This window comes from Niabella terrae, assembly GCF_054783135.1.
In genome coordinates this window covers 173,015-230,685 of record NZ_BAAGRD010000012.1, presented here as the reverse complement: position 1 = coordinate 230,685, position 57,671 = coordinate 173,015, and the positions used below count along the sequence as shown (strand labels likewise).

General features: G+C 46.8%; 49 protein-coding genes (2 of these 49 running past the window's edge). 29 read left to right on the top strand and 20 right to left on the bottom strand.

The window, feature by feature from the left end:
- Positions 1-539 carry the 5' portion of a dihydropteroate synthase gene (folP, locus tag ACYVI9_RS13955; protein WP_460765423.1) on the bottom strand. Its footprint begins 319 nt before the window's first position, so 539 of the gene's 858 nt are visible here — the first part of the coding sequence; its start codon is at positions 537-539; its stop codon lies beyond the left edge, outside the window.
- Between the two features lie 124 nt (positions 540-663).
- Between folP and ACYVI9_RS13950 the strand changes: the two genes are divergently transcribed.
- The 3 genes from ACYVI9_RS13950 to ACYVI9_RS13940 are packed head-to-tail and all read left to right on the top strand — an operon-like array spanning position 664 to position 3,412.
- Positions 664-1,209 (top strand): DUF1599 domain-containing protein, encoded by a 546-nt coding sequence (locus tag ACYVI9_RS13950; protein ID WP_460765421.1) that lies wholly within the window; start codon positions 664-666, stop codon positions 1,207-1,209.
- An 8-nt stretch (positions 1,210-1,217) separates the two neighbouring features.
- Positions 1,218-2,324 carry a BT_3928 family protein gene (locus ACYVI9_RS13945; RefSeq protein ID WP_460765419.1) on the top strand — a complete coding sequence of 369 codons (1,107 nt, stop codon included), beginning with the start codon at positions 1,218-1,220 and terminating at the stop codon, positions 2,322-2,324.
- A gap of 41 nt (positions 2,325-2,365) precedes the next feature.
- Positions 2,366-3,412 (top strand): ABC transporter permease, encoded by a 1,047-nt coding sequence (locus ACYVI9_RS13940; protein ID WP_460765417.1) that lies wholly within the window; start codon positions 2,366-2,368, stop codon positions 3,410-3,412.
- A gap of 25 nt (positions 3,413-3,437) precedes the next feature.
- Here the strand turns inward: ACYVI9_RS13940 and ACYVI9_RS13935 are convergent, their stop codons facing one another.
- On the bottom strand, positions 3,438-3,719 hold the full coding sequence (locus ACYVI9_RS13935) for a DciA family protein (RefSeq protein WP_460765415.1): 282 nt from the start codon (positions 3,717-3,719) through the stop codon (positions 3,438-3,440).
- A gap of 1 nt (position 3,720) precedes the next feature.
- A complete protein-coding gene (gene recF / locus ACYVI9_RS13930) occupies positions 3,721-4,806 on the bottom strand; it encodes a DNA replication/repair protein RecF (RefSeq protein ID WP_460765413.1) in 1,086 nt (361 codons plus the stop codon).
- Between the two features lie 129 nt (positions 4,807-4,935).
- On the opposite strand from recF, the gene ACYVI9_RS13925 reads away from it, so the two are divergent.
- Entirely contained in the window at positions 4,936-5,670 is a 735-nt protein-coding gene (locus tag ACYVI9_RS13925; protein WP_460765411.1) for a 4'-phosphopantetheinyl transferase family protein, read from the top strand.
- Here the strand turns inward: ACYVI9_RS13925 and ACYVI9_RS13920 are convergent.
- The 6 genes from ACYVI9_RS13920 to nusB form a co-directional block, all read right to left on the bottom strand.
- On the bottom strand, positions 5,656-6,828 hold the full coding sequence (locus tag ACYVI9_RS13920; RefSeq protein ID WP_460765409.1) for a glycosyltransferase family 2 protein: 1,173 nt from the start codon (positions 6,826-6,828) through the stop codon (positions 5,656-5,658). The genes ACYVI9_RS13925 and ACYVI9_RS13920 overlap by 15 nt on opposite strands.
- Position 6,829: 1 nt before the next feature.
- A complete protein-coding gene (locus tag ACYVI9_RS13915) occupies positions 6,830-7,729 on the bottom strand; it encodes a glycosyltransferase family 2 protein (protein ID WP_460765407.1) in 900 nt (299 codons plus the stop codon).
- 20 nt (positions 7,730-7,749) lie between these two features.
- A complete protein-coding gene (coaE, locus tag ACYVI9_RS13910; protein WP_460765405.1) occupies positions 7,750-8,346 on the bottom strand; it encodes a dephospho-CoA kinase in 597 nt (198 codons plus the stop codon).
- A 67-nt stretch (positions 8,347-8,413) separates the two neighbouring features.
- Complete coding sequence (yajC, locus tag ACYVI9_RS13905; protein WP_460765403.1) at positions 8,414-8,740, bottom strand: preprotein translocase subunit YajC; 327 nt, start codon at positions 8,738-8,740, stop codon at positions 8,414-8,416.
- 18 nt (positions 8,741-8,758) lie between these two features.
- Positions 8,759-9,214 carry a DUF1573 domain-containing protein gene (locus ACYVI9_RS13900; RefSeq protein ID WP_460765401.1) on the bottom strand — a complete coding sequence of 152 codons (456 nt, stop codon included), beginning with the start codon at positions 9,212-9,214 and terminating at the stop codon, positions 8,759-8,761.
- Between the two features lie 162 nt (positions 9,215-9,376).
- Positions 9,377-10,303: a transcription antitermination factor NusB gene (gene nusB / locus ACYVI9_RS13895; protein WP_460765399.1), complete on the bottom strand. Its 927-nt coding sequence runs from the start codon at positions 10,301-10,303 to the stop codon at positions 9,377-9,379.
- A gap of 269 nt (positions 10,304-10,572) precedes the next feature.
- Between nusB and ACYVI9_RS13890 the strand changes: the two genes are divergently transcribed.
- The 4 genes from ACYVI9_RS13890 to ACYVI9_RS13875 all read left to right on the top strand — a co-directional run bounded on the left by ACYVI9_RS13890 (position 10,573) and on the right by ACYVI9_RS13875 (position 15,616).
- Positions 10,573-10,854, top strand: coding sequence for a co-chaperone GroES (locus ACYVI9_RS13890; protein WP_460765397.1), 282 nt, complete (start codon positions 10,573-10,575; stop codon positions 10,852-10,854).
- Positions 10,855-10,957: 103 nt separating this feature from the next.
- Positions 10,958-12,598 (top strand): chaperonin GroEL, encoded by a 1,641-nt coding sequence (gene groL, locus ACYVI9_RS13885; protein ID WP_460765395.1) that lies wholly within the window; start codon positions 10,958-10,960, stop codon positions 12,596-12,598.
- Between the two features lie 228 nt (positions 12,599-12,826).
- A complete protein-coding gene (locus ACYVI9_RS13880) occupies positions 12,827-14,452 on the top strand; it encodes an ABC-F family ATP-binding cassette domain-containing protein (protein ID WP_460765393.1) in 1,626 nt (541 codons plus the stop codon).
- Positions 14,453-14,653: 201 nt separating this feature from the next.
- Positions 14,654-15,616 carry an SPFH domain-containing protein gene (locus ACYVI9_RS13875; protein WP_460765391.1) on the top strand — a complete coding sequence of 321 codons (963 nt, stop codon included), beginning with the start codon at positions 14,654-14,656 and terminating at the stop codon, positions 15,614-15,616.
- A gap of 41 nt (positions 15,617-15,657) precedes the next feature.
- On the opposite strand, the gene ACYVI9_RS13870 is transcribed toward ACYVI9_RS13875, so the two are convergent.
- Together ACYVI9_RS13870 and prmC are read right to left on the bottom strand one after the other, a co-directional pair.
- Entirely contained in the window at positions 15,658-17,568 is a 1,911-nt protein-coding gene (locus ACYVI9_RS13870; RefSeq protein ID WP_460765389.1) for a gamma-glutamyltransferase family protein, read from the bottom strand.
- A gap of 45 nt (positions 17,569-17,613) precedes the next feature.
- A complete protein-coding gene (prmC, locus tag ACYVI9_RS13865) occupies positions 17,614-18,498 on the bottom strand; it encodes a peptide chain release factor N(5)-glutamine methyltransferase (protein ID WP_460765387.1) in 885 nt (294 codons plus the stop codon).
- 169 nt (positions 18,499-18,667) lie between these two features.
- On the opposite strand from prmC, the gene ribD reads away from it, so the two are divergent.
- Both ribD and ACYVI9_RS13855 read left to right on the top strand, forming a co-directional pair.
- Positions 18,668-19,729 (top strand): bifunctional diaminohydroxyphosphoribosylaminopyrimidine deaminase/5-amino-6-(5-phosphoribosylamino)uracil reductase RibD, encoded by a 1,062-nt coding sequence (gene ribD / locus ACYVI9_RS13860; RefSeq protein WP_460765385.1) that lies wholly within the window; start codon positions 18,668-18,670, stop codon positions 19,727-19,729.
- Positions 19,698-20,312, top strand: a complete 615-nt coding sequence (locus tag ACYVI9_RS13855; RefSeq protein WP_460765383.1) for an IMPACT family protein — start codon at positions 19,698-19,700, stop codon at positions 20,310-20,312. Before ribD ends, ACYVI9_RS13855 begins: the two co-directional genes overlap by 32 nt.
- Here the strand turns inward: ACYVI9_RS13855 and ACYVI9_RS13850 are convergent, their stop codons facing one another.
- Positions 20,313-21,413 (bottom strand): lactonase family protein, encoded by a 1,101-nt coding sequence (locus ACYVI9_RS13850; protein ID WP_460765381.1) that lies wholly within the window; start codon positions 21,411-21,413, stop codon positions 20,313-20,315.
- 173 nt (positions 21,414-21,586) lie between these two features.
- On the opposite strand from ACYVI9_RS13850, the gene ACYVI9_RS13845 reads away from it, so the two are divergent.
- Positions 21,587-22,063 carry a hypothetical protein gene (locus ACYVI9_RS13845; RefSeq protein WP_460765379.1) on the top strand — a complete coding sequence of 159 codons (477 nt, stop codon included), beginning with the start codon at positions 21,587-21,589 and terminating at the stop codon, positions 22,061-22,063.
- 79 nt (positions 22,064-22,142) lie between these two features.
- Here the strand turns inward: ACYVI9_RS13845 and ACYVI9_RS13840 are convergent, their stop codons facing one another.
- From ACYVI9_RS13840 to ACYVI9_RS13820, 5 genes are all read right to left on the bottom strand, one after another.
- Positions 22,143-23,561, bottom strand: a complete 1,419-nt coding sequence (locus ACYVI9_RS13840) for a Glu/Leu/Phe/Val family dehydrogenase (protein ID WP_460765377.1) — start codon at positions 23,559-23,561, stop codon at positions 22,143-22,145.
- A gap of 179 nt (positions 23,562-23,740) precedes the next feature.
- Positions 23,741-23,935 (bottom strand): CcmD family protein, encoded by a 195-nt coding sequence (locus ACYVI9_RS13835; RefSeq protein WP_460765375.1) that lies wholly within the window; start codon positions 23,933-23,935, stop codon positions 23,741-23,743.
- 10 nt (positions 23,936-23,945) lie between these two features.
- Positions 23,946-24,638: an ABC transporter permease gene (locus ACYVI9_RS13830; protein ID WP_460765373.1), complete on the bottom strand. Its 693-nt coding sequence runs from the start codon at positions 24,636-24,638 to the stop codon at positions 23,946-23,948.
- Between the two features lie 109 nt (positions 24,639-24,747).
- On the bottom strand, positions 24,748-25,395 hold the full coding sequence (locus ACYVI9_RS13825) for a heme exporter protein CcmB (protein ID WP_460765371.1): 648 nt from the start codon (positions 25,393-25,395) through the stop codon (positions 24,748-24,750).
- A gap of 14 nt (positions 25,396-25,409) precedes the next feature.
- Positions 25,410-25,979 (bottom strand): thymidine kinase, encoded by a 570-nt coding sequence (locus ACYVI9_RS13820; RefSeq protein ID WP_460765369.1) that lies wholly within the window; start codon positions 25,977-25,979, stop codon positions 25,410-25,412.
- A gap of 95 nt (positions 25,980-26,074) precedes the next feature.
- Here ACYVI9_RS13820 and ACYVI9_RS13815 point away from each other — a divergent pair, with 95 nt between their 5' ends.
- Positions 26,075-26,815 (top strand): hypothetical protein, encoded by a 741-nt coding sequence (locus ACYVI9_RS13815; protein ID WP_460765367.1) that lies wholly within the window; start codon positions 26,075-26,077, stop codon positions 26,813-26,815.
- Here the strand turns inward: ACYVI9_RS13815 and ACYVI9_RS13810 are convergent.
- Positions 26,796-28,055 carry a 3-deoxy-D-manno-octulosonic acid transferase gene (locus ACYVI9_RS13810; protein ID WP_460765365.1) on the bottom strand — a complete coding sequence of 420 codons (1,260 nt, stop codon included), beginning with the start codon at positions 28,053-28,055 and terminating at the stop codon, positions 26,796-26,798. The genes ACYVI9_RS13815 and ACYVI9_RS13810 overlap by 20 nt on opposite strands.
- Positions 28,056-28,265: 210 nt before the next feature.
- Between ACYVI9_RS13810 and ACYVI9_RS13805 the strand changes: the two genes are divergently transcribed.
- The 11 genes from ACYVI9_RS13805 (at position 28,266) to ACYVI9_RS13755 (ending at position 45,435) form a co-directional block, all read left to right on the top strand.
- A complete protein-coding gene (locus ACYVI9_RS13805) occupies positions 28,266-29,399 on the top strand; it encodes a DegT/DnrJ/EryC1/StrS family aminotransferase (RefSeq protein ID WP_460765363.1) in 1,134 nt (377 codons plus the stop codon).
- Positions 29,400-29,411: 12 nt separating this feature from the next.
- The gene (locus ACYVI9_RS13800) at positions 29,412-30,701 is read left to right on the top strand and encodes a nucleotide sugar dehydrogenase (RefSeq protein WP_460765361.1); all 1,290 of its coding nucleotides are present in this window, start codon (positions 29,412-29,414) and stop codon (positions 30,699-30,701) included.
- A gap of 3 nt (positions 30,702-30,704) precedes the next feature.
- Positions 30,705-31,259 carry a dTDP-4-dehydrorhamnose 3,5-epimerase gene (gene rfbC / locus ACYVI9_RS13795; protein WP_460765359.1) on the top strand — a complete coding sequence of 185 codons (555 nt, stop codon included), beginning with the start codon at positions 30,705-30,707 and terminating at the stop codon, positions 31,257-31,259.
- 59 nt (positions 31,260-31,318) lie between these two features.
- A complete protein-coding gene (rfbD, locus tag ACYVI9_RS13790) occupies positions 31,319-32,203 on the top strand; it encodes a dTDP-4-dehydrorhamnose reductase (protein ID WP_460765357.1) in 885 nt (294 codons plus the stop codon).
- Positions 32,204-32,320: 117 nt separating this feature from the next.
- Positions 32,321-34,642, top strand: coding sequence for a TonB-dependent receptor (locus ACYVI9_RS13785; protein WP_460765355.1), 2,322 nt, complete (start codon positions 32,321-32,323; stop codon positions 34,640-34,642).
- Between the two features lie 4 nt (positions 34,643-34,646).
- A complete protein-coding gene (locus ACYVI9_RS13780; protein ID WP_460765353.1) occupies positions 34,647-35,513 on the top strand; it encodes a DUF4249 domain-containing protein in 867 nt (288 codons plus the stop codon).
- Positions 35,514-35,636: 123 nt separating this feature from the next.
- The gene (locus ACYVI9_RS13775; RefSeq protein WP_460765351.1) at positions 35,637-36,650 is read left to right on the top strand and encodes a LacI family DNA-binding transcriptional regulator; all 1,014 of its coding nucleotides are present in this window, start codon (positions 35,637-35,639) and stop codon (positions 36,648-36,650) included.
- 534 nt (positions 36,651-37,184) lie between these two features.
- Positions 37,185-40,280 (top strand): SusC/RagA family TonB-linked outer membrane protein, encoded by a 3,096-nt coding sequence (locus ACYVI9_RS13770; protein ID WP_460765349.1) that lies wholly within the window; start codon positions 37,185-37,187, stop codon positions 40,278-40,280.
- A 22-nt stretch (positions 40,281-40,302) separates the two neighbouring features.
- Complete coding sequence (locus tag ACYVI9_RS13765) at positions 40,303-42,153, top strand: RagB/SusD family nutrient uptake outer membrane protein (RefSeq protein WP_460765347.1); 1,851 nt, start codon at positions 40,303-40,305, stop codon at positions 42,151-42,153.
- Positions 42,154-42,211: 58 nt separating this feature from the next.
- Complete coding sequence (locus ACYVI9_RS13760; RefSeq protein WP_460765345.1) at positions 42,212-43,180, top strand: BT_3987 domain-containing protein; 969 nt, start codon at positions 42,212-42,214, stop codon at positions 43,178-43,180.
- A gap of 98 nt (positions 43,181-43,278) precedes the next feature.
- Positions 43,279-45,435: a hypothetical protein gene (locus ACYVI9_RS13755; protein WP_460765343.1), complete on the top strand. Its 2,157-nt coding sequence runs from the start codon at positions 43,279-43,281 to the stop codon at positions 45,433-45,435.
- A 92-nt stretch (positions 45,436-45,527) separates the two neighbouring features.
- On the opposite strand, the gene ACYVI9_RS13750 is transcribed toward ACYVI9_RS13755, so the two are convergent.
- Positions 45,528-46,349, bottom strand: a complete 822-nt coding sequence (locus tag ACYVI9_RS13750) for a response regulator transcription factor (RefSeq protein ID WP_460765341.1) — start codon at positions 46,347-46,349, stop codon at positions 45,528-45,530.
- Positions 46,333-49,467 carry a ligand-binding sensor domain-containing protein gene (locus ACYVI9_RS13745; protein WP_460765339.1) on the bottom strand — a complete coding sequence of 1,045 codons (3,135 nt, stop codon included), beginning with the start codon at positions 49,465-49,467 and terminating at the stop codon, positions 46,333-46,335. Before ACYVI9_RS13745 ends, ACYVI9_RS13750 begins: the two co-directional genes overlap by 17 nt.
- A 274-nt stretch (positions 49,468-49,741) precedes the next feature.
- On the opposite strand from ACYVI9_RS13745, the gene ACYVI9_RS13740 reads away from it, so the two are divergent.
- From ACYVI9_RS13740 to ACYVI9_RS13715, 6 genes are all read left to right on the top strand, one after another.
- Positions 49,742-51,067, top strand: coding sequence for an IPT/TIG domain-containing protein (locus tag ACYVI9_RS13740; RefSeq protein ID WP_460765337.1), 1,326 nt, complete (start codon positions 49,742-49,744; stop codon positions 51,065-51,067).
- A gap of 16 nt (positions 51,068-51,083) precedes the next feature.
- Positions 51,084-54,185 (top strand): SusC/RagA family TonB-linked outer membrane protein, encoded by a 3,102-nt coding sequence (locus ACYVI9_RS13735; RefSeq protein WP_460765335.1) that lies wholly within the window; start codon positions 51,084-51,086, stop codon positions 54,183-54,185.
- Between the two features lie 13 nt (positions 54,186-54,198).
- Positions 54,199-56,211, top strand: a complete 2,013-nt coding sequence (locus tag ACYVI9_RS13730; protein ID WP_460765333.1) for a RagB/SusD family nutrient uptake outer membrane protein — start codon at positions 54,199-54,201, stop codon at positions 56,209-56,211.
- 10 nt (positions 56,212-56,221) lie between these two features.
- Entirely contained in the window at positions 56,222-57,184 is a 963-nt protein-coding gene (locus ACYVI9_RS13725; protein WP_460765331.1) for a DUF4973 domain-containing protein, read from the top strand.
- A gap of 5 nt (positions 57,185-57,189) precedes the next feature.
- Positions 57,190-57,537: a hypothetical protein gene (locus ACYVI9_RS13720; protein WP_460765329.1), complete on the top strand. Its 348-nt coding sequence runs from the start codon at positions 57,190-57,192 to the stop codon at positions 57,535-57,537.
- Positions 57,538-57,664: 127 nt separating this feature from the next.
- Positions 57,665-57,671, top strand: the beginning of a protein-coding gene (locus ACYVI9_RS13715) for a glutaminase domain-containing protein (RefSeq protein ID WP_460765327.1). Its footprint extends 2,456 nt past the window's final position; 7 of the gene's 2,463 nt are visible here — the first part of the coding sequence; the start codon lies at positions 57,665-57,667; its stop codon lies off the right edge, out of view.

Sequence of the window (57,671 nt, the reverse complement as noted above, 5' to 3'; positions counted from 1 at the left end):
ATGCCGAGGGCGCGCAATCCGGCCATCCGGGCAGTCAGAAAATCCAGTACTTCCGCTGTGACATTCTGATAACGGGCCTGTTGCTGCATATTGTCGGGACGGCCCTGCATATGCATCAGCACATACGGCACTTCCAGCCGGGCCACTGCAGGTAGTAATTCCGGATCCAGGCTGCCGGCACTGATATCATTGACCAGGCAGGCGCCCGCACTTACGGCAGCGGTGGCTACTTTTCCGTAATAAGTGTCAATGGAAATAAAAGCCTGGGGGAAGTTTGCAGTCAGTAGTTCGACGACAGGCAGGACGCGGTCGATCTCCTCGTTTGCCGAGACCGGTTGACTGCCGGGGCGGGTACTCTGACCACCGATGTCCAGCAGGGTAGCGCCCTGCTCCAGCATGGCAGCCGCCACTTCCACCGATGCCCGCGCATCGGTGAACCGGCTGCCTTTATAAAAGGAATCGGCATTGATATTGAGGACGCCCATTATAAGTGGTTGGTTAATTGTTAGTAATCTTCCACGACAATTCAGGGTAAACATCAGTGTTTGTTTGTTATTTTTGTTTGAAGCACCGGTTTTTCGGTGCTCAAAAATCCGGAAAGGATAAAGATAATCAAAAGGCGTCACCGGCAGCGGGCCGGGCCTGCCGTAATGGAAGTGGTATATGGTAAAAACGAACAAGCAGTATGACGAAGTAATTGCGTCCTGCAAAACGATCTTTCTGAAAAAAAATAAGGATTATGGTACCGCCTGGCGGGTCTTGCGTACCATTTCTGTTGTCGATCAGATTTATATCAAAACCCTCAGAATACGCACCCTGCAGGAAAAGCAGCAGCAAATGATTGATGATGATATTCCGGGTGAATTTATCGGCATCATCAATTATGCCATTATCGGCCTGATCCAGCTGGCTTTGCCGGAAGGCAGTCCGGAGGAATTGCCCGTTACAAAAGTGGAAGCTTTATACGATGAGTACAGCGCCGCTGCCCGGGCACTGATGCAGCAGAAAAACCATGATTATGGTGAAGCCTGGCGTCAGATGAGCCAGGCGTCTTTTACGGACCTGATCCTTATGAAATTGTTCCGGGTCAGGCAAATCCTTCAGAACGACGGGAAAACCCTGATCAGTGAAGGTATTGATGCCAATTATAATGATATCATTAATTATGCAGTATTCGCGCTGATACTACAGGGAGAAGCTGCAGCATAAATCACCACATGAAAGTACTGGTAACAATCGTCCGGGTGCTGGTGGGGCTCCTGTTTATATTTTCGGGACTGGTAAAAGCCAATGATCCGCTGGGGCTGAGTTATAAGATGCAGGAATTTTTCCTGGTCTGGCAGATGGGCTGGCTCGACGGGCTGGCGCTGGGTTTGTCGATTTTGATGATTGCTTTTGAGATCATCGCCGGCATCGCGCTGTTGCTCGGCTGGAAGCCAAGGCTGATCAGCTGGTTGCTGCTTCTGCTGATTATCTTCTTTACTTTTTTAACCGGTTATGCCTATTTGTCCGGCAAGTTTAAGAATTGCGGTTGTTTCGGGGATTGCATACCGATCACTGCGGGAGGATCCTTCCTTAAAGACCTGCTCCTGCTGGTCCTGATCGTTTTTCTGTTTTTCAACCGCCGTCATATCCGGCCCCTGTTGAAGAAAAAAGCGACGCAACTGCTTATGGCCTTTGCGGTGGTGCTGGCACTGGGATTACAATGGTATACCCTGCATTACCTGCCATTGGCGGATTGTCTGCCTTTCCGGGAAGGAAACAATATCAGCCAGCAAATGGAAATTCCTGCCGATGCGGTACCGGATTCTACGGTCATCCGGTTTGTATATGAAAAACAGGGCAAGCGGGTCAGTTTCGATGCCAGTTCCTTTCCGGATGATTTTAACGATAGTATCTATACTTTCATAGAACGAGATGATCAGATCATCCGCAAAGGCCGTAATAATGAACCGCCAATTAAAACATTCGGCCTCCTGACTGCCGAAGGCAGGGACCTGGCGCCGGAAATTCTCCAGGCCTCTGAAGTGCTGTTGCTTTTTGCCGAGAACGCCAGCCGTTCCACTGACCAGTGGGCCGAAGGATTTGCACAGGTGGCCGGTCAGGCTGCCGGTCAGGGTATTCCGGTTTATATTGTCACCAGCAGTGTGGACCAGCTCCGGGCCGCCATAGCGGCGACGCCCTTTAAGGATATAGAGATTCTGGGGGCAGATAATACCATGATCCGTACCGCGGCACGAACCAACCCGGCCTTATTGCTGCTCCGAAAAGGTACAATTGTGCATAAATGGAGTTATAAAAGTTTTGGACATGTCCGGCTCTGAGGATCAGAGCACCGGGTTGACCAAGCTGAAAAAAACTAAGGATGATACAGTATCTGCTTCGAAAAATAGGGTATAGCCTGCTGGTGATGGCGGGTGTGGTGGTGCTGGTATTTTTACTGTTCCAGGGTTTTGGCGATCCTACCCGGCTGGTAATGGGACAGACCGGTGATCTGAAAACCCAGGAGAATATCCGAAAGGAACTCTACCTCGATCAGCCGAAATTCAAGCAGTTTCTGCTCTATGTCAATGATGTGTCACCCCTGTCTTTTTACAGCCAGCAGGAAATCGAGAAGAAAGAACTGAAAGGCATCTTTATCGGCGGCCAGCATAAATTCGTCATTAAGTTTCCTTACCTGCGCCGTTCTTATCAGAGCCGGCGGGAAGTGGGCAGCATTCTGATGCAGGCCCTGCCGGGGACTATTATGCTGGCGGTAGCCGCCATGGCGATCGCGGTGGTGATCGGTATTCCGTTGGGGGTACTGGCAGCGGTCAAACAGAATACCTGGATGGACACGAGCGCAATTTTCGGTAGCATTATCGGGATTTCAGCGCCTTCCTTTTTTATGGGCATTATCATCGCCTATGTGTTTGGTTTTGTGCTGACCCAATACACCGGCCTGCAATTGAGTGGCAACTGGTTTGATATAGATCCCGTCACCGGCAAACGGATGCTGACGTTGAAAAACCTGATATTACCAGCTGTTACCCTGGGTATCCGGCCCCTGGCGATAATTACCCAACTGACCCGCAGTGCCATGCTCGATGTAATGGATCAGGATTATATCCGCACTGCCTATGCCAAAGGACTTTCTAAAAGAATGGTCATCTGGAAACATGCCCTGAAAAACGCCCTGAACCCGGTCATTACGGCGATTACGGGATGGTTTGCCGAACTGCTGGCCGGTTCGTTTTTTGTCGAATATATTTTCGGCTGGCAGGGGATCGGGAAAGTAACCGTGGATGCACTCGAAAAGCTGGACTATCCGGTCGTTATGGGGTCTGTACTCGTAGCGGCAGCCTTCTTTGTACTAATGAATATCATAACAGATTTTCTTTATGGCCTTTTTGATCCCCGGGTTCGTAAATAGATGTCCCAGGCGGTCATCTGTTGGATTATTTGATGATAATTTCTTTAATGACCCGGCTGCCCAGGGATTCGTTTACCCTTTCAATGATTTTATCCCGTTGGTATAACAGTTCGTTTTTTAATGGCGCCACTGAAGTGTAGATATACAGGCTGCTACCCACGATTTGCAGTTTATCTGTATAACGGGCAATGGTCTTGCCCATGATCTGTTCCCAGACAGCATCAATCTCCATCGCCTGCATATCCCCCTTGAGGCGGCTTTTATCCAGAAAAGCCTTTAGTGCATCACCCATAGAATATTCTGCCATGTCACAAAGATATTAAATGAAAGGCAGCTTTAATGGCCTTCAGTTGTTGTTCCAGGCGATCCGCATTGGTGTCGGTTATAAATACCTGGCCGGAATTTTCGGTACAGACTTTCTGTAACAGATTACCGATGCGGGAAGCGTCCAGTTTTTCAAACACATCGTCCAGTAGCAGCAGGGGCGCCATTTTTTTCTCTTTAGTCAGCACTTCCAGTTCCGTAAGCTTTAGGGCGAATAACAGACTCTTGCGCTGTCCCTGGGAAGCCCGGCTTTTGAAAGGCTGGTCGCCGAGCTGAAAAATTATATCGTCCCGATGAATTCCGGTAGTGGTCCTTTGTAGTTGCTGATCTTTCATTCGCGTGGCTTCCAGCAGTTCACTGAAAGCGGTCTCGGAAAGGCGGCTTTCGTAAAGCAATGAGAGATCTTCCTCTTTCTCAGCGATTTCGGTATACAGGCGTTTGACCCGGGGCAGGAAACCTACCAGGAACCGACTCCGTTTTTCATGTAGCGTGTTGCCGGGTTGCAGTAATTGCTGGTCCAGCACCTGCAACAGCGCCGGATCCAGCCGACCGGACTCTGCAGCCGCTTTCAGAAATGAATTGCGCTGCAGTAATAATTTATTATACAGGATCAGCTCCTGAAGATAACTGCTATCCAGTTGACTGAGCAGGGCATCCAGAAAGTTTCTTCGCTCTTCAGAACCGCCGGTGATCAGTACGGCATCATCTGGTGCAATTACAACACAGGGATAGCGGCCGATATGTTGTGAAAATTTTTCGTAGGGCTCCTGATTGATCAAAAATTCTTTGCGATTGTTTTCCCGCAGGACGCAACTGGCGGTTTCGGACTGGCCGTTACGCGAGAGCTGGCCTTCTATGCGAAAGCCCCTGGAACCCTGCTGTACATTAACGGCATCGGATTTTGAAAAATAGCTCCTGGTGAAGCACAGATAATGGATCGCATCCAGAATATTGGTCTTGCCGACTCCGTTATTGCCGCAAATGCCCGTGATCTGCTCCGGAAACGAAAAGGCCCTGTTGGTATAATTCTTAAATTGCAACAGGGATAAGGAGTTCAGTTGTAATATCATGCGCTGCAAATTTATAGGTGCACCGGCGATCTATCCGCCCGTGAAAGGATTTCCCTTACGGAATCCTGAAACTGCGGAAAGATAATTATATATTTAAACTCCCGGAAATGCAGTTTTAAACAGCAGACGATGGCCATTAGTGTAGCAACCCGACATATCGAAGACGTCCATTGGGAACAGGCACTGCCTCCGGCATGCAGCAGTCAGGTCCTTCTTTTCAGTCTGGATCCGACCCAGGTGAAAGCGACCCAGGAGGCGTTGGAATCTTTGCTGGATGAACCGGAAAAACGTAAATCCCTTTCTTTCCGGCAGACGGCGGACCGGCAGCGCTACCTGGTAGCCAGGGCCGGCCTCAAGCAACTCCTGGCGAATTATGGAGGTGTTGCAGCCCGGGAAGTGAAGCTTGGGGTGGAAGCCAACGGCAAACCTTACTGGGATCAACCGGGCGTCCCACGGTTCAATATTTCACATTCGGGATCACAGGTCCTCATCGCAGTGGGGCCGCAGGATATGGGTGTGGATGTCGAAGAAGTACGGCCTCTGGAAATCAGGGAGATGCTGCAGGTCTTTTCAGCGGCAGAGCAGCGTTATATTCTTGCAACAGCGGATACCGAGCGATTTTTCCGGTTGTGGACCCGAAAGGAAGCACTCTTGAAAGCGCTGGGCACGGGCCTGGTCGATGAACTCAGTAGTTTTAATCTTATGGACGGCAGCCACCATTTCTCTTACCAACATTACTGTGGCAGTTATGACATAATGTCCCTGAAAAGTCCGGATGCCCTGCATGCCATCGCAGTTTGTGTACCCACCGGCAACCCGGTGGTCTATGTCCGGCCCGATCCGGCACAGTTATTTTCTTTTTGATTTTTCCCAGGCGGCCGATTGCCTGCCTGAAAAATACCGCCGGATGCCGGCAATAACGGCATAGTTCATCAGACAGAAATAGTAGGGGATGAAAAACAGTTTAATCTTGATTTGCCGGCTTTCCAGAAAATAACCGGCCAGTGCCAGCCCGTAAAACAGCAATTGCCCGATAAACAGCAGGTTGTAGATGGGAGGGTGGGGGCGAAACAGAATCAGCAGGTTTAATAGAAAGGCCAGGATCAGCAGGAAAGGAACAATGGTCCAGCGTAATACCCGGTGGCTGATATACTGGAAACTGAGCACCGGATGGTGAAAGGGGTTGGCGGCTTTTTTCAGCCGGAACACTGACTGTATACCGCCTGCAGCAATGCGGATTTTTCTTTTAAGCTCTTCACCGGAATTCGCTGACGCGGTTTCCATGGCAAAAGCTTCCGGCTCGTAAGCGATGATATAACCTTTTTCAGCAATCCGCATGGCAATCATATGATCGTCGATGATGGTGTCAGAAGCGACCGGCTCATACAATGCACGACGTATGCTGAACAACTCGCCAGCGGCGCCCACATTACTGTAGAGCTCATAATCCCATTTCTTGAGCGCCGACTCGTATTTCCAGTAAAATCCTTCGCCCGCAGAACTGGCATCGGCAGCGGCTTCTACCCGGATGCGTTTTTCTCCGGCGACCGCACCGACTTTTGGATTTTCATAATGACAGACCAGCCTTCTGATGGCTTCCGGGTTCAGGTAAGTATTGGCATCGGTAAAAACTACGATATCACTTTGGATCAGGGGCATGGCCCTTTTAATGGCTGCCATTTTTCCTGCCCTTTCCGGCCGGTGGAGCAATTTGATGTCCTCATGTGCTGCTATCTTATCAGGCGTGCTGTCGGAAGATCCGTCGGTAACAAATACAATTTCGAGCAAACCTGCCGGATAGTCCAGCTCCCGGCTGTTTTTAATTTTCTCCTCGATATAATCCTGCTCATTATACGCGGCAATCAGCAGGGTAACCGAAGGCCAGTCAGTTGCCGGTTCCCGCAGGACATGACGCTGCGCCCCAAAAATACGCTTCACTTGAAGCAGGACATAAACCAGCAGCCCGTAGCCGGCGAAAGCATAGAATATCAGCAGTACAGCAATCCAGAAAATCAGGGTCATTTCAATTTGGTTTTGGATGGGGGGAATGGGTTAGATGCCAGCACAGTCCCCGGAGACTGGCAGTTACCAGGTCACGGCGTCCTGATTTCAGATAGCTAAAAAGTTGTTTGGGCATCGCCATACCCAGGTAATAGATACTGAAAATAAAAGACGTCAGCCAACCGGTATTTTTCCGGATAAACAGCCAGCGGTTCCGGGTCATATAATATGCTTTGATGGGACTCTGCCGGCCGACACTCATAGATTCCTTATGAAAGATTTCAGTTCGGCCGGTAAACCAGCTTTTTTTCCCCGCTCTTCTGAATTTTTCGCTCCAGTCCAGTTCCTCATAATACAGAAAATACGATTCGTCCATCAGGCCGGCGATTTCCAGGTCACTGCGGCGGCACATCACTGCTGCGCCATGACAGAATCCGGTCTCCCTGCTGTCCTGGCGAAATTGTCCCTGATCGGTCTCCATGGCACCAATGCCCCGGTTGCGGCAGGTATAATAATTCATATGGGTAAAGCCGGCATATTGTATGACAGAAGGCTGTTCAAAATATTTGATCAAAGGGGAAAGCAGACCGATCTCGGGATGCTGGTCCATTTCCTGCAACAAGATTTCCAGAAAATTGGGCGACAGCTCGGTATCATTATTCAATAACAGGATATACGCACCCCTTGCCTGACGGATCCCCAGATTATTGCCGCCGGCGAAACCCAGGTTTTCGGGAGAATGCAGGTAGATCAGTTCCGGATAGGCGGCTTCAAAATTTGCCCGGTGATCTTCTGTAGGCGCATTGTCCACCAGAATGATTTCCGCAGCTGCAGCGGGGATATGCTTTCGGACTGATTCCAGAAATTCAACAGTAACCTTTGGTTGGTTGTAATTGACCGTTATGATGGAGGTAAGGGCCATAGTTTGCGAAGATAATGGCTTTAAGTCAGTTCTGCAGCCCGCGCCAGCAATTGTTCGTGCAGTTGAACGACCTGGGGAATAACAGGCCGGAGCCCATCATTTTCAATGATATACCTGCATCGCTGCATTTTTTCCGACTCGTCCATCTGTCGGGCCATACGGCTGCGTACTTCGGCTTCAGTCAGGGCGGAGCGTTGCATGGTACGCTGTATCCGTAAGGCTTCGGGGGCCCAAACGCCAATTACATCATCGAGGTGAATCTCGCTGCCGGTTTCAAAAATAATGGCGGCTTCTTTCAGGCCATACGGAGCCTGTAGCTGTTCAAACCAGCTGACGGAATCCTGAATGGTTGCGGGATGGAGGATTTGATTGAGTTGTTCTAACTGTTCCGGATCGCTAAAAACAGCAGCAGCCAGGAAAGCCCGGTCGGGCGCTTCATCCTTGTAGGCCTGAGCACCGAAGACCGAAATTATCTTTCTACGGATATCCCGGTCTTCCCGCATCAGGCGTTTGGCCGCACTGTCGGCATCATATACCGGTACGCCCAGCGTAGAAAAAATTTTGGCAATGGTTGTTTTACCACTGCCAATACCGCCTGTGAGGCCAATTTTTAACATCTTGAACTATATTGTCAACCCTGGCTGGATCAGCCGATCCAGCCAGGGTTACCGAAACTCCGCAAATTTATTTTGCGGCGGCTTCCGGCTTATTGATTTGCTTGGTCCATTCCAGGCTTACTGCAGATTTTTCAATCTTGATGTAATTGCCCGGGCTGATTTCCATATTCAGGGTGCCGTCCTCATTCACCTGCTGGATTTTGCCATGTATGCCGGCGATGGTTACAATTTTTTCCCCTTTCTGGAGGTTCTCCAGGAATTTTTTCTGATCCTTTGCTTTTTTCGCCTGAGGGCGGATAAAAAACAACCAAAATACCAGGATCATACCCACCAGAAAGATGAGCTGAAAAGATCCTGCGCCTGTCTGTCCTTGTAAAATGTATATATCTGTCATTCTTTGATTTGTTTTTATTTATTTGGTGACGTTTACTTTAAAAGTCAGTGTATACTGGGTAAAAGGTTTGGTATTGGCGGTAACAATGACCGTCTTGGTATGGGCGCCGGCGCTTTGGCTGGCGCTGTTGAATTTGGCGATAATCTTTTCTTCTTTGCCTGGTAAAATCGGGGCTTCGGGCTTGTCTGCTACGGTGCAGCCACAGCCGGGTTCCACACTGGCTATAATTAAAGGTTTGTCGCCGGTATTTTTTACAACAAACGGAATTTCAACAACTTCTCCTTCTTTGACATCACCCAGGTCTTTATAAGTTGAATCTACCCATTCCACAGTTGTAAAACTGGCAGAATCTTTCAGGGCTTCCTGTTTCAGGGAATCGGTCAACGGGCCGTCTGAAGCTCCCCGGCCGGTTTCACTGCTGCCGCAGGCTGCCCAGCCGAGGGCTGCTGCAAATACAAAGATTAATGGTTTCATTTTATTGGATTATACTGAAATTAAAAATCTGATTTTAATTGTGTTCTACGTCTAATGACAGACGCGAATGTATTACAAAATACTTCAAAATCAGAGAATACAGGATCAAATTTCCGGTAGCCGCCTGCTTGTTTCTTCTCGGGACCGGGTCATTGGTTGCTGTCAGGCTTTTCTGAAATCCTTTTTATTCAGTTTACCTTCCTGGGTCAGTTCCTTATGGATATTGTCCAGGATACCATTTACAAAATGGCCACTCTGTGCCGTACTGTATTCTTTGGCCAGGTCGATATATTCATTGATGGTAACTTTCGGAGGGATGGTTTCAAAATAAAGAAACTCCGCCACGCCCATTTTCATCAGTACCATGTCCAGTAAGGCGATTCTTTCAGGATCCCAGTTTTTTAATTTGGGCTTGATCAGGGAAAGCAGGTAGGCTTCCTTGTCCAGTACGGTACTGAGCAGGTCCCGGGCAAACTTTTTCTTATCGGCGCTAATGATTTCTGCATAACTGCCGCTGGCAGGCTTGCGCAAAATACCGGCAACCAGCTGGGCTACCATATCTCCATCGTCATTCCAGTTGCTGTATTGTTCTTCCACAGTTGAAATAAAATCTTCATTGGCCAGCATCAGATCGTTGAAAATGAATTCAAAAATCTTCTTTTCTTCCTGCAGATTGGATCCGCCTGACTGAATATAGGACTGGTATTCGGGAGTAGCCACCAGTTGCAGGTATATCTTTCTTACCAGTTCCTCATCGATCTGATGGGCTATTTTTTCTGATTTCAGTGCTTCTTTATATTCTTCCTGCTCCAGAATCTGCCAGAGCAGCCCGCTTCCTGCCAGTTTGGTATTGACGTTCAGGTCGTTTTCCGTCGGAATGTATTTATGAGATTTTCGGAAGGCGTCCTTTTCTGCGTAGCGGGCGATGTCGGTTAAAAAGCAGACCAGGTAGACCAGCAGCGACCGGGTTTGATTGAAATGCTGGGCCAGGATTTTCTGCGGATCAAGGGGACGGTCACTATCCAGACTGGCCGTATAGGCATAAAGTGTTTGCATCACTTTAGCCCTTATATTTCTTCTGCTAATCATTGAATCAAGAACTGTTTTTTCAGGCGGCGAAGATAAGGGATTCTGGGTTGTCGCCGCCATCCCTGGGGCATAATTTCCCCCACGCTCCGGGACAGAAAATTGCCAACTTGTCAAAATTTTAGCGTCAAACTTTGTCAATTGGTTCATAAAACTGAAAAAATAGCACTAAATCTGTCTGTGGCATATTATTTACTCTACATTTGCCGACCCTAAATTATTAGGGTGACAATTTTCTCGTAAACCTCAAAATTTTATAAAACGATACAATTATGGCGAAGAAATCCAACATTACCCCTTTACATGACAGGGTAATCGTGAAACCCGCAGCTGCCGAAGAAAAGACTGCAGGCGGCATCATCATTCCTGACACCGCAAAAGAGAAGCCCCAGCGTGGCACTGTCGTCGCTGCCGGCCCAGGGAAAAAAGACGAACCGGTATCGGTGAAACCAGGCGATACCGTTTTATATGGGAAATATTCCGGTACAGAAATTCAGCTGGACGGTCAGGATTTACTGATTATGCGGGAAAGCGATATCCTGGCAATCATATAGATCCGGTAATATTCTTTTACAAAGATTTTCTAAAAGGGCCTTAACCATGAACTGCCCGGCAGTCAGCCCTTATCATTAAATAGTAAAAATTAAAGTCAATAAAATGGCAAAACAACTTTTCTTTGATATAGAAGCAAGGAATAAAATGAAAAAAGGCGTGGATGCTTTAGCGAACGCCGTAAAGGTAACATTAGGACCCAAGGGTCGTAACGTCGTCATAGAGAAAAAATTTGGTGCACCTGCGATAACCAAAGATGGTGTTACCGTAGCAAAAGAGATCGAACTGGAAGATGCAATTGAGAATATGGGTGCTCAGATGGTGAAGGAAGTTGCTTCCAAAACTGCCGATATTGCAGGTGACGGTACGACTACCGCAACTGTTCTGGCGCAATCCATTATCAGCGAAGGTCTTAAAATGGTCGCCGCCGGCGCCAATCCAATGGACCTGAAACGCGGTATTGATAAAGCCGTGTCACTGGTAGTTGAAAACCTGAAAGCACAAAGCCAGACCGTAGGCAGCGATGGTAAAAAAATCCAGCAAGTGGCATCCATCTCTGCGAATAATGATGAAACTATCGGTAAACTGATTGCGGAAGCATTTGCCAAAGTAGGTAAAGAAGGGGTGATCACCGTGGAAGAAGCCAAAGGTACTGATACGACGGTAGATGTAGTTGAAGGTATGCAGTTCGATCGCGGTTATATTTCTCCTTATTTCGTGACCAACAGCGAAAAGATGGAAGCGGAATTGCAGAATCCTTATATCCTGATCTACGACAAAAAGATCAGCGCCATGAAGGATATTCTGGGTATACTGGAAAAAGTAGCGCAAAGCGGTCGTCCCCTGGTCATCCTGGCGGAGGACCTGGAAGGTGAAGCCCTGGCTACCCTGGTGGTTAACAAACTGCGCGGTACTTTGAAAGTTGCTGCTGTAAAAGCTCCTGGTTTTGGCGACAGAAGAAAAGAAATGCTGCAGGATATCGCTATTCTTACCGGTGGTACTGTAATCAGCGAAGACATGGGTCACAAACTGGAAGCTGCTGATATCAGCGCTTTGGGAACAGCTGCTTCTATTACTATTGACAAGGACAACACTATCATAGTGGGTGGAAAAGGTAAAAAAGCTGATATTACCGGTCGGGTGAATCAGATTAAAGCCCAGATCGAAACCACCAGTTCCGATTACGATAAAGAAAAATTACAGGAGCGCCTGGCGAAACTGAGCGGAGGTGTTGCAGTTCTTTATGTAGGGGCTGCTACAGAAGTGGAAATGAAGGAGAAAAAGGATCGCGTGGATGATGCACTGCATGCAACCCGTGCCGCTGTTCAGGAAGGTATCGTTCCTGGTGGTGGTGTGGCTTATATCCGTGCCGTTGATGCATTGGATGTAAAAGTAAAAGGTCAGATCCAGGATGAGCAAACCGGTATGGCCATCGTGAAACGTGCCCTGGAAGAGCCCATCCGCACCCTGACGATCAATGCAGGAATCGATGGTTCCATTGTGGTACAGAAAATCAAGGATGGCAAAGGCGATTACGGTTTCAACGCCCGGACAGAAACTTACGAGAACCTGTTCAAGGCCGGTGTAATTGATCCGACCAAAGTGAGCCGTGTAGCACTGGAAAACGCTGCCTCTATCGCAGGTATGCTGCTGACCACTGAATGTGTGGTAGCGGACAAACCGGAACCCAAAGCCGCAGCGCCAGCAATGCCTGGTGGTCCGGATATGGGCGGTATGGGTTATTAATAAAATCCGACAGCCTTTCCGAAGCGCTGTTACCGTTGAACAGACTGAAAGTCCCGTTTCCCATGGAAGCGGGACTTTTTTTGGACCCTGGTCCAATAAGGGCCTTCAATGCTTTCCTGTTCGTAAATGCTGTTGAAAGCCGGAAACTTGCCGAGGTTTTAGCCACCAGTCTCGGCAGTCTTGGGGGTTTCGCTTACCTTTGCAGCCTTAAAAATAAAGGAGTAATTCATGATTAGTGTAAAGGACCTGAAGCTGGCATATGGCAAGCGTGTTTTGTTTGAGGATGTAAACCTCAATTTTACCAAAGGCAATTGTTACGGTGTTATTGGCGCCAATGGAGCCGGGAAATCCACTTTTTTGAAAATACTGAGCGGTGAGATTGAACCCAATAAAGGGACGGTATCGATTACACCGGGGGAACGTATGGCGGTATTAAAGCAGAATCAGTTCGAGTTTGATGAGCAGACAGTGCTGAATACCGTACTGATGGGACATAAGAAAATGTGGGATACCGTGCAGCTCCGGGATGCCATTTATACCAATCCCGACGCAACGGAGGATGATTATATGAAGGCCGCCCAACTGGAGGCGGAATACGGAGAAATGGGCGGTTATGAAAGCGAGAGTGACGCTGCAGCCTTTCTGAACGGACTGGGGGTGACAGATGAGATGCACCAGATGTTGATGAAGGACATTCCTTCCAATATGAAAGTCCGGGTGTTGTTGGCCCAGTCCCTGTTCGGCAATCCCGATATCTTATTGCTGGATGAGCCGACCAACGGCCTCGATATTGAAACCATCGGCTGGCTGGAGAATTTTCTGGCCGAATATGAAAATATCGTACTGGTCGTAAGTCATGACCGTCACTTTCTGGATGCCGTCTGTACCCATGTGGCGGATGTAGACCGTCAGAAAATCAAGATTTTTACCGGGAACTATTCTTTCTGGTATGAAAGTTCCCAGCTGATGGCCCGTCAGATTGCGGACAAGAACAAGAAAATGGAAGAAAAACGCAAGGACCTGCTGGACTTCATTGCCCGGTTTAGTGCGAATGCTTCCAAGAGCAAGCAGGCGACCAGCCGGAAGAAAGCCCTCGAAAAACTCAATTTTGAGGAAATCGAACCCAGCTACCGCAAGTATCCGGGTATTATTTTTCAGCCCCTGCGTGAAGTCGGCAACCAGATTCTGAACGTGGAAAAGCTTAAAGCAACTACCGAGGACCGGATATTATTTGATGAGGTCAGTTTCAGTGTGAATAAAGGGGATAAGATCGCCATTATTTCGAAGGACCCGCTGGCAGTGACCCAGTTTTTTGAGATTATCAATGGTGACGCTCAGGCACAGGCCGGCAGTTTTGAATGGGGAACCACGGTAACTTCGGCTTACCTGCCGATTGAGAACAGTAAGTATTTTACCGAAGGCCTGAACCTGATGGACTGGCTGCGTCAATTTGTACCGCCGCATGAGACCGATGTGGACGAGCCTTTTCTGCGGGGTTTTCTGGGCAAAATGCTTTTCAGCGGTGAAGATGTAATGAAAAAGACCAATGTGTTGAGCGGGGGAGAAAAAGTGCGTTGTATGATTTCTAAAATGATGCTCCAAAGCCCCAATGTCATTGTCCTGGATCAGCCCACCAACCACCTGGATCTGGAAAGCATCCAGAGTTTCAACGAACAATGTACGGTATATAATGGGATCGTGCTGTTGACCAGTCATGACCACACTTTTATGCAAACGGTGGCCAACCGTATCATTGAACTGACGCCTAAGGGCATTATTGACCGGCTGAGCAGTTTTGATGAGTACCTGGAAGACGAAAGGGTAAAACAGCAGCGTGGTGTGCTTTATGCTTAAATCAGGTAGCGATCGAACAAGTAATCAGCGGAGCATTTGCTTCGCTTTTTTTTGAAGTACCGTAACCGTTCTCAATGAACTACTATGTGTTCAGAGGAGACTATTGGGTAAAGAACCAGTTGTAAGTAACAGCGGTAAAAAACCGAAGGAGTTTGGTTAAAGAGCCGGACAATCCATTAACTTTATGGAAATTGAAAAATCATGATTAATCTGTTAAGTTACTGGTGGGTAGTCGTCCTGGCCATCATTTTTTTCAGCGGTCTGTTTACGGTCAATCAGGGCTATATTGGCGTGGTGACGATGTTCGGGAAATACCAGCGGATCGCCCGACCCGGACTCCGGTTTAAAATTCCGCTAATCGAACAGTTGTTCAGAAAGGTCTCGATACAGAACCGGTCAGTAGAACTGGAATTCCAGGCCGTTACCCAGGATCAGGCCAATGTGTATTTTAAATCGATGTTGTTGTTCGCTGTCCAAAATGAAACTGAGGATACGATCAAAAAGGTCGCTTTTAAGTTTATTAGTGAACGGGACCTGATGCAGGCTTTAATCAAGACCATTGAAGGGAATGTCAGGGCTTTTGTAGCGACCAAGAAACAGGCGGAAGTGCTGGGACTGCGCCGTGAAATCGTGCAATATGTTAAAGTGGAGATCGATCAGACCCTGGAAGAATGGGGCTATCACCTGCAGGACCTGCAGATCAATGATATTACTTTCGATAAAATGATCCTGGATTCAATGAGCAAGGTAGTGGCGAGTAACAACCTGAAAGCCGCTGCTGAAAATGAAGGGCAGGCTCTGCTCATTACCAAGACCAAGTCCGCAGAAGCAGAAGGAAATGCCATCAAGATCAGTGCGGAGGCAGAACGGGAAGCCGCCCGGTTAAGAGGGCAGGGGATCGCCCTGTTTCGGGAAGAGGTTGCCAAAGGGATGTCTTCAGCAGCCGAGGAATTACGGCAGGCCAATCTGGATACCAATTTTATTTTGTTCAGCATGTGGACTGAAGCCATTAAAAACTTTGCAGAATATGGCAGTGGCAATGTAATCTTCCTGGATGGTAGTACCGAAGGAATGGAAAAGACCATGCATCAGTTCCAGGCCCTGATGATGCGGCCGGCCGGGATGCGGGACTTCCCGCCGCCACAACCAGGCACCCAGGGGTAAATTTTTTAAGCAGCTTTCGGGCTGCTTTTTTTATGAATCGGCTACCAGCCGATGCCATAATCTTCGCCATTATTACTGCTGGCGCCCCAGAATGTGCCGTGTTGCCGGTCGAAAAAAATCGCATTGATAGGCCCGCTGGTCCGGTCCCCGATCTGTAACTGGTAACCCATTTTTTCAAGGGCCTGGCGGGTAGCCGGCGGGCTGTTCCGGGAGATCAGTATGCTTCCTGGCCGGGGCAGTCGATCCTCAAGGCGGCTGCCGCCCAGTGACAACCAGAGTTGGTTGCTATTGAAGTTGGCCGCTTCGGCGGCCTGCTGGGCGGTCATGCCGAAAAGGGTGACGTTCAGAAAAAACTGTAGCAGGTTCTGCTCCTGGGTATCGCCACCCTGAACCGCGAAAGAAAGATAAGGGTGCCCTTCCTTCAGGGCCAGACCGGGGGTCAGCGTCACCCGGGGTCTTTTGCCGGGTGCGACCACATTGAAGGGATTGATGAGCGAGTCCAGGACAAAGCTTTGCATGCGTTGACTCATGCCAATCCCGGTCCTACCGGCGATACAGGCAGGAATCCAGCCACCACTGGGGGTTACCGAGACCACCCAGCCTTCCTCGTCCGCTGCCTCGATGCTGGTAGTACCCCGCCAGAGCCGCTCCTGATAAAGGCTGTCATCAATTCGGCGTTTGCTGTTTTGCCGGAAACTGGTGGCATCATGAGCGGGTACAAACTGATCGGGTTGTTGGTCTCCTGACGGTGCAGTAAGCGCGCGTCGACGCGATAACAAATCCCCGAATGGATTTTTCCCGCCTTCAAAAGGGTAGGGGTCGCCAGGCAAGAACCGGTTGATCATGGCCGCCGTATCAATAGCTGCTGCCCGCTGCTTTGCATATGCCTTGCTCAGCAGTCCGTGGATCGGTATTTTTCCAAAAGCCGGATCTCCATAGTAGAAATCCCGATCTGCGAATGCCAGTCCCATGGCCTGATAAAGGGTGTTTATATAGGCTGGAGAATTGTATCCCATTTTTTTGAGATCAAAATTTTCCAGCATATTCAGGCTTTGCAGCATCGAAGGTCCCTGGGTCCAGGCCTGCAACTTATAGACATCAATGCCTTTGTAATTAATATGAAGGGGGGATTCTTCCAAAGGCTGCCAGCGGGCCAGGTCTTCCATCCGGATCAGGCCACCCTGCTCTTGACAGCCCCTTACAAATTCCCTTGCAATGTCCCCCTTATAGAAGCGATCGTAAGCAGCCTGAATTGCTTCGGTTCTGCTTTTACCTTCCTGTAAGGCCTGGCGCTCTGCTTCCACCAGCCGGTTTAAAGTATTAAGGAGATCCTTCTGTACGAAAATTTCACCGGGCTGTGGTGCCTGCCTTGCCGAATCCGCATGCACTAGAAAAACCTGTTTGCTATAGGGCCATTGGGCAATCAACCGGCGATTGCGCTCAATACTATTGGCGGTCTGGGCTTCCATGGGATAACCGGCGGCCATTTCCAGGGCGGGGGCGAGCACCTCTTCCAGTCGCAATGTCCCGTATCGGGATAGCATCAGACAGAGACCTCCAAATGTTCCGGGCGTGACAGCCGCCAGTGGTCCGTATTCCGGAGGGAACAGGTAACCCCGGTTTTTGAAAAATGCGGGTGTTGCACCTGTTGGGGCCACTCCCAACGCATTAATGGCAATGACTTTTTTTGTTTTCGGGTTAAATATCAATGCCTGGGTTTCGCCGCCCCAGCTCAATACATCCCACATGGTACAGGTCGCAGCCAGCATGGCACAGGCCGCATCTACCGCATTGCCGCCCTGCTGAAAGATCATAGCTCCTGCCGTGGCAGCCAGGGGTTTACCGGTAATCGCCATCCAGTGCCGGCCATGCAGGGGTGGTTTCTGGGTGCGTTGTGCCTGAACGCCAGGCAGGGTCAATAGCATCAGAATCAATAAGAAAAAGCTGCGCATCGTAATTGATTTTAGGGTTTTGCATTTGCTGAAGCCAGCAACAGACTATCTTTTATTTGGAGGATCAGAGCTAGCGGTTTTCCGCGCCCGGATCATACGGTCCATTCCCTGAAGGTCCTGACGTAGGGTTACCTCGAAACCGGCATCGATAAAAACTTCCTGCACCGCTGAGGCCTGGTTCGTGTCTATTTCCACATAAATCAGTCCTCCTTCAGGTAATCTTGTTTTCCCGTCCAGGGCCAGTGCCCGATAGAAAATCAGGGGATTATCGTTTTTTACAAATAGCGCTGTATGGGGCTCGTAGGCCAATACATGCGCTGCCATCATGGCCTGATCTTTTTCAGGAATATAGGGTGGATTACTGATCATAATATCTGCGGCAGGCAGCCGGTGCCGGCGCTCCGAGGCATCGAGATAATCCAGCTCCAGGAAGAGAATATCTGCTTTCAATTGTCGCGCATTCCGACGGGCTACTTCGAGTGCCCCCGCACTGATATCACAGCTGGTCAGGGTAGCGGAAGGAATTTTCCTTTTCAGTATAATCGGAATGCAGCCACTGCCGGATCCCACATCCAAAATATTCAGTCCTGTTTTTGTGCCCTGCTCTCTGATCACCCAGTCCACCAGTTCTTCGGTTTCGGGTCTTGGAATGAGTACCTGCTTATTGACATAGAAGGGACTGTCATAAAACCAGGCTTCTTCCAGGATATATTGCACCGGCTCCCCACGCAGCAGCCGTTGCCGGATGGCTTCCAGTTTTTCCTGAAAACTGTCATCTGGAAGAAAATGCGCCGATGGCCGGCTTCTATAAGGTGCCCCTGTAAGGGCGGCGAGTACCAGGTGCCAGATATTTTGCGCTTCACCTGCCTCGTAGACCGGTAAGAGTGATGCGATGAATCTGCTTTGTAATGTGGGCAGTGGATTTGTCATTGACTGTTGCAAACTTAAAGCATCCCGGTGTTTTTGAGGCCAAAGTGGGCAGCGGGTGATGGAAAATCTTATTAAATAATACCGTTCAGTGCCGCAAAACAGGAAGAACCGAATCAGACCTGTTTAGATTACATTTGCAGGAATGCCATCCGACAAAGACCTTATTTATATGCATCGTTGCCTCCAACTCGCCCGGCTGGGGGGAGCGGCCGTGGCTCCCAATCCCATGGTGGGGGCGGTGCTGGTCTATGAAGACCGGATTATCGGTGAAGGTTACCATCAGTACTATGGTGGTCCCCATGCTGAACCCAACTGCATCGAACAGGCAATGCAGCAACAGCCCGATAAAATTGCGGAGTCAACGCTGTACGTATCCCTGGAGCCCTGTGCACATCATGGTAAAACACCGCCTTGTGCGGATCTGATCATCCGTCACCGGATACCACGGGTCGTCATTGGATGCCGGGATCGTTTCGAGCAGGTGGACGGGCGGGGCATTGCTAAACTCAAAGCGGCAGGCATCGAGGTTACGGTAGGTATATTGGAGTCAGAAGCCCGGGAATTGAATAAAGCTTTCTTTACTTTTCATCAACAGCAGCGACCTTATATCATTCTCAAATGGGCCCAGACCGCTAATGGATTTATCGGCGGCCCCTCTGATCAACGATTACGCATCAGCGATCCCCTCACCAATCGAAAGGTTCATCAATGGCGTAGTGCAGTAGCGGCAATTATGGTAGGCGCCAATACCGCGGATCAGGACGATCCGTTATTGGACAACCGGCATTGGTTCGGACCCGCACCCAAAAAAATATTGCTGGATCCCCGCCTGAGGGTACCTCCGGACCGGCGTCTATTTCATCAGGGGACCGATACCCTGGTTTTCAACACCCTCAAGGACGCCATTCAGGGCGCCGTACTTTATCTGAAAGTCGAGCAGGATCATTACCTGTCCGGTGTCCTTCGGGAATTATACCAACACCAGATTCAATCGGTACTGGTGGAAGGCGGACGGATGGTATTGCAATCTTTCATTGATGCAGGTATCTGGGATGAAGCCCGGGTGATTTCCAACCCGGGGCTCATCTTGGCCGAAGGTATACCCGCGCCACGACTGCGGCAGGGACTGCCCATCGGTCAGGAACAGTCCGCCGGAGATTTTATTCATTACTATAAAAACCAGCACAACGGATATATAAATGGAGATACCGGATTATTACAATACGATTGAAAATTCAGGTGAGGCGGTGTTCAGAGACCGGGGTAGCCGGTTTATTGCCCGGGCCATCCCCATAAAATCCGCGGCACAGGTCAAGACCCAGTTGGCGGCCGTTAAACAGGAATATCCAAAAGCCAGTCATTACTGCTTTGCCTGGCGCCTGGGGATCGACGGTCAACAGTTTCGTGTCAACGATGACGGAGAACCTTCCGGATCTGCCGGTCGACCGATTCTGGGTCAGATAGACAGTCGGGGCGTCACCGACCTGTTGATTGTAGTTGTCCGTTATTTCGGAGGCACCCTGCTGGGTGTACCCGGCCTGATCAATGCCTATAAATCTGCGGCCGCCATGGCCTTACAGGTTACGCCGCTGGTGCGCAAAGCCGTACTTATTAAATACGAACTCCAGTTCGACTATACAAGGATGAATGATATAATGATCATCATCCGGCAGTTCGACTGTGAAATCCTGGCTCAGGAAATGCAGCTTTTTTGCATGATGCAAATCGGCATTCCCAGGTATCGCTTAACGGAGACCCTGAGAAGACTGGAGGACCTGCAAGGGTTGACAATTACCGCATCAAAAATCAGCTGATCAGGGGGCATTGACAAAACGAATGCAGACAGGTGATCCCACCTGGATCGACTTGCCGGTGGGTGTCAGCATTCCTGATTTTTTGTCAATCCGGAAAATATGAATATCGTCTGATTTCTGGTGGGCGGCCAGTAAAAACTGACCAGTAGGGTCGATGGCAAAATTGCGCGGGAAATTTCCGCCGCTGGCTACTGCATCCAGGTATCGGATACGGCCGGTTGCTGCCTCGACCCCGTAGATCTGAATCGTACTATTACTGCGTTGGGACGTATACAGAAAACGGCCATCAGGCGAAAGATGAATATCGGCACCAGCTGCGGATTCATTCGCAGGCAGGTTCTGTTCCCGCTGGAGAAAAGTCAGTTTTCCCTCAGTTACTTTAAATACATCAACACCACCGCCCATTTCTTCGATCAGGTACGCGAATTGACCATCGTCTGAAAAAGTAATATGTCGGGGTCCTTTTCCGGGTGCAACTGCTGCATAAAAACTATGGGCAGTATCCAGTTGTCCGGTGCCGGCATCAAAGGGATAGATCATCACCCTGTCAAGTCCGAGATCAGGTACATAGAGGAACCGGTTATCCTGGGAGATATAGGTGCAGTGCACATGAGGACTTTCCTGACGACTTTTATCCGGTCCGGAACCTTTATGCTGGATGACCTGTTGTAAGGAACCGATACGGCCGTCGGCATTGATGGCATGTACGGACAAACTGCCTGAGGAGTAATTGCCACTAAATAGCCATTTATTACTACGATCCAAACTGATATAACAGGGAGCCGCTCCCTGGCTGCCAGCACTGTTTAGCGGCCGGAGTTCGCCCTTTTTCGTATTAAACGCAAAAGCCGAAATACTTCCGGTATCGGACTCATTTACACTATACACAAATTTTTTATCGGTACTAATGGTTAAAAAGGAAGGATCGCTGCTGCTGATTTCACTAACGGGGCTTGCGGCGCCATTGCGTGTGTCCAGTTCAAAGACATAGATACCCTGACTCGGGCTGTTATGGGTATATGTACCGACTATGAAAGTCTGTTTTTGTGCCTGCATGACAAAGCTTATCGCAGAAAAGATGAGGATTAATAAAAAACGCATTTAATAAAGATACGGCCATCCGGGTAAAAAAATATGAAAAGAGCCGGCTGCCGGAATACTGGGGTGCCGGCGGACTTTACAAGTTCTTTAACAGTTGTTAGCAAACCGTTAGGAGCGTAGCATAATCTATATAATGAACAAACAATTTTAAAGAACTACTAAACGCTATAAAGATGAAAAAAATACTTACCATATCGTTTGCGCTGATAGCAGGCATGATGTTACTGGCCAGTTGTACCAAGCGGCATTATTATGATGATGATTATAATAATGGTGGAACAGAAGATGCTTTTGTATATGAATATGCAGATGAATTCTTCACCGTACAATTTGACCGTGATGGCCGTTTTGCAGTCCTGGAAAGTCTGGATGATGTCTCATACTGGCCCGAACTGGATGAGTTGATCCGTGGTAATTTCGGCGTGGGCAGAAAAAGGGTCTATAATGTAGATGCAGGATTTAATATGAATGTACGGGTGATTGAAACCAATATCCGCTCCGATATCGAAGCGCAGGATGCACTGGATTATTATTATTTCCAACGCTATGGTGAATATCCGGAATTTGGTGCTGCCAAATCTAATCTGAAGCTCAAGAATGGCCGCCAGAAAATCAACCTTAGTAAAAGACAGGGTGCAACCATCAAGTAATAAAGTGTAGTATATCCGTTCTCTATAATGTAAAATGGGTTGCGTGAGCAACCCATTTTTACGATCCTGCTTATTCAGACTATGGGAAAATCCCCAACTCGGCATAACTGGTAGCCACTTTGTTGATGGCGACTACATAGGCCGCTGTACGCATATCCGGTATATTATCATTGCTATCCCATTCCTCGATGATTTCCCGGGTGGCTGTAATCATGGTTTCTTCCAATCCGCTGTAGACCAAATCTACTTCGTCCGGACCATGCTCAATCAGGGATTTGTTCTCGGAACTGACCCCTTTACCCGTGAGGTCTTCTATTTCCTGAAGAATGCGGGTATTCATATTCTGGGTGAAGCGCTTTTCCAGACGGCCGTAGCGTACATGACTCAGGTTTTTGAGCCATTCAAAATAGGAGACGGTTACACCTCCCGCATTCAGGTACATATCCGGAACGACCAGTACGCCTTTTTTCAGTAAAATATCATCTGCTTCCGGCGTAAGGGGACCGTTGGCCGCTTCGCCTATGATTTTTGCATTTATACGGGGTGCGTTTTCGCCATTGATGACATTTTCCAATGCGGCCGGTATCAGGATATCACAATCCAGTTCCAAACCGGCCCTGCTGTTTTCGAGATTGTGCGCGTCGGGGAAATTCAGAATGGAACCGGTTCTTTTGCGGTGTTCGATCAGGGCTTCCACATCAATACCCTCAGGTTTGGATATCGCACCTTCATACTCCGCTACGCCCACAATCAAGGCGCCCGCCTGTTGAAAAAATTTGGCAGAATGATAACCAACATTCCCCAGCCCCTGTACCACAATTCTCTTTCCTTTCACGCCGGTATTCATACCCAGACGCTGCATAACATCTTCCATGCTGCAGACTTCTTTCAGACCGAAGAACACGCCCAGTCCCGTAGCTTCTTTTCTGCCCCTGACACCGCCCTGGGATACGGGTTTGCCGGTTACGCAACCGGCGGCATCTATATCGTGGGAATGAATGGCCATATAGGTATCTACAATCCAGGCCATTTCTCTTTCGCCCGTGCCATAATCGGGCGCCGGAACATCTACCGCCGGCCCGATGAAATTCTTTTTAATCAGTTCAGAAGTGTAGCGTCGGGTTATTTTCTCCAGTTCGTAGGGCGTGTACTTCTTGGGGTCGATCTTGATACCTCCTTTGCCGCCACCGAAAGGGACATTTACAATAGCGCATTTAAAAGTCATCAGTGCAGCCAGGGCCATGACTTCATCCTGATTTACTGCGGTCGAAAAACGAATACCGCCTTTACAGGGGGATTTATGATGTGAGTGTTGTACCCGGTAGGCTTCTATAACCTCGATACTGCCGTCCTCTTTTTTAATAGGGAAGCGCATGCGATAGACGGCATTACAAGCCTTGATCTGTTCCAGCAGACCCTTATCCCATTTGGTGAATTCTGAAGCCCGGTCGAAACTTTTTTCAACCGCTCCGAAAAAGCTGTAATTGTTGTTTGGCATTGGATACGTTTTTAAGGTTTCATGTTTTATAGCGTTCATATGTGCCGGTGTGCGGGTATCCAAAAAGATGCAGGATCCTTCGATAATCCAAAGATCCTGTCAGTAGTTACCCACACCAGAAAAGAGCTTCGGAAAGTTCCGATAGCAAAGCAATCCAAAAATAAGCAGCAGGCGTTAAATTAATCCTGTTGCTTTTCCAGTTTTTTGAGTTTTTTTTCAATTCTGACCAGGTAAAGCACCAGCCCCAGCAGAATAATCAGTAATACAGCTATGACCACATAAATCCTTCCGTTGCTGTACATAAGGTTGGTATCCGCCTTTTGTGCCTGAGCAATAACCTGTAACAGCGACATGAAAAATAATACTGAACTCATCTTGGAAATCTTATTTTATAAAATGTTTTTCTTTTAAATACTGTACCCTTATTTTGAGCGTGGTAATCCAGACGCCCAGCAGGGCCCATCCGATGAATGCGGGATATTCAATCAGGCGCATGGCGGGACTGGTATCCCGGAAATTTAAAGCCGGATTGCCTTCCTGTCCCGGATGAAGGCTGGGTAAGAGACGGGGAACGATCATAATGGTCGGAAACAACATGGCAAAAGCAAAAATATTATAGACAGCGCTGATTTTCGCCCGCTGATCGATGTCCTGGATGGAACTTCTCAGTATAAAGTAAGCCAGATAGATGAGCAGGGCTATTGCGGTTCCGATGAGTTTGGGTTCCCGGGCCACCGCACTAAAGGAATCAAAGGCCGGGTTATTGGGATCGGCCCAGGTATAACTCATCCAGACGGCGCCGGTGGCATAACCAAGCAGGCCAAAGATAATCCCCGTGCCTGCGTACTGGCTGGCAGCAATGTCACGTTTCAGGTCCGGCCGACTCAGATAGCGAATGGAATGTACCAGTGAACAGGTAAATAAGGTAAACATAGCGGCCCACATCCCCACATGGTAGAACAGGTTCCTTATGGTCTGACCGAGTACCGGTAAATTGGGTATTTTAACCAGAAGTCCGCCGGCTATAGCAAATACCAGGAGCGCCACACATGCTATTTTCCACCAAGCCTTCCTCATAAGAATTTCAATGTTTTACTCATCATAAACGCAAAAGTAAGTGTAAAGTTGAGTACTCAGCCAATATTTTGACCAGTGGTACCTTCAAATAACGTCTTCCATTTTTCAGCTAATCCCGCCATAAAAATGGGAACAGGATAACCGCCAGCAGGCCTACCAGGAAATCCAGTGCCAGTAAAAGCAGCAGGTCGGTGACCAGCAGGACACCCTGTGGTTGAAAAGCGGCGGCGGATAATTTCATCAGCAGCATTAACTGCGGTACAATCAGCGGGAAACCCAGAACTGCCATAATTGCGGCATTCTGCCTGGCCTTGGCTGCAATCGCTGCCAGAAAACTGAAAACCATGCTCAGGCTGAAACTGCCCAGCAGTGCGATTAGCAGGAAATTGCCCGTCTGTTGGACAGGATTGCCCAGCAGAGCGAAAAACAGGATCAGACTCAGGGCGGTCATGACCAGCATCAGCAGGGCATTGAACAGGAGTTTGGCCAGAATAAAATGCACAGGAGAGCAGATGGTATAATAATAGAGCATCCGAGCCCGGCTTTCCTGCATAAAACTTTTGGCAACCGCATTGATACAGACGAACAACTGGATGATCCAGAACAGGCCGTTCCAGATTTCTTTTTCAGGTTCACTGATGGCCAGAAAAAGCACAAAGACCGTAGCCCCTATATACAGCAGGATCCCATAGAAACTGTATTGCTGACGTACTTCCAGCAGCAACTCTTTTTTCAATAAGGTGATAACAGCTTTCAAGGCGGGAACTGGGTTTAAACTTTGTCAATATAACATTTCCGGCATCGGGGTTCATATACATCCATGGCACCCAGCATGACCTGGTCTTCCTCAGGAATCTTCCGATAGGAGTAATGGGCGATATTACCGCATTTAACACAAATCGCATGCAACTTGGTTACATAATCTGCTTTGGCCAGGATTTGGGGCATGGGTCCGAAAGGTTTGCCACTGAAATCCATGTCGAGACCGGCTACAATCACCCGTTGACCCCGGTAAGCCAGCTGGTCACAGACCTCCGGAAGTTCCGAATCGAAAAACTGGGCTTCATCGATGCCAACCACATCCGCCTGTCCCGCCAATAATAGTATTTTTCGGGAATAATCTATCGGCGTGGATTGAATAATATTGGTATCATGGGAGACAATATCAGCTGCATGGTACCGGTTGTCCACCGCCGGTTTGAAGATTTCCGCATTCAGATTGGCAAATTTAACACGTTTGAGTCTCCGGATCAGTTCCTCCGTTTTGCCGCTAAACATGGATCCCGAAATGACTTCTATCCATCCCCGTTTTTCGCCATGTAATGTAGGCTCTATAAACATGTTAATATTTGTGCAATTTTAGGACGGAAACAATAATATTTAAAAAGTTTCGTATATTAGAATGATCCATCCATTCAAAACTCAAATGTAGTATAATGCAACGAATAGCGCATTTAGTACAAAAATTAAATCAACAGATTAGTGAAAAAGCCAGCCCTGAACAGCTGCTGATTACCGTTCAAATGTTACAGAAGGAATTGACCGGGACGGTAAAGGAAAATGCCGTTTTGGGTACCAGTGGCATATCGGTAGTGATTCCCAATACGGCTCCTATGCGTCCCCTGGAGCATGAAACCGTGGAAATAGCACCCGCCAGTGAGGATAAGGTTTATTTTGAGCTGGAGGGCGATCCCGGTGGTGTCAGCGCAGAAGAAGAGGAAGAGCTGATCCATTTGCAGGAGACCATTCCCACTTATGATCAGCATGCCCGCTCCATCAGGGCCCGGACACAACAAAAGACAGATCAATCGCAAACGGCATTGAATTTCGGCGAAGGATTTGATGCGGTAAATGATATACCCACTCTGGCCCAACACGTTCAACCGGTTAAAGATCCGGAACCCGAAGCTGAACCCGAACCCGAGGATTATCCCCGCCACCGCATCAAGGACCTGAGAAAAGCGATCGCAGCTACCGATCGCTATGCTTTCATCAGAGAGTTATTCCGGGCCGATGAAGATATGTATGAGCGAAGTATAAAGACCATCAACAATTTTAGTATATATGCAGAAGCAGAATACTGGATAAAAAGAGAGCTGCGTACCAAGATGGGCTGGTTACCACAGCATCCCCTGGTGATCAAATTTGAACAGCTGGTCAAAAGCCGTTTTGCCTGATCCAATCCAATATCAATGGGGTAGCACCTGCCCGTTCCTGTACAAAGTGGGCTGCTCTTTTTCCGGCAACCTGCAGGGTTTCGGGATCACTCTTTAGTTTATAAATCATCTCAACTAATTCATTTTCTGTAGTATAACTAAATCCAGCTTCTATTTTAGTTAAGTCTATAGCTTCCGCAAATTTTTCAAAATGTGGCCCGAAAAGGACAGGTTTACCGTATACGGCAGCTTCCAGGGTATTATGGATACCGGAACGATTAAAACCACCGCCGATATAGGCAAGATCTGCGTAAAAATATAACCGGGACAACATGCCGATATTGTCGATAATCAAAACCCTTGGCCCGGTTGCTGCGGTCGGGGGACCAGATGCGGAAAGCTGGGAATAAAGTTGAAACTGACCTGCGAATAGTCTTTTTAAAAAGTTTAGATGATCATCATTAATCTCATGAGGAGCAATGATTAAGGATAAATCCTCAAACCGGTCTAATAGGGCCCTTAGATTTTCCTCGTCGTCAGGCCAGCTACTGCCCGCCACCAATATTGTTCTGTCTTTTACAAATGTTTCCACCAGGGGCAGCGACTGAAAATTACCCGCGATTTCCAGGACCCGGTCAAAGCGGGTATCACCGGCGATGGTGATTTTGCGGTCCGGAACCACCCCGCGGATCAGGCGGGCACTGGACTCATTTTGAACAAAGAGCTGGGAAAACCGGCGGACCATTTGGCGGTGCAGACCGCCATACCAGGTAAAGAATATATCCCCCGGACGAAATATCGCTGAGATCAGCAGCAGGGGTATCTGCTTTTGTGCAATTGCTTTCAGGTAAAAATACCAGTATTCGTATTTCACGAAGAGGACCAGTTCAGGGCGAACCAGTTCCAGGAAGCGTCGGGCATTCCGCGGACCATCCATCGGTAAATAACAGACCCAGTCGGCGCCGGTATAATTTTTCCGGAGTTCATAACCGGAAGGAGAGAAAAAGCTGAGCAGGATCCGGTGGTTGGGATATTGCTTTTTCAACGCCTCCAGTACCGGACGTCCCTGTTCAAATTCCCCCAGTGAAGCACAATGCATCCAGATCACCGGCTCCTTATGCCGGCCCATGGCCTGCTCCAGTCGGTCGAACTGGCCACGGCGGCCGCGAACCCAGCTTCGGGCCTTGCCATTGAAAGCCGAAGCAATATAGATGCCGGCCAGGTAGAGCCGGGTAGCGATCAGATAGATAATACGCGACAAGATTCAGGTATTTAGGATTGCAAATTAAATATATCTGGGCAAAGGCAATGCATACGGTCTGATAACAGGCGGCGTTTCCCTCTTTTTTGCCTTAACCGTCTAGTAAATAAGGTCCTAGGCAGCTGCGCCCTATCAACGGGGGCGAAAGCGCGATTTGGACGCAGGGGATCGCTTTATTTTGCTATTTTTGCGCCTTCTAAAATCTAAAATATGCGCCCGCTACAGATGGTTGATACCCGTACACAGTATCAGAAAATAAAGGAAGAGGTTGATCTTGCTGTATTGGACGTGATGCAAAGCGGCGCTTTTATCAACGGCCCGGTAGTACAGTCATTTGCAGATGACCTCGCCGGTTACCAGCATGTAAAACATGTGATCCCCTGTGCGAACGGAACCGATGCCCTGCAGATGGCATTGATGGCACTGGGACTGCAACCGGGTGATGAGGTGATCACACCCTCCTTTACCTTTATTGCCACTACGGAAGTCATTGCCCTGCTGGGACTTAAACCGGTATTTGCCGATGTCGACCCTGAGACCTACTGCATCGATATCGCTGATATAGAAAAGAAGATCACGCCCAAAACCCGGGTAATTCTTCCGGTACATTTATATGGTCAGGCGGCCAATATGGAGGCCATCATGGCTTTGGCAGGCCGGCACGGCCTGTATGTGGTGGAAGACAATGCACAGGCGATCGGCGCTGAAATTCAGTACCAGGATGGCAGCCGGCATAAAACCGGTACGCTGGGAGATATTGGCTGTACTTCTTTTTACCCCAGCAAGAATCTCGGTGCTTTCGGCGATGGCGGTGCACTGTTTACCAATAATGATGATTTGGCGGCAAAACTGAAAATGATCGCCAACCACGGACAGCAGCAGCGTTATTACCATGAACTGGTAGGCTGTAACAGCCGGTTGGACAGTATGCAAGCCGCTATTTTGCAAATTAAGCTCCGGCATCTGGATGCCTATAATGATGCCCGCAGACAGGTCGCTGCTTATTATGACCGGGTGCTGGGATCGGTACCACAATTCATCATTCCAAAAGTGGCAGCCTATTCCACCCACGTATATCACCAGTATACCCTGGTGGTGGAAGGAGCTGACCGCAATGAATTGCAGCAGTATCTGGCAGCGCGAAAAATTCCATCGATGATCTATTACCCCGTGCCCAGTCACCAGCAGCAGATGTTTGCACATCTTAATTTACCGGAAGTGGACCTTCCGGTTACCAGCTGGTTGAACGAAAGGGTGATTTCCCTGCCCATCCATACGGAAATGGACGAAGAACAGTTGCAATTTATCACCGACAATATTCTTGCATTTATTCATCAAAAATAAATATTCACGTACATGTTTAAAGAACTAGAGTCTAAACAGGAAAAGCTAGCCGTCATCGGTCTGGGTTATGTAGGGTTACCCATTGCCCTGGCCTTTGCCAAGAAAATATCCGTTATTGGGTTTGATATCAATGAAAACAGGGTGGAACTGATGCGTCAGGGGATCGACCCGAGCAATGAATTGGAAAAAAGCGAATTTGAGGGTTGTGATATTACATTTACCAGTTCACTGGATGTGCTCAAAGAAGCAAAATTTTATATTGTCGCGGTGCCCACACCGGTAGATAGAAGGAATATTCCTGATTTGAATCCGGTGCTGAAAGCATCTGAAACCATCGGTAAGGTTATCAAGAAAGGGGACTATGTGGTGTTTGAATCCACTGTTTACCCCGGTTGTACCGAAGAAGACTGTCTTCCGGTCATCGAATCGCTTTCCGGATTGAAAAATGTAACAGATTTTAAACTGGGTTATTCGCCCGAGCGGATTAATCCGGGTGATAAAAAGCATACCCTGTCCAAGATCGTAAAAGTGGTTTCCGGATGTGATGATGAATCACTGGAAGAAATTGCCAAAGTATACGAACTGGTCATTGAAGCTGGTGTACACCGGGCTTCATCAATCAAGGTTGCTGAAGCAGCCAAGATTATCGAGAATACCCAAAGGGACCTGAACATTGCCCTGATGAATGAACTGTCGGTGATTTTCGATAAAATGAAGATCAATACCTATGAAGTACTGGAAGCAGCCGGTACCAAATGGAATTTCTTAAAGTTCCAGCCCGGTCTGGTAGGCGGGCACTGTATTGGTGTGGATCCCTATTACCTTACCTACAAAGCCAGTCAGCTGGGTTATAGAGCCGAAGTGATCCTGGCAGGCAGAAGTATCAATGATAATATGCCGAAACTTGTAGCTGAAAAAGTGGTCAAACATATTATTAAAAACGGTACCGACGTGAAACTGGCTAAAGTCCTGGTAAAAGGGGCTACTTTTAAAGAGAATGTCAGCGATATCCGTAATTCTAAAGTGGCGGACGTCGTGCAGGCGCTTCGTGATTTTTCTGTACAGGTCCACGTAGAAGACCCTTACGCAGACTCTGCGGAACTGGAACATGAATATGGATTTGGGTTGGAGCAAACGCTTGATAATGATTATGATGCTGTAGTGGTCGCTGTTCCTCATAATGAATACCAGCAGCTCGACGAAGCCTATTTTAGCGGAATAACCCGTGAAAAGGCCCTCATTGCTGACTTAAAAGGAATTTTCAGAAATAAAATTACTAACAGGGCATATTATAGTTTATAAGCCATGCCATTTACCGAAACGCCATTCAGGGACCTGCTGATTTTTGAGCCCCGCGTCTTTGAAGATGACCGCGGCTATTTTTATGAAGCATACAATCTGGACACCTGCACTGCCGCGGGTGTAGATTACCGATTTGTACAGGACAATCAGTCTTTCTCCGGCTATGGGGTAATCCGGGGGCTGCATTATCAACTGCAACCGTATGCCCAGTGTAAACTGGTACGGGCACTGACCGGACGCATCCTGGATATTGCTGTGGACATCCGGAAAGGTTCACCAACCTATGGCCGGCATTTTGCCATCGAATTATCCGCCGAGAATAAGAAGCAACTATTGATCCCTCCGGGTTTTGCCCATGGTTTTTCGGTGTTGAGCGATACGGCTACGGTATTATACAAATGTGATAACCTCTATCATAAAGAACAGGAGGCGGGCATCATTTACAATGATCCGTCTCTTGATATCGATTGGAGGATACCGGAAGATAAAGTCATTGTTTCACAAAAAGATCAGTTGCTTCCTGTATTGGAGGGAGCAACCAATAATTTTACCTGGTAGTCCGGATCGTCCTGAAAGTGTACAGAAAGGAATGATTCGGGCCTTGAAAATTTGAAACTATGCAACCCACTATTTTGGTAACGGGTGCCCGCGGCCAGCTGGGTTCCGAGATTCGAAGCGCGGCGACCGAATACCCGGAGTTTCGGTTTTTATTCGCCGGACGGGAGGAACTACCGGTTACGGACCGACAGGCCGTACTCGATTATTTCCGTCAGCATCAACCTGATTATTGTATCAATTGTGCCGCCTACACGGCAGTCGATAAAGCAGAGGATCCTTTGGAATTACCCGGGGTGCAGGCCCTCAACGCTGATGCGGTATCCTATCTGGCCGAAGCCTGTCGTAATGTGCACAGCCGTTTGATCCAGATTTCTACAGACTATGTGTTTGACGGAACCGCCAACCGCCCTTATAAAGAAACGGATCCCACCGGCCCGGTGAGTGTGTATGGCCGTACTAAACTGGAAGGAGAACAGCGGGCATTACAACTCGAAGATTCCATCGTTATCCGTACGGCCTGGGTATACAGCCGGTTCGGAAATAATTTTGTAAAAACCATGTTGCGACTGATGCAGTCCCGACCGGAATTGAATGTAGTGGCCGATCAGCTGGGATCGCCAACTTATGCCGCGGATCTTGCCATCGCCATTTTAAAGATTATCGCAAGTGGTAAATGGGTGGGCGGTATTTATCATTACAGTAATGAAGGCCAGATTAGTTGGTTTGAATTTGCGCAGGCCATCCGGGAAATTTCGGGTGCGGAATGTACTATTCAGGGGATCCCGGGATCCGAATATCCCACTGCTGCCCAAAGACCGGCCTGGAGCGTACTCGATAAATCCAGGATCAAATCAACCTGGAATCTTGAAATCCCGGAATGGAAATCCAGCCTGGAAACCTGTATCAGACTATTGAAATCTGAATCAGCTGCTTCGGGCAGTTAAGAAACCGGTTGGTAATTTGTTAAAGAACCGAATTGCCCTGAAATTACGGGTTCGATTCAGCGAGGGTATCAGCATTATCTGTTATCTTTCCCTTCTCAAAGTCCAGGTAAATCACAGATGAAGCGGTTATTATTACTAATTTATACGACGGGTATTGCGACGCTTGGTTTCGGGCAACAGAAGCATACCGTTAGTGGGGTGATACGGTCTGAAAGGACCGGAGAAACCGTAATTAACGCAAGTGTTCGCCCGGTGGCAGCCACAGATGGTACCGTTAGTAATGAATACGGCTTTTATTCCATTACCCTGAATGCAGGAACTTATGTCCTGGAATATTCCGCAATTGGCTATGAGACCCTCACCGACACTGTGGCTGTCACTGGAGATCTCCGTAAGAACATCTTTCTGAAAGAAATAGTCAAAGACCTGGAGAATGTCAATGTGACCGCTTCTGCCAAGGGGCGTACCATCCGGGGGACCCAGATGGGTGTAGAGCGTCTGACCATGACAGAGATCAAGAATATTCCCATGCTGTTGGGAGAAAGAGATATTCTGAAAGCTATCCAGTTATTACCGGGCATCAAACCCGCAGGAGATGGTAACAGTGGTTTTTATGTCCGAGGAGGAAGTTCCGATCAGAACCTCATATTGCTGGATGAAGCCCAGGTGTATAATGCTTCACATCTTCTGGGCTTTTTTTCCACTTTCAACGCCGATGTAATCAAGGACGTTACGGTGTACAAAGGGGCGATGCCCGCCCAGTACGGTGGCCGGCTTTCTTCCGTCCTGGATGTAAAAATGAATGAAGGCAATAATCAGAATTTTGAACTCAGCGGCGGGGTCGGACTGATATCAGCGAAACTCAATCTGGAAGGACCGATACAGAAAGGGCGCTCTTCTTTTTTACTGTCCGGTCGCCGGACTTACGCGGATTTATTTACCCCACTGGCCAGAGATACCACGATCCGGAAGAATAAGCTGTATTTCTATGATTATAATGCGAAACTGAATTACAGTATCGGCAAACGGGATAATTTGTATTTGTCCGGATATTTGGGAAGGGACTATCTGAGTCTGGATAAACAGTTTGGGCTGGATTGGGGTAATATCACCGGAACCTTTCGGTGGAATCATATTTTCAATAATAGACTTTTTTCGAATACTTCATTTATATACAGTGATTTTGATTATAAAATCAGCATTAATAATACCAATAATGATCTGAATATTTCTTCAAAAATCCGTGACCTGAATCTTAAACAGGAATTTCAATGGTATGCAGGCAGCCGGCATACCATCCGGGTGGGATTTAATTCTATCTTTCACACCATCAAACCGGGTGAAGTAACTTCTTCCGGTCAGACTTCCTACAACAATTTTTACCTGCAGACGCGGTACTCCTGGGAGAATGCAGGATTCCTGAGTGATACCTGGAAGGTTTCTGACCGGATTAATCTTACAGCCGGTATTCGGCTTACTGCCTTTGACATATACGGACCTGGAGATTTTTATAAGCTGGATGGGACAGGTCGTGTGACGGATACCCTGCGGTACCAACGGGGTGCGCTGGTAAAACGTTATGTCAACCCGGAACCCCGGCTTTCGGCCAGTTTCTTACTCAGTAATTCCTCTTCACTGAAAGCGGCCTATGTCAGAAACGTGCAGAACCTCCACCTGATCGCCAATTCCACCACCAGTGCCCCTACAGACAAATGGCTGGCAAGTACCAATATCATTAAACCTGAAGTGTCGGATATGGTATCGCTGGGCTGGTATAAAAATCTGAGCGGTAACCGTTATGAACTGACTACGGAGGCTTATTATAAGGAAATGTATAATCAGATTGATTACCGGACGGGGGCAGATGTATTTACCAATGATGCGATAGAATCACAGATACTGTTTGGGATTGGGCGGGCTTATGGCCTGGAGTTATTGCTGAAGAAGAAGACGGGTAAAGCGACCGGATGGATAAGTTATACACTTTCTAAAACCGAGCGCCAGATTGCCGGCATCAATGAGGGGCAATGGTACAATGCCCGTCAGGACAGAACCCATGATTTCTCCATCGTATTTAATTATCAGTTAGGCAGGCGTTGGAATCTTTCTGCCAACTGGATCTATTATACCGGTGATGCGGTTACCTTTCCCAGTGGGAAATATGTCGTTGATAACCAGATCGTGTTTTATTATACCCGGAGAAATGCCTATCGTATGCCGGATTACCACCGCCTGGATCTGGGTGCGGTATGGTTATTGAAAGAGAATAAAAAGTTCCGTTCGGAACTGGCACTGAGTCTTTTCAACGCTTATGGACGGGAGAATCCATATATTATTACGTTCCGGCAGAGTGAGGCGGATCCCAACCGTACGGAAGCCGTACAGACTTCATTGTTCCGTTTTGTACCTTCGATTTCCTATAATTTTAAATTAAAATAAGATTTTGAATACCCGTTTTCTATATTGCCTGATAATTATCGCCTTATGTATAGTAGCGGCAACGGGTTGTGAACGGGTTATTGAGGTAAATATCGAGCATGCCCAAAAGCGGGTTGTTATTGAAGGTATGCTGACAGATGACAGTATCTGCCGGGTTCGTATTTCAACAACCAGCAATTTTGAAGATACGGTTGATCTGGAAGGTATTCGTCGGGCCCGTGTCACCCTGTCACAAACCAACGGACAATTAATAGAATTGGCCGAGACAGAGGATGCCGGTGTATACCGGGCACGTTTTTCGGGCCGTTCCGGTCAGACCTATACCTTAAGGGTAGATCTTACGGGTGCCGCTAATCTGGATCCGGGGATTGCCAAAGTGTATACCGCCAGTTCCACAATGCCGGCAAAAGTAGAAATTGATAGCCTCTATGTTACGAAACGGACCTTTTTGGGGAGCCAGAAGATGGTGGCCACCGTGCAGTTCACGGATCCGAAAGCAACCGGGAATGCCTATCGGTTTATTCAGTATGTTGATGGTCGTAAAGAAACCAACCTGTTTCTGTTGAATGATTTGTTGTTGAACGGCAGAACCGTAGTCAATGAGCTGTTGATTTTTGATGAGGAATATACCCTTCACAAATGCGATCAGCTTCGGGTAGTGATGCAATGTATCGATGAACCCAATTACCTGTTCTGGTACAGTTTGAACCAGAGTTCCCTGGGGACTTCGCAAACGGCTGCACCCGCTAATCCCGCCAGTAATTTTACGGGGGGGGCACTGGGGTATTTCAGCGCGCACACGGTTTCTGAGAAAAATATTGCCGTCTTTCCGGATTCCACCTGTAGCATTGCTGCTGGCTATGGCAGATAAGATTGTGCCGCAGGAGGCAGGTCGTTGGGGCATTGAATTTTTCGGCCAGTCTGTTGAAAAGCATATATTCTTAACTTCGAGCCTCTAATTAAAAAAGGTTTTGTTACCATAACGATTGATGCAATGACACAATATTCGATAAAAGATATCGCCAAGCTGGCGGGTGTGGTTCCTTCAACGGTTTCCTTTGTGATTAACGGAAAGGAAAAGGAAATGCGCATTAGCGAAGAAATGGCTAAGAAGATACGCAAGATCATCAAGGAAACCGGCTATGTGCCCAATCGATCGGCAGTCAGTCTGCGTACGGGTAGGACCCACGTAATTGGTTTAATTGTCGAAGACATATCCAATACTTTTTTCTCATTGCTGGCAAAAGCAGTTGAAGACAATGCTTATAAGGTGGGTTACCGCGTTGTTTACTGCAGTACCGAGAATGATGATAAAAAAGGTACAGAACAGATTAAGATGTTACATAAACAGGTCGACGGGTTCATAATTACTCCATCGAGTGGTATGAAACAGGAAATTATTAAGCTCAAAAAAAGCAAGAAACCGGTGGTATTGCTGGACCGCTATTTTCCGGAAGTCGGGTTGCCCAGCGTGCTGGTGGATAACCGGGAGGGCATCGCCAAAGGGGTGGACCTGCTGGTACAGAAGGGATATAAAAAAATTGCCTTTATAATTACTGCTTTGGACATGATGCAGATGAAGGAGCGCCTCAGTGCATTTCAGGTCAGTATCAAAAAGAGCGGACTGTATCAGGCCGGTCTGATACTTAAGCTCCCTTATTCGGCGCATGAGGGCGCCTATGTAGAAGGCATCCGAAATTTTCTAAAAAAGAATAAGGATATCGACGCCATTTTCTTTGCTACCAACTATCTGGGAATCGACGGTTTGAAAGTTCTTCAGGAATTAAAATGGAAAATACCTTCTCGGGTGGCTGTACTTTCCTTTGATGATCACGATATTTTTAAATTGTATGCCCCTTCCATTACTGCCATCAATCAGCCCATAGCGGAAATTGCTCAAAAAGGAGTAGAGATGCTGACACAGCAAATGAACGCATCTCCCCATTTTAAAAACCAGACCATTTTGATGGAAGCAGATCTGATCCGAAGAAACTCCCTTCGCAAATAGCGCTGATTCCCCCTGATTACCAAACCCTATATTTTAGGCTTCCCGGCATATAATGTTTTGCTTTTATAGAAAAGTTAAAAAAAAATTTGGAATTCTAAAAATGTTTGTTAACTTTAACTCGCAAAAACGATTTTGCTTTCGGCTTGCGGTGGTGTATATCGTTTTTCATATGCTTAATTCGGAAAAGAGAAACGAATCCTATAATGACATATGCTATGCGGCACAAGACAACTTTTAGGATTCAAAATCAGAACTGCATCCATTGTAGTTGGAACGATATATTATTTAAGGATAAGTTATTTTATTTATTAGAAAAAACGATTTAGCTATAATAGCAAAAGATTGCCAAAATCAAAATGTAATGGAATGACATGAAGATGCTGCCACTTTCAGTGGCGGGACAGCTCAAGCCTGTAGGCCTGACGAGGGTTGACAGTCGGAGTGGCTTTATATTGCCATAGATAGTTGAAATAAAGAAAATCAGAACAAAAGGGTATGCCATTTTTGAAATCAAACGCTAAATAACATCGCGCTATGCACTTATTAAAATCTAAAAAACTACAGCTTTATCTGGTGTGGGCACTATTCATGCCATTAGCTCTTCTCGCTCAGAACCCTACCAGTGGTGATGAAGTAGCTATTTCAGGTTCCGTCAAGGACAAACTGAATGCCGTAATGTCCGGAGTTACTATCCAGAACCTGCGCTCGGGTATGGCGGTAATAACGGACGAGAATGGTCATTATGAGATCAATGCCGCCAAAGGCGACTCTCTTTCAGCTTCATTTGTCGGATATAATACCTTTCGATGGGTTTTTTCCGAACGTATCGTGGAAAATATTATCCTGGAAGCGGTTGCGGGAAGTATGGAGGACGTTGTGATCGTGGGGTACGGACAGCAGAAGAAGATAAGCCTGGTCGGTGCCCAGTCTACCGTGAAAGCGGAAGAACTGAAACATCCTGTGGCCAATCTGAGTACCATGCTGGCAGGCCGTATTGCGGGACTGGTAGGGGTACAGCGATCAGGACTTCCGGGAAGTAATTCCGCCGATATCTGGATCCGTGGTATCCAGACATTCGGTAGTAATGCGAGTGGTGCTCTGGTGATTATTGATGGTATTCAGGGTCGGGATCTGAACAGTATTGATCCCGAGGATATCGCTTCATTTACTATTTTAAAAGATGCGGCAGCTACCGCTGTCTACGGTTCCTTAGGTGCCAATGGTGTTATTCTGATCACGACCAAAAGAGGGAAGAGCGGAAAAGTCAACCTGATGTTCAATTATAATGAAGGCATCACGATGTTTACCAAACTCCAGGATATGGCGGATGCCAAAACTTATATGGAGATGAAAAACGAGGCGATGATCGGAGCCGGCTATGCACCTCAGTTTACTGACGAGTATATGGATAGTACACTTTCGGGAACTGCCAACCCCTATGTGTATCCGAATGTAGACTGGCTGGACTTGCTATTTGATAATGTGGCGCATAACCGTCGGTTTAATTTCAGTGCCAGCGGCGGGTCTGAGAACACACGTTTTTATACTTCACTGGCATACTATGACGAAGAAGCATTGTTGAAAACAGATCCGGATGTGACTTATAATTCCGGCACAAGATTTCAGCGTTATAATTTTACTTCCAATGTGGATATGAACTGGACCAAAACGACCAAATTCTTTCTGGGCGTAAGTGGTTATATCACCAATTTTAATCAACCAGGTGCGGGAGCTTCCCAGGCTTTTGTGCAGGCGATGAACGCCAGTCCCGTCTTTTATCCACCCATGTATCCCGGCAATCTGGTTTCAGGTATCGCTTATGGAAGCACACCGTCACCCAATCCCTGGGCTTCCGTTACCCAGACGGGATATACCAATCAGTTTAATTCAAAACTGAATACCAATGCCAGTCTTACGCAGGACTTTAGTTTCTGGGTGCCGGGCCTGTCCGTAAATGCTTTATACTCTTTTGACTTATATAATAATTCATCACACAACAGGACACGTTCCAGAACCCTGTACTATCTCAACCAGGCTGAGCCTTATAATGAAGACGGTACCTTGAATCTGGAACAAATGCTAGCGGGTTCCGATAACCTGGGTTTTGGAACTTCCAATGGTTCGAACCGGCAGTTTACCTTACAGGCACAGGCCATTTATGATAAGACTTTTGGTGAACACCATATCTATTCCACCCTGGTGTATAACCAATTGAGTCAGATCTATCCGTTCTCAAGTTCCTGGACTGATTTTATTCCACACCGTCAGCAGAATTATGCCGGAAAAGTAACTTATTCCTTCCGCGACAAGTATTTTGCCGAGGTGAATGCCGGTTATAATGGTTCCGAAGACTATGCACCGTCCCGTCGTTTTGGATTCTTTCCTTCCATTGGTTTAGGTTGGGTTCTTTCTAAAGAGAAGTTTTTCGAACCGCTGTCCAATGTATTCCAGTTCTTTAAAATACGTTACTCTAATGGTATTGCCGGGGCGCCAGGCACCGGCTTGCGTTTTGGTTACCTGACTTTGATTACTGATAATGCCCGGGGTATCACATATGGTAAACCTGGTAGCAGTACAGGAGTTTCAGGGATTAATATTTCTCAGTATGGTGCGGATGTGTCCTGGGCGACGGCGCACACACAGGATCTGGGTCTGGAGTTTAACATTTTCAGGAATAAGTTGTCTTTTGTGCTGGATTATTTCCGTTCTCATCGTACCGGGGTATTCCTGACCAGGGCGGATTTCCCAAGTTATGCAGGACTTCAATACAACCCGATTGGGAATTTTGGTATCGTAGATGCGTCAGGGTTTGATGGAACCGTTGAACTTTCACCAGTACAATTGGGGGCCAAAACCTCTGTTTCATTCAGGGGCACCTTCTCTTACAATCAGGACCGACTGGTGGAAAACCGTCAGGCGCCTTATGCAGATCCCTATCAGGAAAGAAGGGGCCAGAATATCCTTGCTCAATTTGGCTATGTGGCCGAAGGCTTGTTTCAATCTCAGGAAGAGATCGATAACAGTCCCGATCAGTCCTATGTGGGTAACCCACGGGTGGGTGATCTCAAGTACCGTGATCTGAATGGTGATGGCGTGATCAACGCCTATGATCAGACTAAAATCAGCCGCGGAGATGTACCGGATCTGGTCTACGGATTTGGACTTAATTTTACAGTAGGCCAGTTCTACCTAAGTGCATTTTTCCAGGGCGTCAGTGGCGCATACCGGACTTTGAGCGGCATTGCCCGTGTACCTTTCGCGGGTGACGGTAACGACGGAAACGTCTATGCGAACATTACGGATCGATGGACCGAAGCTAATCCAGTGGCCAATCCGACTTATCCCAGACTGGCTTTTGGATCTACTGCGTCTGCGAATAATAATGTGGCCAGTACCTGGTGGGTACGCGATATAGATTTTATCCGTTTGAAAACGGTGGATCTGGGTTATAACCTGCCCAGCGGCTCACTGAAAAGTATCGGACTGAAAAACGGTCGCATTTATTTCTCAGGTGTGAATCTGCTGTATTGGAGCAAATTTAAACTATGGGATCCTGAAATGAATACCGGCAACGGTAATACTTATCCCAATACCAGAAATTTATCCATAGGCGTTCAGGCTAATTTTTAATTCTTAGTAAATACTATATACAATGAGAACTCGAATTATTTTACTATCCATCTTTGCCAGCATGCTTTTTGCATCCTGTAGTAAATTCCTGGATCAGGTACCCGATGATGTGTTGAAGGAAGAAGATATCTTCAGTTCACTGGTAAATACCCGAGCTTATCTGGCGCAGATTTATACCAATATGCCAGATGATTTCAGCGCCCGGTTCGCTCCCAGTAATTATGCAGGGCCTTACACGGGGGCTTCAGATGAAGCCAACTACTGGTCTTTGTCCTGGGTTATGTCTAATTCACTCAACCAGAGTACCTGGGATAATAATGCGGGCGGTACTTTCTGGACCAACTGGTACAAACCGGTGCGTACGGCAACTGATTTTATCAAGAAAGTCGACAATGCCAATCCCGATGAGGTTAACGCCATGACCAGGCTTCATTATAAAGGAGAAGCCCGGGCGATGCGTGCCATATTCTACTATTGGATGATGCGCCTTTACGGTCCTGTGATTATTCTGGATAACGAAGTGCCAGTTAATGGCACTGGTGACGAGATTTTCTTTGCCAGAAGGCCCTTTGATGAATGCGTTAATTATGTTGTAGAGCAGCTGGACTCCGCTTATAATGAAATCAAACAGTCTGTACAGGGAACGGGTCAACGTGCTGATATGCCATTAACTTATGGAAGTGTTATCGAGTACGGTCGGGTTACGACAGGCGTTTGTAAAGCCTATAAATTTCAGGTATTGATGCTGGCGGCCAGTCCGTTATTCAATGGCAATAGCCTGTTGTCTCAACTAAAAAATAAAGATGGTCAGCAGCTGGTCAGTCAGACTTATGATGCTTCTAAATGGACCCGTGCATTGACGGCGGGCCAGGAATTTTTAAATGAATTCGACGGGCCGACATACTCGATTTATAAGGAATCTGATTCGGATCCCTGGAAGGCGGCCTATAAATCCTGTAAGAATGTCATTGTTACCGACTGGAATCAAGAGTGGATTTTTGGTCGACCCATGTCAAGTACCGGAGACTACTGGTACGATATTACCCCCAAGCTGGTAGGATATTCTTCCGATGTGGCCAAGGGGGCAGGTTTTCTGTCGGTAAATCAGTCGATGGTGGATGCTTACGAAATGAGAAATGGTCTGAGAATTACTAATCCTACATCCGGATATGTCAGCTCCGGTTTTTCTGATTTCAGATCACCTTATGACGTCAAGGAAAGAAGAACTTTTAATCAGTGGGTAAATCGGGAAGCTCGCTTCTATGTCGGAGTGACATATAATAGAAGTTACTGGCAGAATCAGGCAGGCAGTACGGAAGTGATCCCGGTATTTGAATTAAGCGGTAATTCGGGTAGGAAACAAAGCACCTGGGATGTGACTTCAACTGGCTATATCGTCAGAAAACAGCTGGCCAATAGTGGTAATTCAAGCCGGGGCTGGGTTTATCTGAGATTAGCGCAAATCTATCTGGATTACGCCGAGGCACTCAATGAAGCAGAACCTGGTAACCCTGATATACTTCGGTATGTAAATATCATTCGTGAAAGAGCCGGCTTACCTGTCTACGGTGCAGGCGATGACCAGATAGAAGCACCGACTACCCAGTCTACGGTTAGAGAAGTGATCCGCCACGAACGCCAGATAGAACTGGCCTTTGAAAATGTACGTTATTTTGACCTGCGTCGCTGGATGATCGCAGAATCAACCATGGGTGCAGATGTATACGGGATGAATACGTTCGCTGATGGCGATGCCTTTTATGAAAAAGTGCTCGTGCAAAAAAGAAGATTCCTGCAAAGGGATTATCTGTGGCCGATACCTAATGACGAGATACTGAAGGATAAGTATCTGGTTCAAAATCCTGGATGGTAAACAACATCGGGTTATATACCAGCTAAAAGAAATCGCGTGAATTTTTAAAATAAAGAAAATGAAAATTAACAGCTATATAAAAAACAAGGGAGGCTTATTCATAGAAGCGCTGTTGTTCCTGCTTCTGGGTGTTTTTCTACTTCCGGCCTGTGTAAAGAATGATGATTTATACGCGCCGAATGAAGCAACCGTCTATATGCCCCAGGCCTATCAGGATAAGTCCGTAATGACACTTTATAAAATGGATGATCCCCAGCAAGTCACTTTCGGTGCTTATTATGCGGGTTTTAACGGCCCAAGTAGTGATATTACTGTAGATTTTGCACTGGATCCCGCACAAATTGATGCTTATAATGTGTTGAACGCCTATCTGGGCTACAGTTATTATATGTTTCCTGACAGTGTCTATTCGATTTCTGGTCTAACGACGACTATCAAAGCTGGTACACAGACTTCTGAGCCGCTGTCCATTGACATTCAGGGAAAGAAAATCCAGTTTGGCTATCACTACATGTTACCGATCAAAATTACCAGTATTTCAGGTGGTACCAAAGACAGCAGTTTGTCTGTCGCACTCTTCAAAATGGATTCGCTACTTACCCGGGTTCATGATCTGACTTCAGATGGCACATTGACCGTTTTCCGGGAAAATTCCAATCAGAACGAGAATTCACCCAAACTGGTGGATGGCAGTATCGATACCAAATATCTCTGTCAGTACAGCAATGATATATGGGTACAGTTGGAGTTCCCCGAACCAAAATTTATTGATGCTTATGACATGTCATCCGCCAATGACGCCAATACCCGTGATGCCAAAGACTGGCAGTTGGTGGGATCCAATGATGGTAGTACCTGGGTGGTGCTCGATGACCGGAAAGATGAATTCTTCGCAGACAGAAAAATAACCCGTAGGTTCAATATTGCTTCTCCGGGGGAATATAAATTTTACAGGATGCTGATTACGGCCAATAATGGGTCCAGCCTTTATCAACAGGCGGAATGGCGTCTGCTGCAGTTCTATTAGTAGCTAGTGGCTATTGCTGGTGACGAAGACTTGCTTTATCCCATGGGTAAGGCAAGTTTTATTTTTTAGAGGCCGACTTCCAAATAAAAAAATACGATATGAAAGGAGTTTTTTATCTACTACTGACCTTTTGCTTTTTCTGGGGCCTGATGCCTACGGCTACAGCACAAGAGAAAACCGCTTTTCAGATTGCAGCGCCTTTCGATGAAGTCTATGATGTACGTTCAGATGTGGCGATTGTGTATGGGATCAATGATGCCGGCGGAAATTTTGAGCAACGCGTCAAAGGCTGGCGGGATCAGGGTTATCAGGTACATTTCATGACCGGCATCGCCTGGGGACAATACCAGGATTATTTTCTGGGCGATTTTGACGGCAAAAACCATCTGGATGAGGGGCAGGTACAGTTAAACGGGGACACGATCTGGCATGGAAGAAATGTACCCTATATTGTTCCCTCAGCAAGTTATCTCGGTTATATGAAGACGCATTTAAAGCGGGCTATTGATGCCGGTGTCACTGCCATCCATCTCGAAGAGCCGGAATTCTGGGCCAGGGCAGGGTATAGTACGGCATTTAAAAAAGAATGGAAGTCATTCTACGGCTTTGACTGGCAGCCCCAGGATGCCTCCCCGCAGGCCACTTGGTGGTCTTCCAAGTTGAAATACCAACTCTATTATAATGCACTGAAAGAATGCTTCCATTATATTAAATCGTATAGCAGATCTGTGGGCAAAAAAGTAAAGTGCTTTGTACCTACCCATTCTCTGGTGAATTATGCTGCCTGGGCGATCGTCAGCCCGGAAGCCAGCCTGGCTTCTATTGAAGATATGGATGGCTATATTGCTCAGGTATGGACGGGAACTTCACGCGAGCCGGTATATTATAATGGCATCAGCAAAGAACGGGTATTCGAGAATGCTTTTCTGGAATACGGATCGATGATTTCGATGGTAGCACCTACGGGGAAGAAAATATATTTACTTACTGATCCAATTGAGGATCGGTCCCGCAGCTGGGATGATTATAAAAGAAATTATCAGGCCACTTTTACTGCCGAACTTTTATATCCTCAGGTGGCGGATTACGAAGTCATGCCCTGGCCGAACCGGATTTATCAGGGACGCTTTCCGGTAGCAGGATCCGATAAACGACAGCCGATCGCTCCGGCCTATGCCACACAAATGCAGGTTATGGTGAATGCCCTGAATCAAATGCCAGTGTCAGCCAATAAAGTAACGGGCAGTCATGGTATCGGGATACTAATGTCCAATACCCTTATGTTTCAGCGTTTTCCCACCCATAAAGGTTACGAAGATCCACAGCTATCAAATTTTTATGGTCTGGCACTACCCCTGTTGAAGAAAGGCGTTCCGGTGGAAATCGTGCATATGGAAAACCTGGTGCATGCAGCAGCCTTAAAAGATACTCGGGTATTGCTCATGAGCTATTCCAATATGAAGCCGATGAAAGAGGAGTACCACAGCGCATTGAACCGATGGGTCAGGGACGGCGGGGTATTGATCTACTATGGTCGGGATGACGATCCATTTCAGCAGGTCCGCGAATGGTGGAACATGAAAGGCAAGAATTTCAACGCGCCGGCAGAGGACCTTTTTCACAAACTGGATATCCAAAAGGTTAGAGATGGTGAATTTGTTGCCGTGGGTAAGGGCTGGGTTTGTATAAAACGTCAGGACCCAAAGGAACTGGTCATGCAGCCTGCCGGAGACCAGGCTTTTATAGATCAGGTGAAGCTCGCTTATGAGCTGAAGGCGAAACAGGGGCAACTGGTATTTAAGAACAATTTTCTGTTGCGAAGAGGTCCCTACATCATCAGTGCTGTGATGGATGAAAGTGCCAGCCGGCAACCTGTGCATATTCCTGGCCCGGTTATCGATCTGTTTAACCCCGAACTTCCGGTCCTGCCTCAAAAAATGGTATCACCGGGAGAACAGGCTTTTCTGTACGATCTGCAATTGGCGGATCGGAGCGGAGCCCGCGTTTTGGCATCAGCGTCAAGGCAATATTCTGAATTGTCCAATGCGCACCAATTTAGCTTTGTGGCGCGCAGTCCTTCAGGAACAGTAAATGCGATGCGTATCAGCTTACCTGCATCACCGCGTAAGATTTCAGTTAAAAGACAGGGGCAGGAGGAGGAGATTTTAAAAAAGGAATGGGATCCGCAAAGCAAGACCCTGTTGCTGAAGTTTAATAACCACAGTCAGGGCGTGGAAGTGAATATTTCATGGTAATTGCCAGATAGCATTAAAGAAGTTAATGTATCAGGGACTCCTCTGCTTTATGCCGGTCCTGCAGAACAGAACTGATTCCTAAGAAAGCGAATTTACTCCCTGGTAAACGGATCAGGTCTGGATGACGAAAGCTGGTTATTCTTTTTGATGTATTCTGACGGAGATAATCCGAAATGCTTTTGAAAATTTCTGCCCATCTGCGTCAGAGAGCTATAACCTACTTCATCAATCACTTCACTCAGACGGATTTTCTTTGTTGAGAGAATTTCTACCGCTTTCTTTAAACGGGTAAGATTGATGATTTCTGAAGGGGAAAGGTCAGAAAGTGAGTTTATTTTACGGTAAAGACTGGTCCGACTCATGTTCATCGCTTTTGCCAGCAATGAAACATCCAGATTGGGGTCACTCATATGGGCAATAATCTGTAGTTCCAGTTCTTGTAGAAATTCCTTGTCCTTCGTCCCGGAAGCAATGGTGGTAATGTCGGCTGTCGGCGACTTAATAAAATGTGATTGTAATTTATCGCGGTTGATAAGGATACTTTGTATTTGAGCTTTAAGAAAGTCCATTGAAAAAGGCTTTTCAATGTAAACATCGGCGCCCACATTTAAACCGGTTATCTTCGAGTTTAAGGTGTTTTTGGCAGTTAATAGAATAACGGGTATATGGCTGAAATCAACATCTGATTTTAATATTTGACAGAATTCAAATCCATCCAGGACAGGCATCATGACGTCACTGATGATCAGATGTATCTGATGGTGACCTAATAGCGAAAGTGCCTCTTGTCCGTTTCCCGTACTAATAATTTCATAATCCTGTTTTAGTGCATCTTCGAGTAAAAAAAGCATTTCCTCATGATCGTCAACGATCAGTATGGTTCGTTTTTTTTGTATGTTATTCTGGATTTGCATAATTGTCCGATCCTGTGGGTTTTAATTCAAATGTGGTTATAAATAAGTTTTTTCCATCCTCGGTTTTATACCGGAGTTTTCCCTTGTGTAGTTCGGTGAGCGTGGATGCCAGTGATAATCCAAGACCTGTTCCCGGAACGTCCTGCCGGGCATATCTGAAGAAAGGCTCAAAAAGCTGTTGCTGCAGGTGATCTGGGACAATGGGGCCGTCATTAGTAATGGTTAATACCGCAATTTTTCCCGAACGGTCCCTGGCAACGGAAATGCTGATTTCCTGCCTGCAATATTTAACTGCGTTATCTATGAGATTGTTGATAATCTTAATCAATGCTTCCTGATCTGCGGCAACAATAAGTGGTTTTCCCGGGAGTTCCTGGTGAAGCTGAATATTTTTTCTTGTGATTGCCGGTTGAAAAAACAGGATGCTTTCCTTTATGGTTTTTACCAAATCAACCGGAACCAGAAATAACTGATATTGTTCTGTCTCTGCCTTTCTGAAATCGAGCAATTGATGGGTAAGTTCCAGCAACCGGGCAGTATTATTGTTCATGATCTGCAGATATTTCCGGAGATCCGGCTTGTCTGCCAATGATTTTGTCAGGTGCTCCAATGGTAGTTTTATTAAAGTCAACGGCGTTTTAATCTCGTGTGCTATACCGGTAAAAAAATCCATTTTTGCGCCGTAAAGTTCCTTTTCCTTGCCTAAGGCAAAAAGTTCCATTTTATAACGCTGCTTTTCCCTTTGCCGATTGGATAAATAGCGCAGCACCAGTAGACCCGTGATCAATATTAACAAAGTGTACAACAGGTAGGCGAGCGATGATTTCCAGATGGGAGGGTCAATTTCGACGGTGAGCATTTTCTCATTATTCATCCATTCGCCGGCTGCATTTGTTGATCTTATTTTGATATTGTAAACACCCGGGGGTTGATTATTAAAGGCTATTTGTCTGGCATTGCCCAGGGGGAACCAGTCGCCATTGTTAATTTGATAGGCGAAAGATATTCCGGACGGGTCTGTAAAATTTATTGCGGTGAAATCAATATTGAAACTGGCCTGGTCATGTCGAAGTGATATATCCTCCCTGGCGAGTAATGGAATGCTGATTTTATCGTCCGGGTCGGGGCCTGGTGTGGCATCGGGATACTGCAATTGTGTAAGATATACCGGCGGCGTATAGTCGCTGGTATCCATACGGTCAGGATCAAATCTAATGAGCCCTTTAATACTTCCCATATAGAGTCGACCTTCCGGATCCTTATAAACCGAATGATAGTTAAACTGATCATTTAACAGCCCGTTGTTTTTCCGGAAGATTTTAATTTTTTTCGTTTTAGCTTCCATAAAAGCAAGCCCCCGGGAGCCAGGTATCCAGTAGTTCCCCTGATCATCCTTAATGATGGAATAGATAATGTTCCCTGGAAGGCCGTCCGGTTGATCGCGATAGAACAGAAAAGTTCGGGCATCCAGATCTACATTAAACAAACCATCAATGGTACAAACCCACAAATGATGGTCAGTGTCCGGCATCAGGTACAGTATACGGGTATTCTGAATTCGGTTTTCGAGATCATTTTTAAGGATCAGCCTGCCGGTATCCTGACGATTCATATAATAAATACCACTGTTATGGGTTCCCACCCAGATGGTGCCACTGCTGTCTTCAGCAATGGCGGAGTAAAAATGATGAGTCGGGAGCCTTGATATCAGATAAAATCGGCCGTTTTTTAAATCAAAACGGTAGAGTCCCTGAGCTGTGCACATGAGAATATCTCCGGAACTACTTCGAATAATTTTATTGATAAAGTTGATTTTGAGGTCAAACGCACCTTTACCTGTTGGATAGTTTCGAATCACTTTTCTGAACCGGAGATCCATAATATCCAGCCCGTTTTCAAATGTGCCGATCAATAAATAATTGCCCAGGGCCAGCATGCCGTGTATGTTGGAACTGGAAAGCCGGTTAGTCGTGTTGGGGGTGTACTTTTCGAAACGATTATTTGACGGATCGTAGAGGCTGAGCCCGCCGTCTTCTGAACCGATCCATAGTTTCCCTGAAATGTCGGGAATGATTTCTCTAATCGCATTACCACTTAATGAATTCGGATCCGGACCAGGCAGGAATTTTTCAAATTGAATAGGCGTATGGGGTAAATAATTGATGCCACCAAAGAAGGAACCGATCCAGATGCCACCTTCACTGTCCTGACATAATGCATACAATGCGTTATCGGAAAGAGAAAACGGGTTGATGCGTGACTTTTGGAACAGCCGATAAGATTGTGTTTGCCAGTTATAGATATACAGGCCGTTTTCGGTGCTGACGTAAATGTTGCTGTCGTTTACCGGAAGGATATTTCGAACGAAAACATTATTCCCGCCATGGCTGTCATGAATCAGGTGACGGTAGGTTTTTCCCCGAATATCCAGTGATACCAACCCCTGCTTCGAACTTCCTATCAGCAGGTAGTCCTCTTTGTATTTAGATAGGGCCTCGATACTGTTTGATGATCTTCCGGGAATAATATAAACGTTGGCATGATTGTTTTTGAGATGTATTACTTTTCCGTCAGTGGTTCCGATCCAGATTCCTTGTTTAGCGCTGTCACGGTAAAGTACCGAACATTCCCGGACACCGGGTATGTATTTTTGGGTGATTTTGTTTTGTTTAAAGTTATAGCAAAACAGTTTATTATCGAGTAGGAACCACAGTTGGCCGTATTCGTCGTCACAGATACTCCTGACGGTATTAAAGGGTACCGGAATTGGAGCGTCGAAGTCATCTGTCCGCGAGTTGTAGCGAAATATGCCTTTTTCAGTGCCTACCCAGAGTTGATTTTTCTGGTCCTGAAAAAGACAAAAGACCGCATTGCTTCTTAATGATTTTGAATTACCGGGCTGGTGTCTGTATATTTTGAATTGGTTACCATCAAACCTGTTTAAACCTTCCGAGGTTCCCAACCATAGAAAACCGAAATTGTCCTGTAAGGCACTAATAACCGTGTTTGTCGATAAGCCGTCTTCAACCTGATAATGGCGAAAGTACAGGGGTTGCCCATAAGTAACCACCGCCAGTATGTTTAGCGCAATCAGCAAGGTCAACCGGAACATTCTCATAAAACAGAAAGATACGATAAATCCCAAATATGGTACAAAATGATGAATTTTTGGTACGATTTGAAAAATCGATTTTGTTTTAACGCGCTAAATTTGCTCTCGGTTGCTTTTGATGAGATTGCGTAAACCATAATTAATAAACAGCAAATTCCTATAGCCAACGAGATCTGGGCTTTAAAATACCCGTTCCACAGTGTATACGTCATGATGAACAGACCTGAGGTAGGTAGGAACCCGAACGTGCATTGCGACCTGAATTTTAAAAAAATGTCATATGAAATCTGGTGTAACAGCATCGTACCTGAAGCTTATTTTTAGTGCAGGGATCATGCTTTTTCTGGCAGTTTCCTGCAAAAAATCAGCTGAACCAACCGGAGGCGGCGTTCCATTCGATCCCACGCAACCTGTAGTAATCAATCATTTTACACCTGATAGTGGTGGGGTGAGCACACAAATGCTTATATACGGGGAGAATTTTGGGTCAGATGCCGGCCAGGTCGAAGTGTTTATTAATGATAAACCGGCTTCAGTAATCGGAGCTACCGGAAACATGTTATATGTGCTGGTACCCTCAAGAGCGGGTAGCGGCAAGGTAAAAGTTATCGTACATAATGGAGATCAGCAAACAGAAGTACTTACTGAAAGTAATTTCAGTTATATTTTCAGACCGTCAGTTAGTACACTTGCCGGATTTACGGACAAAGATGGCCGGACTTCCATTGTAGATGGTCCGATCGGCACAGCGCAGTTCGAAGAACCCTATTGGCTTGCTTTTGACGAACATAAAAATATTTACCTGTTGGAAGAATACAGGGGACTACGGATGATTGATTCCGCGTTGACAACCGTTACAACGAAGTTTCGGACGGGCAACGGATGGGACAGGCCAAGAACCATTTCTTTCAATCCCAGTTTTGATACGATGTATTTGACCAATGATCAGGGTAGCTGGGACGGTATTTGTACAGTAGTAGCCACCAAGGCACAGAATTTTAGCAGATGGAGTTCACTGATATACAGTAAGCAATGTAACGGAGGTGATGTGCAACCCCAGACAGGCGATTACTTTTTTAATTCCTATTCCAATGGTCAGGTATATAAATGGGACCGGACCAATCGAAATTCAAGGGAACTGTATCGGGTAGGTGATAATAGCTGGGAATTCAATATTCAGTTTGCTCCCAGTGGCGATTTTGCCTACATGGTTTCTAAAAACAGACATTATATATTAAAAGCTCGCTACAACCGCGAAACAAGAACACTGGACGCGCCTGTCTTTTTTGCCGGTGGCATTAACAATGCCGGTTATCAGGACGGTGTTGGGGCCAGTGCCCGCTTCAGGGAACCCCACCAGGGTGCTTTCGATGAAAATGATAATTTTTATGTGTGTGACGTGATGAATCATTGCATTCGCAAAATCACGCCCGAGGGAGTTGTTTCTACATTCGCAGGCCGTCCTACGCAATGGGGCTACGCAGATGGCGACCTGCGGGATGCCCAGTTTGACCGGCCGCACGGTATTATATATGACCAGGAACAGGGCGCTTTTTACATAGCCGACCAGAAGAACAGACGTATTAGGAAAATATCAACTGAATAAAATCAAAACTATTAGCATGAAGCAGTTTTTTGTATTAGTATTTTTTCTGATTACCGCTTTCAGTTGTATCCAGGCGCAGGAAATTTTAAAAATCGAAGGGGTGGTTACCGATCAGACCAATCAGGCGCTTGTAGGCGTCAGTATCTCGGTGAAAGACAAGGTCGGGGGAACGATGAGCAATGAAAACGGATTTTACAGTATCGAAGCGGAGCCATACAGCACCCTGATTTTCTCTTATGTGGGGTACAAGACGCAGGAGATTCAGATTAAAAACAAAAGTTTACTGAATGTTCAAATGCAAACCTCGGATTCAAGCGTGTTAAATCAGGTTGTGGTAACGGCGGTGGGTGCGCAGAAAAAGGCAACGATTCTTGGTGCCGTTACTTCAGTAGATATTGACGAGATTCGCACACCTACTGCCAATATCACCAACGGTCTGGCCGGCAATGTGGCAGGTATTATAGCCATGCAGGGTTCAGGTGAACCGGGAAATAACAATTCAGAGTTCTGGATCCGTGGTATCTCCACATTTGGTGCTAATCAGTCTGCCCTGGTACTGGTAGATGGCTTTGAACGGCCGTTTAACGAGATTAACATACAGGATATTCAATCGTTTTCAGTGCTTAGAGATGCCTCTGCTACGGCCCTTTACGGGTCAAAAGGGGCCAATGGTGTTATATTGATAACCACCAAGAAAGGGCGGGTAGGTAAGATTAATGTAAATGGCAGGGTAGAGTACGGTTATAATACCCGTACCCGGACCCCGAAGTTTGTAGATGGTTATACTTATGCCCAACTTTCAAATGAAGCGAGAACTACCCGTAATCTGGAACCGGTTTATACTGAAACAGAACTGGAATTGATCAAGAATGGTCTGGATCCTGATTTGTATCCCAATGTAAACTGGCAGGAAAAAATGCTTAGGGACGGCGCCAATTTTTACCGGGCAGCGATAGATCTGCAAGGTGGGGCGACCATTGCCAGATATTTTGTTTCTGTCAGCTATGTCAATGAAGAAGGGATGTATAAGTCGGACCAGGCCCTCAAGGACTATAGAACCAACGCGAACATGTCCCGATGGAATTATCGGGTGAATTATGATCTGGATGTCACAAAATCCACCACGCTGGCACTGGGCGTATCCGGGTTTCTGGAAAAGCAGAATTTCCCGGGTCTCAATAATCTAAATATCTGGTATTCTCTGATTGGACAGAACCCTGTGTCGATACCTTTTATGTATTCTAATGGCCTGGTACCCGCATTCGGAACCGGAAACAAAACCAACCCGTGGGTATTGGCTACGCAGACTGGTTATCGGGAACACTGGCAGAATAAGGTAGAAACCAACCTGACGTTAAACCAGCGGCTGGATGCTATTACCAAAGGCTTAAGAGCTACTGCCCGTGTGGCTTTCGATGCCAACAGCCTCAATAATATCAGCCGTATTAAATGGCCCGAACAGTATAATGTAGAACGTCGCAGGGACAGAGAAGGCAACCTGATTATGCACCGGATTTCGACAGAATCACTGCTCCATCAGGAATCAAGTTCGGCAGGGGAACGGGTGTATCAGACGGATGTCGAACTTTCTTACAACCGAAATTTCAATGAGAAACACCAGGTGGAAGGGCTGGTCCGTTCTTTTGTGCGGGAATACCGCCAAACCCAGAACCTCGGTACAGATATTATCAATGGTATTCCTAGACGTAATCTTTCACTTTCGGGAAGAGCGATGTACGGTTATATGAACCGGTACCTGCTAGAGGTGAATTTCGGGTATACGGGCTCCGAGAATTTTAAGAAGGGGCATCAGTTTGGTTTTTTCCCTGCGCTGGCAGTAGGTTGGAATATTGCTGAGGAAAAATTTGTGCAGGAGAATATGGATTGGCTGAAACAATTGAAAGTACGGTATTCAATTGGTGATGTGGGCAATGATTATTTTGGTAACGACGTTCGCTTCGCTTACCTGAGTACGATTGGCTATTATCCCAACGGAGACAACTTTCAGGTTTTTGATTTTGGAGAGCCGGGAAATCCTAATTTATACCCGATGCTGGGCTATCAGCAGGTCGCTTCAGATGCGCTCACCTGGGAAGTCGCCCGTAAACAGAATCTGGGCGTAGATATTAGCATTTTAAACAATTTATTTTCATTGACGGTGGACTTTTTTCAGGAGTCACGCAGTAATATATACATGAGACGGACCCAATTGTCCTCCATGATAGGCGTCACCAGTCAGCCCTGGGCGAATGTGGGCCAAATGGATAACAGGGGGATTGACGGTTATTTCAGCTTTAATAAAAAGATCGGTGCCGTTGATTTCAGTATGAGGGGCAATCTTACCTATGTGAAAAACAAAGTGATTGCCAGAGATGAACAGAAAACAATTTACCCCTATCAACTGCAACAGGGCTATCGGCTGGATCAAGCCAGGGGCCTGATCGCCCTGGGGCTGTTTAAAGACTATGAGGACATACGCAATAGCCCGGTGCAGAATTTTGATGCCGCGAATCCCGTCATGCCAGGAGATATAAAATATAAGGATATCAATGCTGATGGTCTGATCAATGACGATGATCGGGTACCTATTGGTGCCACCCGTACGCCTTCACTGATATATGGGATGGGTGCCTCCCTCAGATGGAAAGGCATCGATTTTAACCTGCTGTTTCAAGGGGCCGGCCGCTCTTCCTATTTCCTGAATGGGCCGACCGTATATCCGTTTGCTGAGGGGGAATGGGGAAATATTCTTTCTGAAGTTGCAGATCCCGGTAACCGCTGGGTGTCCAGGGATATTTCCGGCGATCCGGCTACTGAAAACATCAATGCGAAATATCCCAGATTGAGTTACGGGGGGAACGCCAATAATTATCGTCCATCTACTTACTGGTTACGGGATGGTTCCTATCTCCGGTTTAAGACTGTGGAGTTGGGTTATACCCTGCCTCAGAACTTCGCAAGTAAAGTGGGACTTTCTCATTCGAGAATTTACTTTTTGGGATATAACCTTTTTGTCTGGGATAAAGTTAAAGTCTGGGATCCGGAAATGGCCAGCAGCGATGGAACCCGTTACCCTTTATCCAAGACCTTCACCATGGGTATCACCTTCAAGTTTTAACATCTAATTGATTATGAATATGAAACATTTTCTGGTTTTTTTCATAGCCTTCATCGCGATTACAGCTTCCCTGGGTTCCTGTAAAAAATATATGGATTTCGACCACTTCTTTAAAGATCGGATGAACATAGATTCGATATTTACCAGGAAGGATTATTCGGATCAGTGGCTGGCAGACGTATATACCCATTTACGTGGGGAGAATGCGGATGTTGCCAGTAAGGGGCTTACACCCTTTAATCTGATCTCCGATGATATGTTTTTCGGAGATAGAGGCGATATTTATGACGCCAGAAGCATCAAAAATTACAAAAACGGCGAGTATAACGAAAGTTGGGCGCAGGGATCCTGGGGCTCCTGTTACCAGGGCATCAGAAAGGCTTCTATATATATCCATCATATCGATCGAAATATCGAAATGTCTTCGGACGAAATCGCTGATGGCAAAGCCCAGGCACGTTTTCTGAGGGCTTATTACTACTGGCTATTGCTTCGAAAATACGGGCCCATTCCACTGGTCCCTGATGAAGGTATTGATTATACCCTGGACTATCAGGATCTGGCACTACCCAGAAACAGTTACGATGAGTGTGCTGATTTTATTGCCGGCGAACTGGCGACCGCTGCATTGGACCTGCCTTTGAATCGCACCAATCGGGAGAAAGTGCGCCCGACCAAGGGTGCGGCGCTCGCGGCCAGAGCCAAAGTGTTGCTGTATGCGGCAAGTCCTGAATTCAATGGCAATACAGAAATGTCCGATCTGGTAGATGACCAGGGCCGTCAGCTGATTTCTTCACAGTATAACGAGGAAAAATGGGCCCGCGCTGCCGCTGCAGCAAAGGATGTGATCGACCTGAAAGTTTACCGGCTATTCACGGCTCCTTTCAATGAAGAAGATCAGGGTCCGGCACAACCCAAAACAATTCTCCCTCCCCATCATCCGGTATATTCAGAAGCTAATTTCCCGAATGGATGGAAGGATATTGATCCTTTTGAGTCTTACCGGCAATTGTTTAATGGCGCGGTCACCTATTCCAATAATCCTGAACTGATATTTTCCAGAGCCACGGAGATGGGTAGTACCAACGAAAATATATCTGCATTGGCGCTACACCAAACACCGCTTTCGATGGGAGGCTGGAATGCACATGGAATTACCCAGAAACAATGTGATGCTTATTATATGAATGATGGTTCGAATGTGCCGCTTCATCCCAGGGTGCCCGGATATACCGAGAATGATACAGACTATCCACCTTTACCGGCCAACGTGTCCTTGCAATATGCGAATCGCGAGCCCCGGTTTTACGCTTCAGTAGCTTATAATGGAAGTGTCTGGTACCGCTTGAGTGTTCTGGATGTCAATGAACGTTCCCGGCAGATATTTTATTACCGCGGTAAACAGGATGGCAAGTCGCCGGCCACGCCACAGTTTCATATCCGATCAGGAATAGGTGTCAAGAAATATGTAAATCCAATTGATTCCTATAAATCAGAACTGGCAGGATCTCAAATTATACCCAAAGTGGAACCCGCCATACGGTATGCAGAAGTGTTGCTGATTTATGCGGAATCGCTCAATGAATTAAAAGGCAATTATAGCGTCAGTTCCTACGACGGTACCACCAGTCATAACATTTCCAGAAATACGGACGAAATGAGTAAGGCCATCAGTCAGATTCGTATTCGGGGCGGTGTGCCTGATTTTGGTGCCGATATTTACGCATCTGCTGATCTGTTCAGAAAGGCATTGAAACGGGAACGGCAGATTGAGTTATTGGGTGAAAACCACCGGTATTATGATTTGAGGAGGTGGAAAGACGCGCCGGTAGAAGAAGCGATGCCTATCATGGGATGTAATATGGATATGCCAGAAGAGCAAAGAGACCTTTTCCATACACCGGTAGTGATTGCATCCATACCCACCATTTTTGTTAAGAAGATGTATCTGTGGCCCATATCCCATGATGAATTAAGGCGCAACGCCAGGCTAACTCAGAATCCTGGTTGGACAACTCCCTATTAAATTGATTATTATGAAGAAAATTTGTTTATTAATACTGCCTGTTCTGCTGATCTGCATTGCCTGTAACAAGGAGTGGACAGAAGAATTATTTGTGAAGGAAGTGGCCTTTGCAAAGAATGGCGTCGTAACAGTATATGCGAAGTTTAAGGACGAAGGCGGGCTGGTACCGGTAAAAGTGCCGGTGATTTTGGGAGGCTCTACCCGGAATAACGCAGATATACAGGTGACAATTGATATCGATGCGGATACGCTTACGGATCTGAATTTTGACCGTTTCCGACTAAGAGAAGATTTGTATTTTCATCAATTACCTCAAAAGAATTACGCATTCAAATCCATGACCACTACCATTCCGAAAGGAGCAGATATTGGTTATTTTGATCTGGATCTGAAACTGGAAGATTTGAATTTAATTAATAAGTATATTTTGCCGGTGAAAATCGTCTCGACTTCTCTTGATAATGTGTCAAGCTACCGGTGGTATAAGAAGTCACTGATGCAGATTATTCCATTCAATGACTTTTCCGGAAGTTATTCCAATGCAGGATTGGTCTGGAACCGGGATGTATCTGAGAACAGCCAGACAGCACTTACGACAACAAACAGGACGGCCTGGGTGGTAGATGAAAGGAGCGTATTCTTTTTTGCCGGCGTCGTGGATGAAGATGCGTATGATCGGGAAAAATACAAGATTATTGCGCGGTTCAATGAAGACAGCACCGTAACCCTGAGCGCACCGGATCCCGAAATTATGTTTTCTCAACAGGCGGGCACTTATACGGTGCAGGTGGAAAAGGATCCTGTAATACCTTATATGGAAAGGACACGCGTTACCATGAATCTTCAGTACTGGTATAGCGATATCAGCAATCCTGCTTTCCCACTGAATTATCGTTTTACCGGACCGATGACGTTGGAAATCACTCGGAATACGCAGATTCCTGACGAGGATCAACAAGTAAAAATTCAATAAGTCACTTGAAAAGCAGGTTTAAATATTTTGGTATATGTATTGCTGTTTTAATACTTGCTACGCCGGTATTTGCACAATCGGTGGCTAAAGTAAGTCGTTTTGCGGGTATGTGGCAGGTGACCGGACAGCGTTCTGGTAATAGGGACAGTAGTTTTGCATTGCCCCGTAATCATGATTTTAAATTGTTTGATAGTTTGGGTAATTTCAGGCATATCCTCTACTATAATGGTCGCTATATGGAACTCTCACATGGAAAGATTATGATAACTTCGGATTCGACTTATACAGAACTGTTAGAAAATATTTGGCCTTTCCTACTGCCCGGCAGGGAAAGATTATCTTTCGGTTTTTAAGTGATGATCAGTTTTTGATGAAATGGCATTTGATGAACGCGAAAGGTGAGGAAATATACACCAGGGTTCGATAAGGTTATTTACGATTTATCGCTAAGATTTTTTCAAACAAATAAATAATTATCTGATGTTGT

Coding starts and splice junctions, on each gene's coding strand:
- ACYVI9_RS13745 (WP_460765339.1), bottom strand. CDS start 49,467: ATGAGAATGTTCCGGTTGACCTTGCTGATTGCGCTAAACATACTGGCG.
- ACYVI9_RS13835 (WP_460765375.1), bottom strand. CDS start 23,935: ATGAGTTCAGTATTATTTTTCATGTCGCTGTTACAGGTTATTGCTCAG.
- ACYVI9_RS13875 (WP_460765391.1), top strand. CDS start 14,654: ATGATTAATCTGTTAAGTTACTGGTGGGTAGTCGTCCTGGCCATCATT.
- ACYVI9_RS13855 (WP_460765383.1), top strand. CDS start 19,698: ATGGAGATACCGGATTATTACAATACGATTGAAAATTCAGGTGAGGCG.
- prmC (WP_460765387.1), bottom strand. CDS start 18,498: ATGACAAATCCACTGCCCACATTACAAAGCAGATTCATCGCATCACTC.
- coaE (WP_460765405.1), bottom strand. CDS start 8,346: ATGTTAAAAATTGGCCTCACAGGCGGTATTGGCAGTGGTAAAACAACC.
- ACYVI9_RS13940 (WP_460765417.1), top strand. CDS start 2,366: ATGATACAGTATCTGCTTCGAAAAATAGGGTATAGCCTGCTGGTGATG.
- ACYVI9_RS13945 (WP_460765419.1), top strand. CDS start 1,218: ATGAAAGTACTGGTAACAATCGTCCGGGTGCTGGTGGGGCTCCTGTTT.
- ACYVI9_RS13805 (WP_460765363.1), top strand. CDS start 28,266: ATGCGCCCGCTACAGATGGTTGATACCCGTACACAGTATCAGAAAATA.
- ACYVI9_RS13950 (WP_460765421.1), top strand. CDS start 664: ATGGTAAAAACGAACAAGCAGTATGACGAAGTAATTGCGTCCTGCAAA.
- ACYVI9_RS13915 (WP_460765407.1), bottom strand. CDS start 7,729: ATGGCCCTTACCTCCATCATAACGGTCAATTACAACCAACCAAAGGTT.
- ACYVI9_RS13830 (WP_460765373.1), bottom strand. CDS start 24,638: ATGAGGAAGGCTTGGTGGAAAATAGCATGTGTGGCGCTCCTGGTATTT.
- nusB (WP_460765399.1), bottom strand. CDS start 10,303: ATGATTAGCAGAAGAAATATAAGGGCTAAAGTGATGCAAACACTTTAT.
- ACYVI9_RS13760 (WP_460765345.1), top strand. CDS start 42,212: ATGAAAATTAACAGCTATATAAAAAACAAGGGAGGCTTATTCATAGAA.
- ACYVI9_RS13740 (WP_460765337.1), top strand. CDS start 49,742: ATGAAATCTGGTGTAACAGCATCGTACCTGAAGCTTATTTTTAGTGCA.
- ACYVI9_RS13880 (WP_460765393.1), top strand. CDS start 12,827: ATGATTAGTGTAAAGGACCTGAAGCTGGCATATGGCAAGCGTGTTTTG.
- ribD (WP_460765385.1), top strand. CDS start 18,668: ATGCATCGTTGCCTCCAACTCGCCCGGCTGGGGGGAGCGGCCGTGGCT.
- ACYVI9_RS13770 (WP_460765349.1), top strand. CDS start 37,185: ATGCACTTATTAAAATCTAAAAAACTACAGCTTTATCTGGTGTGGGCA.
- ACYVI9_RS13925 (WP_460765411.1), top strand. CDS start 4,936: ATGGCCATTAGTGTAGCAACCCGACATATCGAAGACGTCCATTGGGAA.
- ACYVI9_RS13890 (WP_460765397.1), top strand. CDS start 10,573: ATGGCGAAGAAATCCAACATTACCCCTTTACATGACAGGGTAATCGTG.
- ACYVI9_RS13775 (WP_460765351.1), top strand. CDS start 35,637: ATGACACAATATTCGATAAAAGATATCGCCAAGCTGGCGGGTGTGGTT.
- ACYVI9_RS13755 (WP_460765343.1), top strand. CDS start 43,279: ATGAAAGGAGTTTTTTATCTACTACTGACCTTTTGCTTTTTCTGGGGC.
- ACYVI9_RS13785 (WP_460765355.1), top strand. CDS start 32,321: ATGAAGCGGTTATTATTACTAATTTATACGACGGGTATTGCGACGCTT.
- ACYVI9_RS13840 (WP_460765377.1), bottom strand. CDS start 23,561: ATGCCAAACAACAATTACAGCTTTTTCGGAGCGGTTGAAAAAAGTTTC.
- recF (WP_460765413.1), bottom strand. CDS start 4,806: ATGATATTACAACTGAACTCCTTATCCCTGTTGCAATTTAAGAATTAT.
- groL (WP_460765395.1), top strand. CDS start 10,958: ATGGCAAAACAACTTTTCTTTGATATAGAAGCAAGGAATAAAATGAAA.
- rfbD (WP_460765357.1), top strand. CDS start 31,319: ATGCAACCCACTATTTTGGTAACGGGTGCCCGCGGCCAGCTGGGTTCC.
- ACYVI9_RS13935 (WP_460765415.1), bottom strand. CDS start 3,719: ATGGCAGAATATTCTATGGGTGATGCACTAAAGGCTTTTCTGGATAAA.
- ACYVI9_RS13900 (WP_460765401.1), bottom strand. CDS start 9,214: ATGAAACCATTAATCTTTGTATTTGCAGCAGCCCTCGGCTGGGCAGCC.
- ACYVI9_RS13920 (WP_460765409.1), bottom strand. CDS start 6,828: ATGACCCTGATTTTCTGGATTGCTGTACTGCTGATATTCTATGCTTTC.
- ACYVI9_RS13800 (WP_460765361.1), top strand. CDS start 29,412: ATGTTTAAAGAACTAGAGTCTAAACAGGAAAAGCTAGCCGTCATCGGT.
- ACYVI9_RS13765 (WP_460765347.1), top strand. CDS start 40,303: ATGAGAACTCGAATTATTTTACTATCCATCTTTGCCAGCATGCTTTTT.
- ACYVI9_RS13730 (WP_460765333.1), top strand. CDS start 54,199: ATGAATATGAAACATTTTCTGGTTTTTTTCATAGCCTTCATCGCGATT.
- ACYVI9_RS13850 (WP_460765381.1), bottom strand. CDS start 21,413: ATGCGTTTTTTATTAATCCTCATCTTTTCTGCGATAAGCTTTGTCATG.
- ACYVI9_RS13815 (WP_460765367.1), top strand. CDS start 26,075: ATGCAACGAATAGCGCATTTAGTACAAAAATTAAATCAACAGATTAGT.
- ACYVI9_RS13725 (WP_460765331.1), top strand. CDS start 56,222: ATGAAGAAAATTTGTTTATTAATACTGCCTGTTCTGCTGATCTGCATT.
- yajC (WP_460765403.1), bottom strand. CDS start 8,740: ATGACAGATATATACATTTTACAAGGACAGACAGGCGCAGGATCTTTT.
- ACYVI9_RS13870 (WP_460765389.1), bottom strand. CDS start 17,568: ATGCGCAGCTTTTTCTTATTGATTCTGATGCTATTGACCCTGCCTGGC.
- rfbC (WP_460765359.1), top strand. CDS start 30,705: ATGCCATTTACCGAAACGCCATTCAGGGACCTGCTGATTTTTGAGCCC.
- ACYVI9_RS13735 (WP_460765335.1), top strand. CDS start 51,084: ATGAAGCAGTTTTTTGTATTAGTATTTTTTCTGATTACCGCTTTCAGT.
- ACYVI9_RS13820 (WP_460765369.1), bottom strand. CDS start 25,979: ATGTTTATAGAGCCTACATTACATGGCGAAAAACGGGGATGGATAGAA.
- ACYVI9_RS13845 (WP_460765379.1), top strand. CDS start 21,587: ATGAAAAAAATACTTACCATATCGTTTGCGCTGATAGCAGGCATGATG.
- ACYVI9_RS13750 (WP_460765341.1), bottom strand. CDS start 46,349: ATGCAAATCCAGAATAACATACAAAAAAAACGAACCATACTGATCGTT.